Here is a 53,382-nt window from a genome sequence, read left to right as displayed (position 1 = left end):
AGGTCACCGGCACCCTGAACATCCCGGTTGGCCGTCTGCGCAAGCTGAACATGGGCTCGCAGTTCGTCGGCGCGTTCACCGTCGGCGACCAACTGCTGTGGGGCGCAGCCGAACCGCTGCGTCGCATGCTGCGGATCCTGCTTGAGCGTTGATTGACTGACGCAATGAAAGAACCCGCGCCTTGAAAGAGGTGCGGGTTTTTTTATCCCTGACGTTTCTCGGTTGTCTGGTCTGGCCCCATCGCTGGCAAGCCAGCTCCTACAGGTTTCGTGGTGTACCCAAAATTTGTGCGTGATACCACTCACTGTAGGAGCTGGCTTGCCAGCGATGGGGCCGGTACGAGCCCCGTCGAATTGCCTGTGTGGCACTCACCCGGTAAAGTGCCGCTCCCCCCGTTTCGCCAGAGGTAGAACCATGAGCCAGTCCATTGATATTGCCGTGATCGGCGCCACCGGTACTGTCGGCGAAACGCTGGTGCAGATCCTCGAAGAACGCGACTTCCCGGTCGGTAACCTGCACCTGCTGGCCAGCAGTGAATCCGCCGGCAGTTCGGTGCCGTTTCGCGGCAAAAACGTGCGTGTGCGCGAAGTCGATGAATTCGATTTCAGCAAAGTGCAGCTGGTGTTCTTTGCCGCAGGCCCGGCAGCTACCTTGAGTTTCGCTTCCCGCGCCACGGCTGCCGGTTGCTCGATTGTCGATCTTTCCGGCGCCTTGCCGGCCGACCAGGCGCCGCAAGTGGTGCCGGAAGCCAATGCTCATGTGCTGGCCGGTTTGAAAAAACCGTTCCAGGTCAGCAGCCCGAGCCCATCGGCCACCACCTTGGCGGTGGTGCTTGCGCCGTTGCTGGGCTTGCTCGACTTGCAGCGCATCAACCTGACCGCGAGCCTGGCGGTGTCCGCCCAGGGCCGTGAAGCCGTGAGTGAGTTGGCGCGGCAGACCGCCGAACTGCTCAACGTGCGTCCGCTGGAACCCAAATTCTTTGATCGGCAGATGGCTTTCAACTTGCTCGCGCAGGTCGGCAAGCCAGACGAACAGGGCCATACGCTGCTGGAAAAGCGCCTGGTCCGCGAACTGCGTCAGGTGGTGGCGCTGCCTTCACTGAAAATATCTGTCACTTGCATTCAAGCCCCGGTGTTTTTTGGCGATAGCTTTAACGTGACCCTGCAGTCCGGGAGCGACATCGACCTGGCGAACGTCAACGCTGCGCTGGAAGACGCACCCGGCATCGAACTGGTCGAGGCCGGTGATTACCCGACACCGGTCGGTGACGCGGTAGGGCAGGATGTGGTCTACGTTGGTCGGGTTCGCCACGGTATCGACGACCTGTCGGAACTTAATTTGTGGCTGACGTCAGATAACGTACGCAAAGGGGCCGCGCTCAATGCTGTGCAGCTGGCCGAATTGTTGATAAAACACCTGCTGTAAAAGATACTTGGCAACAATTTTCGAATGATTCCGGGTGAGCGCTATGCTTGCCGGGATGCTGAAGGTCAGCCACCCTGCGGGGCTTTCCGGGGCATGCACGAAACAATCGCGCGCGACGACCTTTCGCCGCCGCACGCAATGCCTTACGGCAGCGACTATCAACACCTTCTCGCTGGCCGAGGAATGTTCAAACTAAGGATGAGCTATGGTTCAAGTTCGCAAACTGGTGTTAGCAATAGCGGCCGCCTCGGCGCTGTCCTCCGGTATGGCGCATGCCCTCGGTCTCGGGGAGCTGACCCTGAAATCGACGCTGAACCAGCCGTTGGTGGCCGAGATCGAGTTGCTGGACGTCAAGGAGCTCACCGCTGCCGAAGTGGTGCCGAGCCTGGCTTCACCTGAAGATTTTGCCAAGGCCGGTGTCGACCGCCAGGCGTTCCTTAACGACCTGACGTTTACTCCGGTGCTGAACGCCAGCGGCAAAAGCATCCTGCGTGTGACTTCCAGCAAGCCACTCTCCGAACCGATGGTGAAATTCCTGGTTCAGGTCATGTGGCCCAACGGTCGCCTGCTGCGCGATTACAGCGTGCTGCTCGATCCGTCCAAATTCTCGCCGCAAACCGCTGAAGCGGCTGCGCAACCGGCACCGACGGGCACCACGCCGGTCACGGCTGCGAGCAAACCGTCCCAATACACCACCACGTCGCGCGATACCCTGTGGGAAATCGCTGCGAAGGCGCGTAATGGCGGTTCGATCCAACAAACCATGCTGGCCATCCAGGCGTTGAACCCGGATGCCTTTATCGACGGCAACATCAACCGCCTCAAAACCGGCCAGGTGTTGCGTCTGCCGGACCAGGCGCAAAGCACCAGCTTGGCGCAACCCAAGGCTATTGCCGAAGTAGCTGCGCAGAACACCGCCTGGCGCCAGGGTCGTCGCTATGTCGCGAAGCCGGCAACCGGGCAGCAGCAACTCGATGCCACCAACCGTGGCCGTGGTGAGGCGGTATCGACCCAGGCCGGCCGCGACAACCTGAGCCTGGTTTCTGCTGAAACCGGCAAGGCTGCCGGCAAAGGTCCGGCTGGCGATGCCAAGGCCCTGGGCAACAAATTGGCGGTCACCCAGGAAAGCCTCGACACGACCCGTCGTGACAACGCCGAACTGAAAAGCCGCGTGGCCGATCTGCAAAGCCAGATGGACAAGCTGCAACGCCTGATCGAACTGAAAAACAATCAACTGGCCAAGTTGCAAGCCGAAGGCGCCGCGGGTGCACCGGCTGTAGCAGCTGCACCTGCCATTACGGCGGAGCTGGCGGCAGACCCGGCGGCAACGCCTGCCGAAGCAGCGCCAGCACCAGCCCCTGCGGCGGCTGCCCCCGAGGCTGCACCGGCTCCGAGCGAGCAACCGGTTGAGCCGGCACCTGCGGCGTCCGACGAGCAGACATTCAACGAGCTGCTGACCAATCCATGGTTGCTGGGCCTGGCTGGCGGCGGGGCAGTGGTTGTGTTGCTCTTGCTGCTGTTGCTGGCCCGTCGCCGCAAAGCTCAGCAGGAGGCCGAGAAGCATCTGCGCATGGCTCGCGCCCTGTCCGAAGAGCAGGAGTTCTCCGCTGACCTCGACCTGCCGGAAAGCAGCTTCGAAGGTCTGGAGGTTCCACCGCCAAGCGTGAAGCTGGCGAATGCTCCGGCACCCGCGCCAACCCCGGCTCCGGTGATTGCTCCGGTGGTGGTAACGCCGCCGATTGCTGCGCCACTGGTGGCGCCAGCCGCCGAGCGCTCCGACGATGTGTTGGGTCAGGCCCAGTCGCATATCGCCGCGGGTCGTCTCAATCAGGCTGCCGCGTTGCTGGAAGACGGCGTCAAGCAAGAGCCGCAGCGCAGTGATCTGCGCCTCAAGCTGATGGAGGTCTACGGTCTGCAGGGCGACCGCGATGCGTTCGTGGTTCAGGAGCGTCAACTGGTGGCCAACGGCGACAACTTCGCCCAGGTCGCCAACCTGAAAAGCCGTTTCCCGGCCATGGCGCTGGTTGCCGCAGGCGGTATCGCCGCAGCCGCCGCCGCTGCCGAGCTGGACGCCCAGTACGTCAAGGACTTGTTGCTGGACGAGCCGCAAGCACCTGAACCAACGCCGGTTGACGATGACTTCGACAGCGCTTTCGATCTCAGCCTCGACGATCTGGAAAACGTCACGCCGGTCGCTGAAGCACCTGCTCAGGCGCCGGTTGACGACGGTCTCGACAGTGCGTTCGACCTGAGTCTCGATGACCTCGATAACATTACCCCGGCAGCCACTGCACCAACGCCTGTGGCGGAGCCGATCGCGACCCTCGACGAGCTGGAAGACTTCCCGCTGGACGACGACCTGAGCTTCGAGTCGGTACTGCAGCAGCAGACGGAAATCAAAGAGAACCTTGATGACCTGTCGGATTTCGACCTGGACATGGATCTCGGGGGCGAGCCATCCCCAGCCCTTCTGGCGGAAGATGATTTCCTGCTGGATCTGGACGACGACGTGAAGGATCTGCCGTCGACCGAAGCGCCGACAGTGGCAGAAGCACCGCTGGACGACCTGGAACTGCCGGCCGATTTCGACCTGTCGCTGGCCGATGAGATGGACGCTCCGACCGCTCCGGATGCATTCGCCGCCGAACTGGACGACGTCAACGCCGAACTGGATCGCCTGTCCCAAAGCCTCAGCGAGCCAACCTTCACCGTGGACGATGCTTTGGCTACCGTGGAGGACGAGCCGGACTTCGATTTCCTGTCCGGTACCGATGAAGTTGCGACCAAGCTCGATCTGGCCCAGGCCTATATCGACATGGGTGACAACGATGGCGCCCGGGATATCCTCAATGAGGTGGTGACCGAGGGTGATGACGGTCAGAAGAGCGAAGCCAAGGAGATGCTGTCGCGGCTGGCATGAATCAAGCGTTGTGAATGAAACGGCAGCCCGATGAGGCTGCCGTTTTTGTTTGTGGCTGCAGTCGAGGTTGAGTGAAGGAGTGGGACATTGCTGGCAACCGGCTCCCATTATGATTTATGTCGCCAGGTGAGCCTGTGGGAGCTGGCTTGCCAGCGATGGGGTCGTAACAGTCATTGGATATCTCACTGGCATCCCCGCCCGAGCACCTTATAATGCCTGCCTTTGCGTACTTCAGCAGGCTGTCCCTCCTTGGCAAATATAGATAACCCGGCTGCTGAAATGGCCGCCGACGGCTTTTTCCGGATCGCACTGGGCGTTGAATACAAAGGCTCGCGTTATCGCGGCTGGCAGCGCCAGGCCTCCGGTGTACTCACCGTGCAGGAAACCCTCGAAAACGCCTTGTCCAAAGTCGCCGACTCACCGGTTTCACTGCTGTGCGCCGGGCGAACCGATGCCGGTGTGCATGCCTGCGGGCAGGTGGTGCACTTTGATACCCAGGTCGAGCGTTCGATGAAGGCCTGGGTGATGGGCGCCAACATCAACTTGCCGCACGACGTCAGCGTCAGCTGGGCCAAGGTCATGCCGGCGCACTTTCATGCGCGGTTCAAAGCCATCGCCCGTCGCTATCGCTACGTGATCTACAACGATCAGATCCGTCCGGCGCACCTCAACGAAGAGATCACCTGGAATCATCGTCCGCTGGACGTCGAGCGCATGGCGGAGGCGGCTCAGTACCTGGTGGGTACTCACGATTTCAGCGCCTTCCGCGCCGGTCAGTGCCAGGCCAAGTCGCCGATCAAGGAACTGCATCACCTGCGGGTGACGCGCCACGGCAAGATGATCGTGCTGGATATCCGCGCCAGCGCCTTCCTGCACCACATGGTGCGCAACATTGCCGGTGTGCTGATGACGATCGGGGCCGGCGAACGTCCGTTGGAATGGATGAAGGAGGTACTGGAGAGCCGCATTCGTCGTACGGGTGGGGTGACGGCGCATCCGTTTGGCCTGTATCTGGTGCAAGTCGAGTACCGTGATGAGTTCGAATTGCCCGAGCGTTACATTGGGCCGCATTTCCTTACCGGGTTCGCCGAACTTGACGGCTGACGCCCTCGAACGCTTTTGTTACCATCCGGGACTTTCCGGATTTGCCGTGGGGTTTTAACGACATGTCAGCCGTTCGCAGCAAGATTTGCGGGATTACCCGCATAGAAGATGCGTTGGCGGCGGTCGATGCCGGGGCCGACGCCATAGGGTTTGTGTTTTACGCGAAAAGTCCGCGGGCTGTGACATTTCAGCAGGCGCGCTTGATCATCAAAGCGCTGCCGCCGTTTGTTACGACAGTCGGGTTGTTCGTCAACGCCAGTCGTGCCGAACTGACTGAAATCCTCGATGCGGTGCCGTTGGACCTGTTGCAGTTTCATGGTGATGAGACTGCTGCGGAATGCGAAGCCTGGCAGCGTCCATACATCAAAGCGTTGCGGGTCAAGGCCGGCGACGACATAGCGGCGGCATGCGACGCCTATCCAGGTGCAAGCGGCATTTTGCTCGATGCCTATGTCGAAGGCATTCCCGGGGGAACCGGCGAAGCCTTCGACTGGTCACTGATACCGCAAGGCTTGAGCAAGCCGATTGTTTTGGCGGGTGGACTGACCCCGGAAAACGTCGCCGAGGCCGTGGCACGGGTCCGGCCCTATGCCGTGGATGTCAGCGGCGGGGTAGAGGCGAGCAAAGGCATCAAGGATCACGCAAAGATTCACGCGTTCATCCAGGCATTACGTTGATGTGACGGCTGGCAGTCTGCCGCCGTCCACTGGACTGCGCTGTACAAAACGGCTGAGGGTCATGGGGTGGTACGCAGGTCACGTTTCGCTGATCCGGCCATTCACTGAATCATCGCCGCACAACATGAATTTAGCTCAAGGGCATACGCGGGGCTGCGAACCAGAGCGTTCGGGCCGCCGGTACTGGAGAAAGAAAGCATGAGCAACTGGTTAGTAGACAAACTGATCCCTTCGATCATGCGTTCCGAGGTCAAGAAGAGCTCGGTGCCTGAAGGTCTTTGGCACAAGTGCCCGTCTTGCGAGGCTGTGCTGTATCGTCCGGAGCTGGAAAAAACCCTGGACGTTTGCCCCAAGTGCAACCACCACATGCGTATCGGCGCTCGCGCCCGTATCGACATCTTCCTCGATGTAGAAGGCCGTACCGAACTGGGTGCAGACCTGGAGCCGGTTGACCGTCTGAAATTCCGCGACGGCAAGAAGTACAAGGATCGCCTGACCGCTGCGCAAAAGCAGACCGGCGAAAAAGACGCACTGATCTCCATGAGCGGTACGCTGCTGGGCATGCCGGTTGTTGTATCGGCGTTTGAATTCTCCTTCATGGGTGGTTCGATGGGCGCCATCGTTGGTGAGCGCTTCGTGCGCGCCGCCAACTACGCGCTGGAAAAACGCTGCCCGATGATCTGCTTCTCCGCCTCCGGTGGTGCGCGGATGCAGGAAGCGCTGATTTCCCTGATGCAGATGGCCAAGACCTCCGCGGTGCTGGCGCGTCTGCGTGAAGAAGGCATTCCGTTTATCTCCGTACTGACCGACCCGGTCTACGGTGGTGTTTCCGCCAGTCTGGCGATGCTCGGCGACGTGATTGTCGGTGAGCCGAAAGCCCTGATCGGCTTTGCCGGTCCGCGTGTTATCGAACAGACCGTGCGCGAAAAACTGCCGGAAGGCTTCCAGCGCAGCGAGTTCCTGCTGGAGCACGGTGCGATCGACATGATCATTCACCGTCAGGAGCTGCGTCCGCGTCTGGGCAACCTGCTGGCGCAAATGATGGGCCTGCCGACGCCGAAATTTGTCGCCGCGCCAATCGAGCCGATCGTGGTTCCACCGGTACCTGCCAACCTATGACCGAACGTACCCTTGGCGAGTGGCTCGCCTACCTTGAGCAGTTGCACCCTTCGGCCATCGACATGGGCCTTGAGCGCTCGCAACAGGTAGCGTCCCGCATGGGGCTGGGCAAGCCGGCGCCTCGGGTGATCACGGTCACCGGCACCAACGGCAAGGGCTCCACCTGTGCGTTCGTGGCTTCATTGCTACGCGCCCAGGGCCTGAAAGTCGGTGTCTACAATTCACCGCACCTGCTGCGTTATAACGAGCGGGTGCAGGTCAATGGCGTCGAAGCCACTGACGCCGAGCTGTGCCAGGCCTTCGCGGCAGTGGAGGCGGGGCGCGGTGACACTTCCCTGACCTACTTCGAAATGGGCACCCTGGCGGCGTTCTGGCTGTTTCAACAGTCCGGGCTCGATGCGGTGGTGCTGGAAGTGGGTCTGGGCGGGCGCCTGGACACGGTCAACGTGGTCGACGCCGACATGGCGCTGGTCACCAGTATTGGCGTCGATCATGCGGATTACCTGGGTGATACCCGCGAATCCGTGGCCTTCGAGAAGGCCGGAATTTTTCGCCAGGGCGCGCCTGCGCTCTGTGGCGATCTCAATCCCCCGCAACCCCTGCTGGATAAAGCGCGCGAGCTGAACTGTCCGTTTTTCCTGCGTGGGCGCGATTTCGACCTTGGGATCACCGATCACAACTGGCAATGGCGCGGCGTTGACGCCCAGGGTCGTGTGATCGAGCTGCGCGACTTGCCACTGCTCGATCTGCCCATGGAAAACGCCGCTCTGGCCTTGCAGGCTTATCTGCTGCTTGGTTTGCCTTGGGTCGATGCGCAGATTAGCCAGGCGCTGCAGGCGACGCGGGTGGTCGGTCGTCTCGATCGCCGGCAATTCGACTGGCAGGGCAAGCGTCTTAATCTGTTGCTGGATGTGGGGCATAACCCCCATGCGGCGGAGTATCTGGCCCGGCGTCTGGCCAGTCGTCCACCGCTCGGCAAGCGTCTGGCGGTATTCGGATTGCTGGCCGACAAGGATCTGGATGGTGTTATTGGCGAATTGAATGCTAGTGTCGAGCACTGGGCTGTCGCTCCGCTGGATTCGCCACGGGCGCGGCCGGTGGCCGATCTGCAAGAGGCGTTGCACAAGCGTGGCGCTTCGGTAGCATCCTATGACAGCGTGGCCGCCGCCCTGGAAGGGCAGTGCGCGCTGGCAACGAGCGACGATGAAATACTGTTGTTCGGATCATTTTATTGTGTCGCCGAGGCCCTTGAATGGCTGGCTCGGCGCTCCACGGAGGAAGCGGCAAATGGCATTGCTGGATAAGGCCTACAAACAGCGCATGGTTGGCGCGCTCGTACTCGTCGCGCTGGCCGTGATTTTCCTGCCGATGCTGTTCTCGCGCCAGGATGAGCAGCGTCAGGTAACGGTCGAAGCCCCGGCTGCCCCTCAAGCGCCGGCGTTGCCACAGGTTCAGGTGGAGCCGGTGGTGGTGCCTGAGCCGCAAGCCTTGCCGCAAGAGCCTGTGCCGAGCGACGACGAAATTGCCCAGCAGGAAGCCCCGGCTGCCCCGGCTGCACCGGCTGCCCCGGCTGCACCGGCTGCCCCGGCTGCACCGGTCGCTCCGGCGCCAGCGGCAAAACCGGTCGCGCCGCCGCCTGCTCCGGCATTGGCGGCTAAACCGGCGACTGCGCCGTCCCAGCCGATCAGCGCCGCACCGGGCAAGCCTGACACCACTCAAAGCCGCGTTGACGCCAATGGCCTCTCGGTGAGCTGGTCGGTACAACTGGCCAGCCTGGCCAACCGTGAAAGTGCGGAAAAACTGCAGAAAACCCTGCGCAGCCAGGGTTACAACGCCTACATCCGCACCGCCGACGGCAAGAATCGTGTGTTTGTCGGGCCGCTGATTGAGCGTGCCGAGGCCGATCGTCTGCGTGACTTGCTCAACCGCCAGCAGAACCTCAAGGGGTTCGTGGTGCGCTTTCAGCCGGAACGCGGCTAAATCTATCGCAGCGATTTGAAATGCACTGACAATCGCAGCTTACCGATAAGCATGGGCTCTGCTAAAATGCGCCGCCTTATCCGTCTGTAGGCTGCACTGTGCCATTTACCTGGGTTGACTGGGCGATCGTTGCAATCGTCGCCATCTCTGCATTGATCAGTCTGAGCCGCGGCTTCGTCAAAGAAGCACTGTCGCTGGTGACCTGGATCATCGCAGGAGCTGTTGCCTGGATGTTTGGTGGCTCACTGTCCGAGTACCTCGCCGGATATATCCAGACTCCATCGGCTCGCGTGATCGCGGGCTGCACCATCATGTTTGTCGCCACGTTGATCGTAGGCGCAATGATCAATTATCTGATCGGCGAGTTGGTACGCGTCACCGGGTTGTCCGGGACCGATCGATTCCTCGGCATGGCCTTCGGCGCTGCGCGTGGCGTGTTGCTGGTGGTCGTGGCGGTCGGGCTGTTGAGCCTGGGGCCGGTACAGCAGGACGAGTGGTGGCAGCAGTCGCAACTCGTGCCAAAATTTCTATTGGTCGCCGACTGGTCCAAAAACCTGATCCTCGGGTGGAGCAGTCAGTGGCTTGCCAGCGGAATCAGCGTACCCGCTGATATTCCGTTCAAGGAGCACCTCTTGCCGACGGCCAAAACGCCTCAGTGAGTTGTGTTCAGTTCAGATCCATTAAGTAGGGGTTGCGTCGCATGTGTGGCATCGTCGGTATCGTCGGTAAGTCGAACGTCAATCAGGCGCTGTATGACGCGCTAACCGTCCTCCAGCACCGCGGCCAGGACGCTGCCGGTATCGTGACCAGCCATGATGGCCGGTTATTCCTGCGCAAGGACAATGGCCTGGTACGTGACGTGTTCCATCAGCGTCACATGCAGCGTCTGGTCGGCCACATGGGCATCGGCCATGTGCGCTATCCAACCGCGGGCAGTTCGACTTCGGCCGAAGCTCAACCGTTTTACGTCAACTCGCCTTACGGCATCACCCTGGCGCACAACGGTAACCTGACCAACGTTGAACAGCTGGCCAAGGAGATTTACGAATCTGACCTGCGCCACGTCAACACCAGCTCCGACTCGGAAGTGCTGCTCAACGTGTTCGCTCACGAATTGGCCCAGCGCGGCAAGTTGCAGCCAACCGAAGAAGACGTGTTCGCCGCCGTGACCGACGTGCACAACCGTTGCGTGGGTGGTTACGCGGTCGTGGCGATGGTGACCGGTTACGGCATCGTCGGTTTCCGCGACCCGCATGGCATTCGCCCGATCGTGTTCGGCCAGCGTCACACCGACGAAGGCGTCGAATACATGATCGCCTCCGAAAGCGTGTCCCTGGACGTGCTCGGCTTCACCCTGATTCGCGACCTGGCACCGGGCGAAGCGGTCTACATCACTGAAGACGGCAAGCTGCACACCCGTCAGTGCGCGACCAACCCGTCCCTGACTCCGTGCATTTTCGAACACGTCTACCTGGCGCGTCCGGACTCGATCATCGACGGTGTTTCGGTGTACAAGGCCCGTCTGCGCATGGGTGAGAAGCTCGCCGAGAAGATTCTGCGCGAGCGTCCCGAGCACGACATCGACGTGGTTATCCCGATCCCGGACACCAGCCGCACCGCGGCACTGGAGCTTGCGAACCACCTCGGCGTGAAATTTCGCGAAGGCTTCGTGAAGAACCGCTACATCGGCCGCACCTTCATCATGCCGGGCCAGGCCGCGCGGAAAAAATCCGTACGCCAGAAGCTCAACGCCATCGAACTGGAATTCCGCGGCAAGAACGTGATGCTGGTGGACGACTCCATCGTTCGCGGCACCACCTGCAAGCAGATCATCCAGATGGCGCGTGAAGCGGGCGCCAAGAACGTCTACTTCTGCTCCGCTGCGCCGGCCGTGCGTTTCCCGAACGTCTACGGCATCGACATGCCGAGCGCCCACGAACTGATCGCCCACAACCGTTCGACCCAGGACGTGGCCGACCTGATCGGCGCTGACTGGTTGATCTATCAGGACTTGCCTGACTTGATCGAAGCGGTCGGTGGCGGCAAGATCAAGATCGACAAGTTCGATTGCGCGGTGTTCGACGGCCAGTACGTGACCGGCGATGTCGACGAGGCGTACCTGAACAAGATCGAGCAGGCACGTAACGATGCCTCCAAAGTCAAGACGCAGGCAGTCAGCGCGATCATCGATCTGTACAACAACTGAGTTTCTACCGGCCCCTAGGGGCCGGTTTTGTATCTATCAAAAGACTTTTTATCCAAGAGCAAGGCAAGGAGTGACAGCATGAGTCAGGATTGGGATGCCGGTCGGCTGGACAGCGACCTCGAAGGCGTAGCGTTCGATACCCTGGCCGTACGTGCCGGTCAACACCGTACGCCGGAAGGCGAACACGGTGATCCGATGTTCTTCACTTCCAGCTATGTGTTCCGCACCGCTGCCGATGCTGCTGCGCGTTTCGCCGGGGAAGTGCCGGGCAACGTTTACTCGCGCTATACCAACCCGACCGTGCGTGCTTTCGAAGAGCGCATCGCCGCACTGGAGAGCGCCGAGCAAGCCGTGGCCACTGCCACCGGCATGGCGGCGATCATGGCGGTGGTGATGAGCCTGTGCAGCGCCGGCGATCATGTGCTGGTGTCGCGCAGCGTATTCGGTTCGACCATCAGCCTGTTCGAGAAGTACTTCAAGCGTTTTGGCATCGAAGTCGACTACGTACCCCTGGCGGACCTGTCCGGCTGGGATGCGGCGATCAAGGCCAACACCAAATTGCTGTTCGTCGAATCACCGTCCAACCCGCTGGCCGAGCTGGTCGATATCGCCGAGCTGGCGAAAATCGCTCACGCCAAAGGCGCGATGCTGGTGGTCGACAACTGCTTCTGCACCCCGGCGCTGCAACAGCCGCTGAAAATGGGCGCGGACATCGTCGTGCACTCGGCGACCAAGTTCATCGATGGCCAGGGTCGTTGCATGGGCGGTGTTGTGGCCGGTCGCAGCGATCAGATGAAAGAAGTGGTGGGTTTCCTGCGCACTGCCGGGCCGACCCTCAGCCCGTTCAACGCCTGGATCTTCCTCAAGGGCCTGGAAACCCTGAACCTGCGGATGAAGGCGCATTGCGCCAACGCCCAGCAACTGGCCGAGTGGCTGGAGCAGCAGGAGGGCATCGAGAAGGTTCATTACGCCGGTCTCAAGAGCCATCCGCAGCACGAACTGGCCCAGCGTCAGCAGAAAGGTTTCGGGGCGGTGGTGAGTTTCGAGGTCAAGGGCGGCAAAGAGGGCGCCTGGCGCTTTATCGATGCGACGCGCCTGATTTCGATCACCGCCAACCTGGGTGACAGCAAGACCACCATTACCCACCCGAGCACCACCTCCCACGGCCGTCTGGCGCCGCAAGAGCGTGAAGCAGCGGGTATTCGTGACAGCCTGATCCGCATCGCAGTCGGCCTGGAAGATGTAGCAGACCTGCAAGCCGACCTGGCGCGCGGGTTGGCTGCCTTGTGATCGAGTTGTCCACGCCAACCGGCTCCAATGGTCGTGTAGCGCTGGTCACCGGCGCTGCACGGGGCATTGGCCTGGGGATTGCGGCCTGGCTGATCAGCGAAGGCTGGCAGGTCGTGCTGACGGATCTGGATCGTGAACGCGGGTCGAAAGTGGCGAAGGTGCTCGGCGACAACGCCTGGTTCATTGCGATGGACGTTTCCAACGAAGGGCAGGTGGCGCTGGGTGTTGCTGAAGTGCTGGGGCAGTTCGGGCGACTGGACGCGCTGGTGTGCAACGCGGCGGTCGCCGATCCGCACAACATCACCCTGGAAAGCCTCGATCTGGCTTACTGGAATCGGGTGCTGGCGGTCAATCTCAGTGGGCCGATGTTGCTGGCCAAGCACTGCGCGCCGTATCTGCGTGCTCACAACGGGTCGATCGTCAATCTGGCCTCGACCCGCGCCGGACAATCCGAGCCCGATACCGAGGCTTACGCGGCGAGCAAGGGCGGTTTGCTGGCCCTGACTCACGCGCTCGCCATCAGCCTTGGCCCGGAGATTCGGGTCAATGCCGTCAGCCCTGGCTGGATCGACGCGCGCGACCCTTCCGTGCGTCGTGCCGAACCGTTGACCGACGCCGATCATGCGCAACATCCGGCGGGCAGGGTAGGGACGGTCGAGGACGTCGCCGCGATGGTGGCCTGGCTGTTGTCGAGGAACGCCGGGTTTGTCACGGGGCAGGAGTTCGTGGTTGATGGTGGCATGACCAAGAAGATGATCTACAGCGAGTAGATGGGTTTTTACTCCGGCGTTGAAGTTGGATGTGTCGCCGTCTTCGCGGGCAGGCTCGCTCCCGCAGGAGAGCAGCGACCCACTGTGGGAGCGAACCCAGCTCGCGAAAGCGATCTTGGGGTTGCCTGTCTCATGCGGAATGACTCGATTTTGTCTTTTTCAGAAAAACTTCAATCCTGCTATTGACTTAGGTTCGGTACCTGCGTAAATTTCGCGGCCTCGGAGATGCAAACGGGTGATTAGCTCAGCTGGGAGAGCGTCTGCCTTACAAGCAGAATGTCGGCGGTTCGATCCCGTCATCACCCACCACTCCCGAGATACTTGCGAAAGCAAGAGGTAGGCTGAAATGCCTCCACCGACGCGCAGCGGTAGTTCAGTCGGTTAGAATACCGGCCTGTCACGCCGGGGGTCGCGGGTTCGAGTCCCGTCCGCTGCGCCATTATTTACGAAGCAGATTTCGGTCTGGTTCGCGATTGAAAAGCACCGAAGCTTTCGATCAAACGAGTTACCTGGACGCAAGTCCAAAGCGATACGCAGCGGTAGTTCAGTCGGTTAGAATACCGGCCTGTCACGCCGGGGGTCGCGGGTTCGAGTCCCGTCCGCTGCGCCATATCTGCACCAAGGCCCACTGAACGCCTTGGCGCTACGAAGAAAAACCGCTGGTTTACTTCGAGTCGATAGCAAAGACCCTGGTCGAAAGACCGGGGTTTTTTGTGTCTGAAATTTGGCTTTTTCTCGCTTTCCCTCCTGGCTCCCCATCTTTCTGCGCCTTTGCTGCATAAAGGACTTGGTCCATCGTCGCGATATTAATTAGAATCACTCTCATTTACGATTCCTTGGCACAGGGCTTCTTGAGATGAGTGATGCAGCGATGCCGCAGGCGCAAACCTTTCACGACCTGTACCGCGATCACCGTGGCTGGCTTGAGGGCTGGTTGAGGCGGCGCATGGGCAGCGCGTGCGATGCGGCGGACCTCAGCCAGGATACGTTCTTGCGTTTGCTCGCCAGTTCTCAACGGATTGCCGACCTGCAAGAGCCCCGTGCCTATTTGCTGACCGTGGGCAAACGCTTGCTGAGCAATTTCTACCAGCGTCGCAGTCTCGAGCAGGCCTACCTCAACGCACTGGCATCGTTGCCCGAAGACTGCGTGCCGTCCCCGGAACAGCGCTGGTTGTTGCTGGAAACCCTGCAAGCGCTGGACGAATTGCTCGATGGCTTGCCGCGGGCAGTGCGACGGGCATTTCTCTGGAGCCAGCTCGAAGGCCTGACGTACCAGCAAATCGCCGAGCGCTTGAACGTGTCGGAGCGCACGATCAAGCGCTACATGGCGCAAGCCTACGAGCATTGCCTCATGGTGGAACTGTGAGCAGCGCCGCGCCCGATGCCCGTCAGGTGGTGCGAGCGGCCGCGCAATGGCTGGCGTTGCTGGAGTCCGGCGGCGCCACCGAGCAGGATCGCGCCAACCTGCAACGCTGGCGCGACACGTCGGTCAGTCACGAGCAGGCCTGGCAGAAGGCGCAAGCCCTGCGTCAGCGCTTTGCCGACCTGCCCTCAGCGTTGGCCCTGAGCAGTCTCGACCGCCCTGATCCCGGGCGGCGCGTGGTGCTCAAGCGTGCGTTGGGTGCGGTGGCGTTGGTGCCGGCGGCCTGGCTGATCAGTCGCCAATTACCGCTGGAGGTCTGGCGTGCCGACTTGCACACCGCCACGGGCGAGCGCAAGCAGGTGCAATTGGCCGATGGCAGCGCGTTGCAACTCAATACCGCCAGCGCCGTCGACGTGAATATGACGAGTCGCCACGTGAAGCTGGTGGAGGGCGAGATGTCGTTGAAAGTGTCGGGTGTCTCGCCGCTGACGATCCAGACCCGGTTCGGCCAAGTGATCGTCAGTCAAAGTGAAGTCTGTGTCCGTCAGGATGTTCGTGGCTGCCGGGTTTCGGTGTTCAACGGCGCCGCGCAGCTGCGACCGTTGCAGGGCGCCGAGCTGATGCTTCGCGCAGGCCAGCAGATCAACCTGCAAGCGTCCGGCGCCGGTGCGGTTCAGGCTTTTGACGTGCTGCAACCCGGCTGGCGCGAAGGCGTGCTGATGGCGAACAACCAGCCGCTGGGGGATTTCCTGCGTGAACTCGACACCTATCGCCCCGGCGTTTTGCGTTGGGAACCGGAACTCGAAACGCTGCGCGTGACCGGCAGTTTCCGGCTGGACGATAGCGATCGCATTCTCGCGCTGCTTAGCGCCAGCCTGCCGCTGGAGGTGCAAATGCGCACCCGTTACTGGGTGACGTTGCTGCCGCGCCAAAAAGTTGTTTGAAGCCTGTCCCCTTTTTTCAACTCGCTTGTCATTCAAGGCAACTGAACGCACAAGAGAGCTTCTTCAATGCCCGCAGTAAAGCCTTGCAGTCCGCGCCCGGCGTCGTCCGGCCTGCGCCCGTTGTTGCGCCTGAGCCTGATGCTGAGCCTCAGCGCCAGTCCGTTTTTAATCAACAGCAGTTGGGCCGAGGACGTTGGCCGTCGCAGTTACCAGGTGCCGGCCGGTAGTCTGAGTGATGCGCTGACGCGGTTTGCCGGTTTGGCCGGGGTCAACCTGTCGGTCGATCCGGCGCTGGTCAGCGGTCGCAGCAGTGCCGGCCTGGACGGTGATTACGGGGTGGAAGAGGGCTTTGCCCGCTTGTTGTTGAACTCCGGCCTGCAACTGCAACCGGTGGGCGAGCAGGCTTACATCCTGATTCCAGCGCCGGCCGGCAGCAGCCTGCAACTGGGGGCGACCTCCATTCTCGGTGCCGTGGATTCCGAACACGGTGATCCGTATGCCGGCGGCCAGGTTGCGCGCCGAGGCTCGCAAGGCCTGCTGGGCTCGCAGGATTTCATGGAAACGCCGTTCAGCATGACCACCTACACCAGCGAAACGGTGAAAAACCAGCAGGCCCGCACCTTGGGCGACCTGATCGCCAGCGATCCTTCAGTCCGCGCCACCAACCCGGCGGGTGGGCGTTACGAGCAATTCACCATTCGCGGGCTCAGCCTGTTCAACAGCGATGTTTCCTACAACGGTCTGTACGGCGTGTTGCCGACCTACACGATCGACATGGAGATGGCCGACCGCGTCGACATCATCAAAGGCCCGAGCCAGCTGATCAATGGCATCTCGCCGCGAGGCAGCGTGGGCGGCGGGATCAACGTGGTGCCCAAGCGTGCGACTGACCAGCCGATCACATCGTTCACCGGTAGCTACGCGTCCGACAACCAGGTCGGCGGCGCCGTGGATGTCGGGCGGCGCTTTGGCGAAGGTGACATGTTCGGGATTCGTTTCAACGGCGTGAAGCAGTCTGGCGATACCGATTGGGATCACCAGAGCGTCGACCGCGAGATGGCCGTGTTAGGCCTGGATTTTCGCGGTGAACGCCTGCGCCTCTCGACCGACATCGGCCACACCGAACGCGATACCGATGCACCGCAAGAGCGCGTGCAGGTGGGGGCCAACGCGAAGGTGCCGAATCCCGATGATGTCCGCGACAACTATGCGCAGCCCTGGAGCCAGGCACGGACCACCGACACCTTCGGCACGCTGAACGGCGAGTTTGATGTCAACGATTCAGTCATGCTGTACGGCGGCGTGGGCGCGCGCAAAAGCAATCATGACTTTCTCCGGCATGCGGTTGCGGTCACCAATGACGCGGGCGATTTCAGCGTGCAGCCGCGTGACTTCACCCGTGACGAGAATGTCCGCACAGCCACGGCGGGTGTGCGCAACTGGTTCCATACCGGCCCGGTGAGCCATCAGGTCAACCTGGCGGCCAGCTATTTCTACATGGACTTCGAAAATGGCGGTGCCCGTTATGCGGCCGCCCCCAGCAACCTCTACAACCCCGTGGAAACGCCGACGCCTGTACGGCCTACGCGGCAGGATCCCGAGGTTTACACCGAGAACCGCTTCAGCAGCGTGGCGTTGTCCGACACCCTCGGTTTCTTCGATGACCGTTTGTTGCTGACCCTCGGTGGTCGCTGGCAGCGGGTCCAGGTCGACGACTGGTCCGATGACGTCAAGGGTGACACCGCCTATGACGAGGAAAAGTTTTCGCCATCGGGCGGCATCCTGTTCAAGGCGACCGACAAACTGTCGCTGTACGCCAACTACATGGAAGGCTTGAGCCAGGGCAAGATCGCGCCGTCGACCTCGGTGAACGAAGACGAAATCTTCCCGCCGTTTATCAGCCGCCAGGTCGAAGTCGGCGCCAAATATGATGCCGGTGCCTTCGCCATGACCGCTGCCGTTTTCCGCATCAAGCAGCCGGCCTACGAGACCAACGCCACGACGCGAGTCTTTGGCCCGAACGGTAAACGCAAGAACGAGGGGGTCGAGTTGAGCGTGTTCGGCGAACCGCTCAAAGGGTTTCGACTGCTCGGCGGTGTGATGTACATCGACAGCGAGTTGACCGACACCACCAACGGCACCTTCGACGGCAACCGCGCGCCTGCCACGCCGAAATACAACGTCAACCTCGGCGCCGAGTGGGACGTGCCGAACGTGCAGGGCCTGACCCTGACCGGTCGCGGCATCTATTCCAGCTCGCAGTATCTGGATCAGTCCAACAACAAGGAAATCGATGCCTGGGAGCGTTTCGACGTGGGGGCGCGGTATGCGTTCCGGGTCGACGAAAAGACCATCACCGTGCGCGCCAATGTCGAGAACGTGGCGGACAAGCGCTACTGGAGTTCGGCCGGGGCTTCGGATGACAGTGAGCCGGGGTTGACGCTGGCGACGCCACGGACCTATTTGCTTTCGGCGACTGTGGATTTTTGAGCCGTGAGTGAATGTGGCGAGGGAGCTTGCTCCCGCTGGACTGCGCAGCAGTCCCCCCTGGGGCGCTTCGCACCCCGATGGGAGCAAGCTCCCTCGCCACAGGTTTAAAGCAAGTTCAGCCCTGCAAATACACCGCATGGGTATGGGTGTACTCATACAACCCATGCTTGCCATCCGCGCCGCCAATCCCCGATTTACGCACGCCGGCATGGAAGCCCTGCATCGCCTCGAAATTCTCGCGATTGACGTAGGTTTCACCAAAATCCAGCTCGCGCATGGCATGCAGGGTTTTGTTCAGGTCGCGGGTGTAGATCGACGAGGTCAGGCCGTATTCGCAGTCGTTGGCCAGGGCGATGGCTTCGTCCAGGTCATCGATGATCTGGATCGGCAGCACCGGACCAAAAATCTCTTCGCGCATGATGTCCATGTCGGCACGGCACCCGGCCAATACGGTGGGTTGGAAGTGGAAGCCGTCAGGTAGATCAGCGATCTGTCCACCACTGATCAGGTTCGCGCCCTGACTCAACGCCGTACGGACTTTGCGGTTGACGCTGTCCAGCCCCTGGCGATTGATCAGCGGGCCCATTTCCACATCGGGCTGCGCTATCGGATCGCCATAGCGGGTCGCGCTCATCGCTGCAGCGATGCGTTCGATGAATTGATCCGCCACCTTGCGCTCGACGTACACCCGCTCGGCGCAATTGCACACCTGGCCGCTGTTGATAATCCGCGAATCTCGAATGGCTTTTACCGCCAGATCCAGGTCGGCATCCGCCAGCACAATGGCCGGTGCCTTGCCACCCAACTCCAGATTGAGCTTGGTGATGTTCGGTGCGGCAGCCGCCATGATCCGCGAGCCGGTGGCGACGCTGCCGGTGAAGCTGATCATGTCCACCCCCTTGTGCGCGCTCAGTGCCGCACCCACTTGGCCGTCACCGCAAACCACGTTGAACACACCGGGCGGCAGATCGGTTTCAGCCACCAGTCGGGCGAATTCGAAGCAGTTGTTTGGCGTTTCTTCGCTGGGCTTGATAACGATGGTATTGCCAGTCAACAGGGCCGGGGCCATTTTGCGGGCGATCAGGAAGAACGGGAAATTCCACGGCAGAATTCCGGCCACCACGCCCAGTGGTTTGCGGAACAGGAAGATGTTTTCGTGTTGGCGGTCGCTGGTGATGATCTCGCCTTCGATACGCCGCGCCCACTCGGCCATGTAGTCGAGATAATCGGCGGTGAAGTTGACTTCGACTTCGGCCAGGCCGCTGATCTTGCCTTGCTCCAGGGTGATGGTCCGCGCCAGGTGCGAAACGTTTTCCCGCAGCTTGGCGGCGATGCGGCGCAGGTAGCCGGCGCGATCATTCGCCGGTTTGCGCGACCAGTCTTTTTGCGCCGCTCGGGCAGCGGCAAGGGCGCGTTCGACGTCTTCGGCGGTCGAGGCCGGGACTTTCGACAGCACGGCCCCGGTGGCCGGGTTGATCACATCGATGTGGGCAGCGCTGGCCACGAACTGGCCGTTGATGAAGTTTTCGTAAACAGGCACGGACGACATGGGACGACTCCTTGGCTGATCAGTAGGTACGCGACGGCGCTTGTTCGATGGCCGGTGTGCGGTAGCGGGCGAGGGTGGCCATGGCGCTCTGGCGCAGCAGGCTGATGTCGATAGCCACGGCGATGAACTGGCAGCCCCAGCTTTGATAACGGCGCGCGTCGTCTTCATTCGGCGCGAGGATGCCGCAGGCCTTGCCGGCCGCGAGTGTGGCGTTGATGGCGTGTTGAATCCGTTCCTGAACTTGCGGGTGACCCGGATTGCCGGAGTGGCCGAGACCGATAGAAAGATCCGCCGGACCGATAAATACCGCGTCGACACCTTCGACGGCGGCGATGGCCTCCACGTTGTCTACGCCGAGCCGCGATTCCACCTGCACGATCAGACACAACTGCTCATGGGCGGTATTGAGATAATCGGGCACGCCGTCCCAACGGGTGGCACGGGTCAGGCCACCGCCGACACCGCGAATGCCGTGGGGCGGATAGCGCATGGCACGAACCAGCGCGGCGGCTTGTTCGGCGGTTTCGACCATCGGGATCATCAGCGTCTGCGCGCCGATATCCAGCAGTTGTTTGATCAGGTTGGCGTCGCCGTTCACCGCGCGCACGACCGGCGCGGTGGAATAGGGCGCCACTGCCTGTAACTGCGCCAGCACGCCCGGCACGGTGTTCGGTGCGTGCTCACCGTCGATCAGCATCCAGTCGTAACCGGTGGTGGCGACGATCTCGGCGGCGTAGCCAGTAGCAAACCCGGCCCATATTCCGTATTGCGTCGCCGATTGTTTCAGTGCGGCTTTGAAAGCATTGTGCGGCATGTTCATCACGAACTCCTTTCTCAGCGGTTATACGGCCGATGCAGTTGGCATTCCGGGTTCAGCGTTACGCCGAAACCGGGTTGATCGAGTTCCGACAGGCGCATACGGCCGTTCACCGGCACCGGTTCGCCGAGCAGTTGCGGATGGAACATCGGCACCACTTCGTCAGCCTTGGGCGCCATCATCAGGAATTCGGCGAACGGGCTGTTATGCCGGGTAGCGACGAAGTGATAGCTGTACACGGACGAACCATGGGGAATGACCAAGGCGTTGTGGGCATCGGCCAGGGCCGAGATTTTCACCAGTTCGGTGAGGCCACCGCACCAGCCGACATCCGGCTGAATGATGTCGCAGCAACCCATCTCCAACAGCATGCGGAAGCCCCAGCGCGTGGCTTCGTGTTCGCCAGTGGTCACCAGCATGCCTTTGGGCACGTTGTTGCGCAGCGCTGCGTAGCCCCAGTAATCGTCCGGCGGCAGGGCTTCCTCGATCCACTTCAAGCCATGTTCGTGGGCGCCGACAGCCAGTCTGGTGGCGTAGTTGAGGTCCAGGCTCATCCAGCAATCGAGCATCAGCCAGAAGTCCGGGCCGACGCGCTCGCGCATGGTCGCCAGTTCTTCGAGGTTCTTGCGCAGGCCTTCTTCACCTTCGGCAGGGCCGTGGTGCAGCGGCATTTTGCCGCCGATGAAACCCATTTTCTGCGCCAGGTCCGGGCGGGCGCCGGTGGCGTAGAACTGCAGTTCGTCGCGCACCGCACCGCCGAGCAGTTGGTGCACCGGTTCCTGGCGGATCTTGCCGAGCAAGTCCCACAGCGCCAGGTCGACGCCGGAGAGGGTGTTGATCACGATGCCCTTGCGCCCGTAATACAGGGTCGATTGGTACATCTGGTCCCAGATCTTCTCGATGTCGGTGACGCGAGCGCCTTCGAGGAAGCGCGCCAGGTGTTTCTCGACGATGTACGCCGCAGGTTCACCGCCGGTGGTTACCGCAAAACCAATGGTGCCGTCGCTGGCTTCTATCTCTACCACCAGGGTGCCGAGCACGTTGATGCCGAAGGTGCGGCGGCTCTGGCGGTACTCGGGGTATTTGCTCATTGGCGTGGCGATGTGATCGTCGATCCAGTGGCCGTCCGCCTGATCGTGATAATCCGCGCCGCCGCCACGCAGGGTGAAAGCGCGCACGTGTTTGATGGTTGGAATGCCCATGGTGTGACTCCTTTTTTTAACGGCGGTCAGGTTTAAACGGTGGCCGGTTTGTTCGAGGCTTTATGCCCGGGCGCACGTACGCCCAGCACCAGCAACGCGGCGATGACGGTGGTAGCGGCAAGCACGTACAAGCCTGCTGCTGGGGAATGGAAGGCGCCTTCGGCCCAGTTCTTCAGCACCGGGGCGATGAAGCCGCCGAGGGCGCCGAACGAGTTGATCAGGGCGATACCGGCCGCAGCGGCGCTGCCGGCGAGGTAGCTGGAGGGGAAGGTCCAGAACACCGGTTGCACGGCGATGAAACCGGATGCGGCGAAGCACAGGGCAAGGATGCCCAGCAGCGGGTTGCTGAAGGTCACCGAGCAGGCGATCCCGGCGGCGGCCATGAGCAAAGTCAGGCACGCGGTGCGGCGGCGTTCACCGGTTCGGTCGCTGTAACCAGGAATCAGGTAGGCGGCGATCAAGGCGCAGATCCATGGGATCGCCGTGACCAGCCCGACCATCAACCCGACCTTGGTGCCGAGCAGCCCACCGACTTGGGTCGGCAGGTAAAACACCACGCCGTAGACGCTGGCCTGGATCAGCAGGTAGATCAGGCACAGATACAGCACCGAAGGCTGGCAAATGACATTGAGCAGGCTGCGGCCGTGGTTCTGTTTGTGGCTGTCTTCCTGATCGAGCAGGCTTTGCACTTGCTGGCGTTCCTCGACGGTCAGCCACTTGGCATCGGCCGGACGGTTGTCCAGATACCAGTAGGCCCAGATGCCCACCGCCGTCGCCATCAAGCCTTCGACGGCGAACAGCCATTGCCAGCCGTGGAACCCGGCAAAGCCGTCCAGTTCCAGCAGCAGGCCGGACAACGGACTGCCGAAGATGAAGGCCAGCGGTGCACCGAAGTAGAAGAAACCCATGGCCTTGCCGCGCACGGCGCTGGGGAACCAGTAGGTGAGGTAAAGGATGACGCCGGGGAAAAATCCGGCTTCCGCCACGCCAAGCAAGAAGCGCAGGACGTAGAAGGTGGTTTCGTTGTGGGCGAAGACCATGGCCGCGGAGACGAGGCCCCAGGTGACCATGATCCGGCACATCCACAGACGGGCGCCGACGCGGTGCAGGATCAGGTTGCTCGGCACTTCGAGCAGCGCGTAACCGACGAAAAACACCCCGGCGCCAAAGGCGAACGCGGCATCACTGATATTGGTATCGGCTTGGAAGGCTTGCTTGGCGAACCCGACGTTGGCGCGGTCGAGGAAGGCCATGATGTACATCAACAGGAGAAATGGCAGCAGCCGCCAGGAAATTTTGGCGAGCAGAGGCGCAGGTAGAGTCGTCATCGCAGTTTTCCTTTGGTAGGGCATTTGTTCTTATGGGGAAGACTGTACGGCCGCTGATCGATGCGTTACAAATCGAATCTAGCTCACAACTGATACCCTCAGGGTATCGATAAAAAAGGCCCGTCATGACCACGCCGACCCTCTCTCGCAGCCTGCTCAACCGCTTGCGCTACAAGCATCTGCACATGCTGGTGACGCTCAGCACCAGCCAGAACCTGCACCGCGCCTCGCAAAGCCTGAACATGTCGCAACCGGCGGCAACCCGCATGCTGCATGAAATTGAAGACATGTTTGCTTGCGACCTGTTCGAGCGTTTGCCTCGTGGCATGCAACCGACGGCCTTGGGCCAGGAGTTGATCCGTTTTGCCGAGTCGGCCCTCAGCGGCCTCGACCGTTGCGCCGAGGACCTGATGGCGCGGCAGCAGGGCGGTTATGGCTATCTGTCGATTGGTACCATCATGGGCGCAGCGCCGGATCTGGTCATGGATTCGATTGCCGAAATCAAGTCACTCAACCCCCAGCTGCGGATTCGCATCATGGGCGACACCAGCGACCAGGTGATCCAGTTGCTGGAGCAGGGCCGCATCGACCTCGCCATCGCCCGGCGCAATGCCGCCACCGACAGCGAGCATTACGTCTTTGAGCAACTGGGCAACGAACGGTTGCTGGTGGTGGTGCACGCCGGCCACCCGCTGGCCCGGCGCAAGAAGCTGGAAATGGCAGAACTGGTCAACGGTTGGCCGTGGATCCTGCAACCGGAAACCAGCCCGGCGCGTATCGGCCTGGATCAAGCCTTGCAGCGCCGGGCACTGCCGTTGCCGGCAGACATCATCGAATGCAGCTCGGTGTATTCGATGCAGCAACTGATCCAGTTGACGGACGCCATCATGGTGCTGTCGGAAACCGCGTTGCGCGACTACCTGAAAATGGGGCTGGTGGTGGCGCTGCCGGTGGAGCTGGATGTGCAACTGGCACCGTTCGGGCTGCTGTTGCGCAAGGGTGAGCACATCAGTCGGGAGTTGGGTTTGTTCATTGATCTGCTGCGTCGAAAAGCCGCGGTTTTTTGATTCCTTGGTCAGTTTTTTGTTTTCCGTGAGCGCATAAACCTTTAAAGTTAACCTTTCGGTCAGCTTTGCACTGTCAACACAGCCCTTTGCATCGTCAAAAAGGGCTTCTGCAAGACTCGAGATTCCCAGTACATAACCAGAAGGGCGGACCCATAACCGCCCAGAGGATGATCCATGTCCAACCGTGATATATCCCGGCGCTCGTTCCTTCAGGGCGGGCTGGTAGCGGGTGTGAGCGTGACGCTCACACCCTTGAGCAGCCAGGCGCTGGCAGCCTTGATGGAAAACAGCGTGACCGTGCCGTCCGAGCAATGGCTCGGCAACAACGGCAAGGCCCGCGCCCGTAACGATGCCTTGTCCAAGGTCTGCGGCAGCAAGGTGTTTGCCCGCGACATCCGCGCCAAGGACATGCCGGGCTGGCCGCAGCAGCAAGGCCACGCCATGCTGCTGAAAACCATCAAGGCCGACCGCATTTATGACGGCTACGACCTGTCGTGGCTCGGTGCCGAACTGCAACCGGACCGCATCGTCACCGCCGAAGATTTGGTCAAGGACGGTATCGTCTTCCCTGAAGAGCATGCGCCTGATCCGCTGCTGCCGGCCGGCAAGGTGCCGATGTTCATCGGCCACCCGGTGGCGATCCTGATCTGGAACGACTTCGAGCGTTTCCGCCAGGCCAAGGCCAAACTCAAGTTCAATGACAAAGCAATCCGCTACGGCGAGAAAGCGCCGTTCTACGAAGGTGATCCGTACGGCAGCTTCCGCTATGTACGCGTCGGCGGCGCGACCTCGGCTGACGAGGATGAATTCGCCAGCCTCAAGGATTCGATCCTGTTCCCGATGCTGAAAAACCGTCGCCCGGTGTGGAATTCCCAGCCGAACCTGCACGGCAACCTGACCGAGCGCGGGCTGTTCTACGCCGAGCGCATGAAGCAGCAAATCGACACGCCGCCGGACAACTGGCTGGTATTTGACGAGCGCTACAAGACACCGTCGATCGAACCGGCCGCGATGGAACCGGACAACGGCAACGGTTGGTACGACCCGGCCACCAAGACCCTGCATTTTGTCGTTGCGACACAGTGCCCGCTGGAAACCGCAACCGAGACCGCGAAGATGATCGCGCCGTCGCGTTTCGGCCTGGCCAACCTGAACATGCACCCAGGCTACACCGTCGGCTACGGCTCAAAGGACCACAACATTTTCGTCTACTACGCCGCCCTCGCGGCGTTGTATGGCGCCGGTGTGCCCGTGCGTCTGGCCAACGACCGCTACGAGCAATTCCAGAGCGGCATCAAGCGTCACCCGTTCGATATCCGCTACCAACTGGCCGTGGACAAGACCGATCACAGCTTCAAGATTTTCCGCGCCGAAATGAGCGTCGACGGCGGTGGACGGGTCAACTACAGCCCGTCCGTGGCAGCGGTTGGCGCCACGGCGGCGCAGTCGATCTACTACATGCCGCAGAACGATTTGCAGGTCACGGCCTATCACTCGCGCGCGGTGGAAGCCGGGTCGATGCGTGGCTACGGCACCCTGCAGAGCATGGCGTCCACCGAAATGATGGTCGACGAAATCGCCGATCGCCTCGGTGTCGATGCCATCGAACTGCGCCGCAAAAATGCCCTGCGCTCGGGAATGAAAAACACTCAGGGTGCGGTGCCTGCCGGTGCCTTGCGCCTGCACGAAATTCTCGACAAAGCCGCCGTCCACGAAGTCTGGAAAAACCGCGCCGCGATCAAGCAACAACGCGAAGCCGCCGACCCGGATAACTGGTACGGCGTCGGTTTCGCCATCTGCCAGAAAGACTTCGGCACCGGTTCCGAAGCGCCAATGGCGAGCATCGAATACACCGTTGACGGCCGCATCACCCTGCGCCACATCGGCATCGAAATCGGCACCGGCATGTCCACTTCCCAAGCGATGGTGGTGGCTGACTTCCTCGGCAACCCGGCGCACGAAGTGAAGACCGGCGAGACCGAATGGCAAGAGTTGCAGCTGATCAGCGGCGGCAACCCGTACATCATGAGCCAGGCCGAGCAGGACAACTTCCTGCGCAACCCGCGTTGGGTCGGCAAGGTTGCTTCGGCCTCGTCCGCGACCAACTCGGCGTACTACTTCAGCCACGCCACCCGCGAAGCGGCACGCGTGCTGTTCAACCACGGCTTGTGGCCGGCGGCGCTGGAGATCTGGCGACAAGGCCCTTTTGGCGGCCAGGCCAACCCTTACGTGGTGCGCCGCGAAGACGCCCATTGGGTGGACGGAAAGCTCACCGCCAACGGCATGGAGCCTTTGCCATTTGCAGTGCTGGCCAAGCGAGCCCACGAGCGCGGTCTGGTGACGGGCGCCACGGTTCACGGCTTCAACCGCTGGAGCTGGGCCGAGGCCGAGTACAGCATCGATGGCGTGCGTGAGCGTCTGCCGCTCGATGGCCTGGCAGTGAAGTACGGCGACGGTGCACCGAAGGCGAAGAAGGCGCAGATGAACAGCGCCGGTTTCCACCTGCTCGATCGACAGAACATCGCCTACCCGGCGACCCAGTTGAATAACGCGGCGGTGACTTACTACAGCCCGGTGGCGACGCTGGTGGAAGTGAAGGTCAACAAGGGTTCGAACGAAGTGTCGGTACTCAACCATCACTCGTGGGTCGAGTGCGGTCGGGTGCTGGTGCCGGAACTGGTCAAGGGGCAACTCGAAGGCGGTATCGCCATGGGCATCGGCCACGCGTTGATGGAAGAAATGCCGCTGTACGAAGGCGGGCCGGGGGAGGGTGACTGGAACTTCAACCGTTACCGCTTGCCGATGGCGCGCCACGTTGCGGTATGGAAACAGACTGCGGAGATCTTGCCGCCACTGTCGCCAAGCGATCCGTCCAAAGGCATCGCCGAAGTGGTGATGATCCCGGTGGTCGGTGCCATCGGTAACGCCGTGGCCCATGCCATCGGCAAACGTGTCCGCGACCTGCCTATCACTTCTGCACGCATCAAGGAGGCCCTCAATGGCTAACCGTCCGCTTCAACTGACCCTCAACGGTCAATCCGTCGGCCCGGTGGACATCCCTGATGACCTGCCGATGATCGACTACCTGCACGAATACAAGAACCTCACCGGTTCGCGCCTGGGCTGCGGCCAGGGCATCTGCCACGCCTGCGTGGTGATCGTCGACAACCCGGACGGCACCAGCGAAGAAGTGCGCACCTGCATCACCGGCGCGCACTATTTCGAAGGTAAAAAGGTGCGGACCATCGAAGGCCACGCGACCCGCGATGAGCAGGGCAAAGTCACTGAACTGAACCCGATCCAGCAGCGCTTCGTCGACGAGTTCGCGTTCCAGTGCAGCTACTGCGCACCCGGTTTCGTCAATGCCGCGACAGTGCTGGTGGAGAAGCTGCAGCGTCAGCCCATCGTCAAAAGCCAACTGGAAAAAGTCATCGAGGACAGCCTCGGCCATCACATCTGCCGCTGCACCGGCTATGTGCGCTACTACAGCGCCACGCGCAACGTGCTGACCGATCTCGGCCTGGTCAAGGAGGGTTAAGCATGAAGCATTTACTTTCCCGCCTGGCACTGGCGGTCGGTCTGGCTGCGCCTGTGTTGCTGGCCCACGCCGACGAGGCGCAGGTCAAGCAAGGCGAATACCTCGCCCGCGCCGCCGACTGCATGGCGTGCCACACCGCACCGGGTGGCGCGCCATATGCGGGCGGCCTGCCGATCGTCTCGCCGTTCGGCACGATCTATGGCACCAACATCACCCCGAGCAAAGAGCACGGCATCGGTTTGTACAACGATGACGAGTTCTTCGCTGCGTTGACTGAAGGCAAGCGTCGCGATGGCGCGAACCTGTATCCGGCGATGCCGTACACCTCGTATCACCTGATTCCGCGTGCGGATTCCGATGCGATTCATGCCTACCTGAAAACTGTCGCGCCGATCGAGCGCGCCGCGCCGGTCACCAGCCTGACTTTTCCGTTCAACGTGCGTCCGGGCCTGATCGGCTGGAACATGATGTACGGCAAGGACGTGAAGCTCGAATCCGCCGAAGGCAAAAGCGAAGCCTGGAAGCGCGGCCAGTACATGGTCGACGTGCTCGGCCACTGCGGCGAGTGCCACACACCACGCGGCTTGCCCGGTGCGATGCAGATGGACAAGCGCATGACCGGTGGCATCCTCAACGGCTATCTGGCGCCAAGCCTGCTGGCCACTGACCTGGCAGCCCGTGGCTGGAATCATCAGGACCTGAGCTCGTTCCTCAAGCACGGCATGAGCGCCCAGGGCACGATGTTCAACGAGATGTTCCCGGTGTTCCACAACAGCACTCAGGGACTCACCGATCCGGATCTGGCCGCCATGGCCACCTTCCTGCTCGGCGATCAACCGCCAGCGGCGAAAGTGCTGACCGACGTGCCGCTGGAAAAACTCAGTGCCAGCGCCCAGCGTGGTCGCCAGGATTATCTGAACGTCTGCGCTGGTTGCCACGCGGTCGATGGCGAAGGCAAACCGCACATCGCCGTGGCCATGCGTGGCAACACGACGCTGCGTCTGGAAGACCCGCGCAACCTGGTGCGGGTGATTGACGACGGTATCGGCGAGCAGAAGTTTTCCGGGTTCGAGCACATGCAACCGATGCCGGGGTTCGTCGAGAAACTCAGCGATGCGCAACTCACGGATCTGCTGAACTACCTGCGTCAGGGTTGGGGTGGTCAGCCGACGGATCTGGCCGTGAGCGACGTGCAGAAGCTGCGGGCCGAAGCGCCGCCGCTCGAGCACAAGGCCCACTGACATGCAGCATCTCGATCTGCAAGTGGTGCGGCGGGCGCTTGAGTGGTCTACGGCCGGGCAGCGCGTCTGGCTGTGCACGGTGCTCGCCACCTACGGCTCGGCGCCTCGTGCGCCGGGCTCCCTGTTGGCGGTGAACGCTGATGGCCAGTGGATCGGTTCGCTGTCCGGCGGCTGCGTCGAAGAAGATTTTCTAGAGCGCGTCGCCGAAGGCGCGTTTGAGGAATCCGTCAACGTTGTGCGCTACGGCGAAGGCGACGATCCGCGCTCGCGGGTGAGCCTGCCCTGTGGCGGCGTACTCGACGTGCTGGTGGAAAAGCTTGAGTCTGATTGCGACGTCCAGGCGCACTTGCGGGAGCTGGAGTCGGCGCTGTTGGGTCGACGTCGGTTGATCCGTGAAGTGGACCTGTCCAGCGGTGCGCGCAGTCTGTTCGATGATCGCGAGCAGGGTGTGCGGGTTGAGCGTGAGATAGACCGGGTCCGACTGCGCATCGGTGCGGCCCAGCGTTTGTTGCTGGCCGGATATTCCAGCGTGGCGCAGGCTTGTGCGGAGTTTGCCGTGGGCCTGGGGTTCGAAGTGATTCTTTGCGATCCGCGAGACGAAGTGCTGGTAGGCGTCGAGTTGGACAACGTGGAGATTCGTCGTCAGTTGCCCTCAGTGTTCATCGCTGAGGGTGGTTGCCACAGCGACACCGCAGTGGTGGCGCTGACCCACGATCCGCGCATCGACGATTTGGCAATGATGGAAGCGGTGCGCACCGAGGCGTTCTACATCGGCGTGATGGGCTCGCTGCAGACTTCGCAAAAACGCTTCGAGCGGTTGCGGCGTATTGGTGGCTTGGGCGATGCCGAACTGGCGCGGATTCATGCGCCGATCGGCTTGAACCTGGGCAGCAAGACGCCGCCGGAGATTGCGCTTGCGGTACTGGCTGACATCTTGCGCATTCGAAGCGGTATAGCGCGGGATCGACTTTAGCTGCAAACCCTGCGGGAGCGAGCTTGCTCGCGATGAGGCCGGAACATCCAACATAGCCGTTGGCTGCCAGACCGATATCGCGAGCAGGCTCGCTCCCGCAATGTATTGCGTGCGGCTTAGTACCCGAACTTGTCCCGCAACCCGTAATACCAGGCCCCCAATGCCGCAAACGGTGTGCGCAGCAATTGCCCACCTGGGAACGGGTAGTGGGGCAGGTCGGCAAACGCGTCGAATCGCTCCGCCTGACCACGCAACGCTTCGGCCAGGACCTTGCCTGCCAGATGCGTGTACGTCACGCCATGGCCGCTGCAACCCTGGGAGTAGTAGATGTTGTCGCCCAGACGCCCGACTTGCGGCAGACGCGACAGTGTCAGCAGGAAATTGCCGGTCCAGGCGTAATCGATCTTCACATCCTTAAGCTGCGGGAAAGCCTTGAGCATTTTCGGGCGGATAATCGCCTCGATGTTCGCCGGATCGCGCGCGCCATACACCACGCCACCGCCGAAAATCAGACGCTTGTCGCCGCTCAGGCGGTAGTAGTCGAGCAAATAGTTGCAGTCCTCGACGCAGTAGTCCTGAGGCAACAGGCTTTTCGCCAACGCGTCACCCAAGGGCTCGGTGGTGATGACCTGTGTGCCACAAGGCATCGACTTGGCTGCCAGTTCCGGCACCAGATTACCCAGATACGCGTTGCCCGCCACGATGATGAATTTTGCCCGGACCTTGCCCTGTGGCGTGTGCACCACCGGATTCGCGCCGCGCTCAATGCGCACAGCCGGCGATTGCTCATAAATGACACCACCCAGCGACTCCACAGCCGCTGCTTCGCCCAGCGCCAGGTTCAGCGGGTGTATGTGACCGCCGCTCATGTCGAGCATGCCGCCGACATACTGATCACAGGCCACCACATCACGAATGCGTCGCTGATCCATCAACTCCAGTTGTGTGTGACCGAAACGTTCCCACAGACGCTTCTGAGACTCCAGATGGCCCAACTGCTTGGCGGTGATGGCGGCGAAGACGCCGCCGTCCTTCAAATCGCACTGGATATTATATTTGGCAACCCGCTCACGAATAATCCGCCCGCCCTCAAACGCCATCTGCCCGAGCAACTGCGCCTGCCTGGGGCCGACACTGCGCTCGATCACGTCGATATCGCGGCTATAACTGTTAACGATCTGGCCGCCGTTGCGCCCGGACGCGCCGAAACCAACCTTGGCGGCTTCCAGCACCGTGACCTTGAAACCGTTCTCCAGCAAAAACAGGGCAGAGGACAGCCCGGTATAACCGGCGCCGATTACACAGACATCAGTCTCAACGTCATCCTGCAACGCCGGGCGCGGTGGAACCGCATTGGCCGATGCGGCGTAGTAGGACTCTGGGTAGGGGGTGTTCGCCATCCTGCAGCCTCTGTTTAATATATTTTACGAGTGCAGCGATCCTACCCGAGTTAAAAAACCACCGCCAGCCACCGGAAAATCTTCTTTGCCACAGCGAAATTAAATATTTTGCATATTCATAGGGTTAGCGCGAAAAAAGGTGTTGACACCCCTCCGGAATTCCGTAGAATGCCGCCTCACAGCAGGCACGTAGCTCAGTTGGTTAGAGCACCACCTTGACATGGTGGGGGTCGTTGGTTCGAGTCCAATCGCGCCTACCAAACAAAATCCGCTCTGCTGGGCGGTCTAGAGGGGTCACCGGAAACGGTGACCCCTTTTTGCTTTCTGCCTTTGGGCAAACTTTGGGAATATTCTGGGCAAACGACCACCGCGCTACACCTTCAGGTCGGCTTTCACCTTCATATAAACCACCGCATCATCACCGTGCCCTGCCTGATAGTGCTCGGTCATCTTCACGTCAGCGTGCCCCATCAAGCCTTGGATATATTCCTGCTCGAAACCCTGCTGCTCGTACAGCCAGGCTCCGAGAGCGCGGATCTCGTGAAAGGTGGGGCGCTCGCCGGCCGGGACGTCGTCGTAAGCGTGTGAATCGTCTCGCGCCTGGGCGAATGACTTGGTCAGGTAATCCGCTGTCACCGCATTCCAGTGTAGCTTGGCGTCCAGCTGGCTCCGCTTGCGCGCCTTCGGCGAGTAGTGGATCAGGTACGGGCAGACAACCGGCGACTTCATGCACTCCAGCACTACCTCCCGCAGCGCCTGGCCCATGACGATCTCCAGGTGAACGGGCTTCCCGTAGTTTTGCGTCTTCCCGGGCGATACCTTGATGGTGTTCTGCTCGAGGTCAACGGCCGATTTCGGCCACACCACGATATCCTCCCGCCGCTGAAGACTCAGCAACCCCAGCCGAATGGCGCGTTTCAGCCAGATCGGCGTCCCCACGTAATCCAGAATCGTGTTCAGCCCCTCAACGGTATGGCGCTGGCGCTTCTTCTCGGCCTCCTTTTTGACCAGGGTCAGCTCAGCGGAGTTGCGCTCGCACAGACCCTTGGCCACCGCGAACGCGAACACCTGGACCAGCAGCCCACGGTGCTTCGTGTAGGCGTTGTTCTCGAAACCATCCAGGTAGTCCGCGACAGTCAGCACATCCAGTTGCCCCATCATCAAATCACCCAGGTCCTCGCGGTACCGGGCCAACTTGAATTTGATTTCCTTCAGCGTGCTCGCCGCGTAGGTCTTGGTGATCAGCCATTCATCTTCGAAGCGCTCCAGGCAGCGAGTGAACTTTGGTGCAGCGTCACCGGTGATCATGGAGAGCAGTGAGCCGTCGTCAGCCAGCAGCGGAAGCAGCTTGGCGTTGGCGGCGTTCGCCAGCTTGATGGCCTCGGCCATTGGCTTATTGATGCTGGTCTTCTTGCCTGTGATCGGGTTTTTGTACTGCCAGTACTTCCCGTTCGGGTACAGATTCGCTGGAAGATCCCTGTTTTTCACTGTCCTGGCGCGCGGGGGAGCCATCAGCCCACCTCCAACATCTTGGCGAGCAACGGATCGTTCGATCCAATCACGGCTGCCTGCAGGTCCACGAAGTACATACCGCCCTTTACCTCTCCAATCACTTCGCCTTCCTCAATCCATTTTTTCAACTGTTGCACACTCGGCTTGCCGCCGGCGTAACGCAACTTCCTGTACTCACTCACCTCCATCAGGCGAGGGAGCCTTACCGTAATCTGGGCAATGACTTTTGCCATGATGATGCTCCATGCCGCGCGTGGCGGCAGAAGGTGGTGATGGGTTATGCGGATCGGCGCCCGCTTTCTTTCTGGCGCTCAATGTCGATCTGTTCATACAGGGCTTCGACCTTTTTGCTTTTTCTGTCGATGGCCTGAGACCGTTTAATGTGGTCTGACATGGCCTTGTCATAAGGCTCAATCAGCTTGATCAGCCGCAACTTCTCTTCTGGATCCTTCGATTCGTTAAACCTGACAGCAAGTCGGTCGCGCTCTTTGAAATCCACTCCATCGAGTTCGCGGTTTTCTTTTTGCATTTCCTCGAGCACCTCGGCCGACTGCCTCTCCCAGCGCAGATACAGAACATCGCTTCGTTTGGGACGCGAGAAGTGGTGGCTTCTGATCCAGGCCACCAGGTCCTCCTTGGTCATTTCGTCGAGAACATCTTTCACGGCTTGTCTGGTCATACGTGCATAGCTCCGCCCGCCGTTCACCGGCAGGCTGGTAGGTGGAAGAGGGGTTACTTCGGGGTTGAGTTTCGTTTTCGTGCGGCGGCAACCAGTGCTTTCGATGTGCTTGCCACGCCGCCGGCAACGTCCTCCGGCAGAATGGCGGTATTGCAGTGCGGGCAGAGCGGTGCCATCTTCGTGCTGCGCCAGGCTTCGTCCATCACCTTGGCGGCGCGGCTGCGGATCTGGAACTTCTCAGCTTCAGCCAGCTCCGCCGAGCGGCGATTAATTCGGGATGCCGCGGCGCTGAACTTTTCAACCAGGTTGGTGAACGCGTCGAATGGCTCGACCTCCGCCTCGCAATCGCTGCACCAGACGCGCCGCTCTTTTTCGTCATAGACGAGCTGCTTGTGCCGGCAGGAGGAAGCAGGGCGCCGGGTCATGCCGCGAGCCACCCGGATGTCCTCGATCTGCACGACCTTCACGCCGTACAGGTATTCTTGCGGTTCAATCGGTGCATCACTCATCGCCACGGCCCCTTGTAGATGAGCCAGAGCATGTAGAGCGGCGCTGCTAATGGGATGATCATGTGGCCACCGCTGCGACAGAGAGGATGATGGCGCCCCAGATGCAGGCGCTGAAAGCCATTACTTTCAGGATCATGCGGCGGCCCTCGCTTCTGTGATCTCGTCGATGAGAGATTGTGGGAGCCGTGCGGCAAACTCCCCCTCTGACCACGACAGCGGCTGAGACTGGCGGATCATCTCGTTCAGCAGATCGAATGCCGCAAGCAACTGGTCATCGTTGATCTCGCCGTCCTCCGGCAAGTCATCGCAGAAGTGGTCGGCCGGATCGATTTCACTTGGATAGTTCGGCTCACAGATGCAGAGCTGCAGGTCAGCCAAATCGATTTCGCTGTCAATCAGGTAGTCGCGCAGGTTGTCTTCATCGAAGAAGTACCGATCACCGTCGAAAATGACCAGAGGTTCGCCGGCCCATTCCTTGACTGGCATCGTCGCGAATTTCGCTTGGCGCCGGGCGTGATGGCACGCTTTGCAGTATCTGTTCACTTCGTAGATATCGTGGTCAGGATTCACGTCGCAGCGGCGGTGGGTGGCACCGCAGTAGCGGGCAAGGTTTTCGTCGGCGCCGAAAAATCGACCGTCAGCGGAAACCCAACCGGTTACCGTTTTGAGGCTCGCCGCTTCCGGAGCGTCGAACATGATGATTGGCTTTTGTTCAGGCATGACTTCGTCCTTGCCGCTATAGCGGCTGACTTTGAAGGGGGAGGGAGTTACAGCGGGAAGTTGGTGATTGCCGCGCGGTCGATACGCTCGATTTCGGCGAGGATCAGGGCGCCGGCCTTCACCAGATCACGGCGTGGAGTCGATGGTTTCCAGTGGACGTTGTCCCAGCGGAACAGCTGACGCCCGATTGAGCGCGCGCCGCCTGCGCTGGCAGCGTATCCGGCTGCAGCCAGAGCGAGCTCGCCGAAGCTGTAACAGTCATCACGCTCCGGGTTGTGTCCCTCTGCCATTATCTGGCGCTGGCGCTCAGCGATAACGTCAGCAGCCGCTCGCGAGGCTGCACCGGTCAACTCATCAATCCGCTGATCCGCCTCATTCAGGCGCTGTTGCAGGGCCTCGATCTTTTCACGAGCGGACGCCTCACGCGCCAGAAAGATTCCGTAGGCCTCCTGGGATACCCGAACCGAACGTCCGTCGATACCGAAATCCACGCCGGAAGATTCTTTCGACGCGGCGGTAATTGTGTCCGGAGCAGGGGCGGAGCCGAGCATGGCCGCCCAGCACAGTTTCGCGCGGAACGCCGCTTGCTGGCAGCCGCTCATATCTTGGTACTGCTCCCATACTTCCTCATCGGTGAAGCACTCGTTTGGTTCCGACTCAAAACCGTTGCTGACCATGGTTTCAGTCGGTTCGACCGGCACCAGTTTCCATTGAGTGCTCATCCTGCAATCTCCATCGATACCAGATCATGGGCATCTACAACCGTCATTCCGAGCGCGCCGGCGATGTGCACTTCGAGGCGGGCGCCCTTTGAATGCTCCCAGCCCGGGAGCGTGGCCACCGTGTCGCAGTCCATCAGGGCGGCAATGTCGCGGCGCATGCAGTCGTTCCAGGAACCGCCGTCAGGGTTCAGTTCCGCGGGGTTGGTGACGACGTGGCCGCCGGCGCGCAGGCTGGCGGTCATCGCGGCGAACGCTGGGAAGTTGAGGCCGGGCAGGCCGGTCATGGGGCCTGACAGATAAATTCTTAAGTTCATAGCACTACCTTTTGAAGGGGAAACGTATAAAATTCTCAGCCTATGCATCGGAGGGGTTATGAAAGATAAGGATCTAGCGAGTAAATACGTCAGCAATTTCAGGCGGCACTTCTCGCACTATTTGCTTCCAGGAGTTTCATTAAAATCCTCGGTGATTCTTGTTAAAGATGGCGGCGGTATCGTTAAGTTGTCATTTTCAAGAAAAGGTAGTGCAGATGATGTGTTGCCTACTGCGAAGACAATGTCGGAAGCGCTTACCTCTTTTGGGATTAAGTCATTCGGAGATGCCCAGGGAATCGTTTTTTCAGGAACCAATATGGTTCTTGAAGGTGACTCCATGTTCTTGATTAAGGGCGAGGACTCAAGTGCTTGGACAGATGCAGGCGCCAAGGATGATGTGAAGCGAATTCTCGACGCGGCTAGGAAGCAAAAGCCATGAAAGTAAGGGGATTGGAGGGGTCTCCGCAGGAAATTCACGACTTATTCAAAAATAACGGGATGGACTTGTCAAACTATATTTCCGCGCCGATGAAGGCTATATGGTTGGTAATCCCAATCGTAGTGTCTGTTATCGTTCTAACGGTGATAGTGTTTGGTCAGGTTTCTTACCCTTCGTTTGGGGCTAAGTGTTTACCTGTCGCATTGATACTGCAGTTGGTTTGTGTTGTTTGGTTGGTTGCTAGCGTTCAACTTAAATTTGAAAGTGTGACGACAACTGTGGTTCTTTCAATAAGCTGTTTGTTGTTGTTAGCGATAGTCGCTGGAATGATGTCGATCAGTGATGCTCTCAAGTTAATACAGACCTTCAAGGGCGGTTAATACGGGCTCTCGCCGGCTGGCGTGATTCGTTGAAGTGGGGTATTTGTGTTCGGCTAGGAATGCAGCCAGGGGAGTCGCAAAAAATGAAAAGAGTGGATCTGAGTGGCGTTGATCCAGATTTTGAGACTGACAGCGAAAAAATTCATCGTCTGGCACGAATAGGGTTAAGTTCGATACCTGTTGTGGGTAGCCCACTGGTGGAAGTATTTAACTCCGTCCTTGAGTCACCATTAAGTAAGCGGCGAAATGAAATTATTATTCAGATCGGCGAAGTCTTAAATGAGCTAATTGAAAGTGGCGTGGTGACTGAAGAGGCATTGCGTGAAAATGAGGTGTTTATAAGCACTGTTGCTCAAAGCTGTAGTATTGCATTGCGGAATCATGAGTCCGAAAAAATAGAAGCATTGAAAAATGCTATCAAAAACGCTGCGACCCCCGACAATTCGGCGGGGGACTATAGCCCAATGTTTCTAGGGTTTGTGGACTCATGCACTACTGCTCATATTCAGCTTTTGCATGTATTTCACAATCCTGAAAAATGGTTCATCGATAGAGGAATGGAGTTTCCTATTACGGGAAGTAAAGGGCGAATGCACAGCATAGCAGCCGCTGCTTTTCCTGCGTTTGAGAAAGAATATGATTTTTACGAAAACGTGTGGGGTGATTTGTGTCGTCGCGGCTTTGCATTTAATAACGGTTTCGAAGACACCCTAGAGAGAGAAGCTATTTTGACCAGGCTTACAACTCCTCTTGGTTTCCGTCTTATACGCTTTTTAACTTGATTGCTGTACGAATTCTTCAAGTTGTCGCGACCACTTTTCGGTGACAACAATTTCAGGTCGCGACATGTTGGCGAATCGTCCGGACTCATAGGCCGTTGCGCCGGCAAGGTTGATCAACAAGGTAGACACCGTCTCCTGCCACTCCTCGAAGTCGTGTCGCTCGCCCAGCACTTCAAGTGCATCAGCGAGCGCTTTCGGCACAATCAGCGTGCGTTTCTCGGCGCCGATCCGGTCCAACAGGGCTTTCTCCTTGGCGCGCTTGTCCTTCTGCAATTGTGCATTGCTTTTGGCCATTTCCTGCCTCTTCAATTCCGTGGGCCGGTAGATCCAGCCATGTCTGTCGTCGGCGCTGGCGCACCTGTTTGATCATCCGTTTCATGCCGCAACCTTCACCTGATGCCAGGCTCCGGCGGTGTTGAACAGCTTCGCAGCCTGAGCTTCTTCGAGCGTTACCTCGGCTGGAACCGCAATCCAGCCTGACGCAACCAAATGGTTGGGGTTGCAGCTGTCTCGCAGCTCCAGGTAGTAATGCTCGATCGCATCCGTCAGGCGCTCTACCTTGTAGATGCCCTCCGGCGATATCTCCACCGACATGATGTACTCGCCACCGCGCTCGTCGCGACACATGGCGGCGATGTAGATCGTCCAGTGGTAGGAGAAGTCGAATAGTGCATTGGCTATCGCAAGGCTGCGGATCTGCCGGCAGTTCTTCCAGTTAGCCATGATCTGGCTGCCGCTGGGGTCGATGTTCACTACCGCGACGTGGTTGGTGCGCAGCAGTGCCCGGCAGCTGCGTTCAGCCCGGGCGAAACCGTTGTTGGGTTTGCGTTTCGACTTCATAGTGTGACCGCCATTTTGCGTAGCGCCTTGCGTTCGGCCGCCGATATCGGCTTCGGCCGCCGCTTGAGGACCGTTTCAGGGTCTATTTTTTTCGAGCGTGGCGGTGGAAGTGGATAGCGCGGCGGGCTTTTCAGTTGATCAATCCGCCCGCCGGCGACCAGGTACTGAGCGATTTGCTCAGCGATCGACTCGGCGTCCGGTCGGTGCTGCTCGACGAAGTTGAGGTGGTTGCTGATCATGCTGGCCTCACTTGATCCTGATCGAACTGTCGCCGCGCTCCAAATGCGCGTAGGCAGGTTCTTCGAGCAGTTCGTGTTCTGCGTCTTCGCCGGCGGCCATCCGCTTGCGCACGGCTTCGTTGTGCTCGCGAATTTCCTTGAACTTGGCGGCGATCGCGTTCTTGTCCGGGGCAATGCTGGTTTTCACGGATGTCAGTTCGTCGGGCACCGCTTCCTCGTTGTCGACGATGACTTTCTCCTTGCCCTGGGCCAAGGTGATGGTGAACAGTGGGCGCTTGATCGACTTGAGGTTGGCGGCTTCCATGTTCCGGCGCAGGTAATCGCTGATCTGCGCAACGCTGTTGGACTTGATACGCTTGAGCTCGGTCAGTCGCTCAATCTCCGTGTCGATGGCCGTCACGTCGCTTTCAATGTTGCGGCGCAGCATGACGATGCTGTCGGCTTTCACCTCGAACTCGCCCTGGATCTCGTTCATTGCGTGCTGCAGGGCCTCTTTCAGACCCTCATCATCGGTGTCTGCCATTCCCTGAAGTTCGGCGAGCTTGCCAGTCAGTGCGTAGAGCTGGGTCATGCTGCATTCTCCTTGCCGGGCTCAAGAGCCGCTTTGCGCTCTTCGAAGGCGCGGGTGATTCGGGCGATAAACGTCGGCTCGTTGCGGCGGGTCGCCTCTCGGATGTATTTGACGTTCAGCATTTTCAGTTCATGACTGGTCACGGCTTTGCCCATCGTTTCTACGGCCGAGTTGAGCCAGTCCAGTCGTTCCTGCTTCTGACGCAAGATCTCAGCGTCCTTGTCCACTGCCAGTTCAATCGCCTGTTCTTCCTTGAGCTGCTCGACATAGGTGTGATCGTCGAACATGCCGAGAAAAACGTCGGCACTGAAGCCGAGCATCGACAGGGATTTCTTGATGGCGTCGGTCAGCGACTTTTTAGGCGCCTCGCCGTCGGTAGTGGTGCCATACTTCGATTTGTAGAGGTAGCGCGTGCAGCCGTACTGTTCGATCTCGCCGCGCTTCCCGTCCAGCTCGAACCAGAAACGAATCTTGATGGTGTGGTTTAGCTCGCGGCCCAGCACCAGGCGCTTGTCACCTTCACCACTGACCATTTCAGAGCCTTCATCGAAGCGCTCTTCAATGATCGACCAGCCGAATCCGATACCGACCGGGCCGAAAACTTCAGTCGCCTTCATGATCATTGCGGTGCCGTTTAGGCTAGTGATCTTTTGACCACCTACTTCGGCCGCTTTCGTGTATCGGGTGTCAGTCGTACTAACCTTTTCCCAAATATGCATGTTCATGGACATGAGTCTCTCCTGCGCCCCTGTATCCAGGGCACTGTGCGTTGTATGTCAGATGTGGGATATTTCAGAAGACAAGATCAGGAGGATCAAACCGTGCCGAAAACGAAAATCATCGAAGCTCCAAAACCCAGTTGTGGGTTTTACGGAGCCACGACGAAAAACACCGGACTGAATCAGCGAGAAACGCTAGAGGAGATAATGATCAATCTCGCAACATCCCTCGGCATTAAGGTGATTCACAAGGCGCTCACAGCTCGCGATAGTTATATATACGAAGCACAGCACCCTGGGTTTGGCAGCTTTCAAAGTGCGTCAAATACGATCCTTGAGCTGTCTAGGGCCCTGGCGAAAAAATCTAGTTTGTGACGCGATCAGCCAGAGCGCTGAGCAACATCAGGAAGGTGTAGATAGCGAGGACAGGCAGCGAGCCGCGCCAGATCAGAACACGGCGCGCCCATTGTCGGGAGGTCACCTGAACACCCGGTAGGTAGTCGAGTGCGGTGCCTGGCAAACGCCAGACGAATCGCGAACGACGCCGTAAGCGCCTGCGCCGGCAACCAGAATCACAACGAGAGTCCAGTAAACGAGGTTCATAGCCACGGCCTCAGCTGCTGTAACACCAGTTCATGCAGCGCCTTGCCGTCACGGCTCATGCGCTGCCCTCGGAGCTGCCACTTTTTCGTGCTTGGCCAGCAATCGATCATTCGACTGTCCGGAAGCGTCAACACGACGTGATAGCCGTTGTTGTGTCGCTTGTGGGCGAGGCCAGTACGAGCCAGCCAGACGTCAAAGCGCTGCATGGCCTCAGCCTTCATGCGCTTTTTATGTCCTTCAGGGTTCGGCTCGCTGCCTTCGCCGCCGCAGTTTCTGCAAGCCCGTGGATATCCGACATCCTCGCCTATGAGCTGGCTACAGCTCATGCAGTGGCTACCATCGGCCACGCTGTCTTCGTGAAAGCTCACGACCGAGCCCTCACAGCGATTCTTCCGCCCTTCATGGTCACCGACAGGCGCTGCCGGAGGCTGGCGACTAACTCCTCAGGCTTGCGGCCGATCACCTCATTGAAGGGGAGGCCGAAGGCGAGCAATGCGATCTTGCGCTCGATGTCGTCGATCTGCTCGTCGATCAGAGTTTTCACCGGTGGCGTGCTCATGCGAACTCCTTGCGCTGCCTGCAATGCTTCAGCAGGCGCTGGCAGTAGTGGCTGAATTCTTCGAGGGTGATCAACTGGTCCGTCATCAGGTTGGTGATGATTTGCTGAACCAGAATGCTGTTACCGGGCGGGCTGTCCGGATGCGAGAGGCCATCCAGCGCTTCATCGATAAGGATGTGAGGGCTCATAGATCACCATCCAAATCGTCTTCGGCCTTTTCACGCTGGGCGGCGGCCGCGTCGGCGGCGTGCGGGCGGAGTAGGTCGGCGGCGATTTCCTCAAGCCGTTCGACCAGTCGCTCACTCCCCAACAGGTATTTCGCGTGGGTGCGGCAATCACTGCCGCTTCCGACAACCGTACTCAGCACCAGCTTGGCGAACGAGTCGCGGTCATCGAGGCCGTCGATCTGCCGCTGGTTCAAATACAGCTGCAGGTGCTCGGCGTACTGCGCCGAGGTCACCTTCTGCGCTGGGCCAAGCCGCCGTTTCCACGTCACGTCAGTTCCGCACACCAGTTGTTCGGCGGCGCCTTCCAGCCATTCCTGTTGCTGGTCCGACTCGCTCACCGGCGGAGGTAGCTGCGCGTCGTACACGGCCTGATTGAGTTTCAGTGCTGCGTTCATGGTCGCCTCCAGAGTGGCGGTGGTAATCCAACAAAACTCGGCTGCACTCTTCCTTTCCGCTGGTTGCCGTTGGGCGCGGAGGGGAGTGCATGCGGGTGGTGTCGGGAGGATGTGCCGGTTACTTGTCCGGCGCTGATGTCACCAGCAGATCCTGTGGGCTATGCCCGCTGCGGGGCGCTGACAAGGCGCGCTCTCCGGAACCGATATTCTCTCGTCGGTCAAAGCGCCCAGCACTTTAGTGGCTGGGGAGACTGTTGCTCGGCAACGGTGGGTTATTCCTTCATGGCGGTAGCTCCTATCGTTCGCTCACTGGGCAGGCAGTGGCCACCTGTGATTTCCCGTCTAGCCCTGTCGCCAAGGCCAGCCAGTGAAATCTGTTTCCCATTCCATGCGCGGCGCCGCGGTTTCCCCACCTGGCCGGCGTCACACATTTCGTGTTCGGTGTTCTTCGCCGGCTGGCTTGCATGGTTTGGCGTACTCCCATAAGGGGAGTCCGGCAGGTTCCAGAGCCTGCATGGAGATCGAAGTTTGTGTTTCGCGCTGTGCCCGTTTCCGGGGATCGATCCGCGAAGATTCCAGACTGTTAAAGAGCGGCGGGTCTGTTGAGGCCCTGGCGCCTTCTTGTTGTTTGGCGTTGAACAGAAGATAAGCTAATGCCTAATATGTGTAAATAGCTAATGCCTTATTTTTTAATATTTTGCCTTATCAGGAAGCTTTTTTTGGGATAGGAATTTTTAGAGCGCTGAGATAAGCTTTGCTTTAGCTGTATGGATAACCAGTATTTGGAGCTTTGGAATGGCGAAGGCGAAAAAACAAGAGAGGCATATAGAACGGGCTGAAATGAGCGGGATAGAGCGGCTTGGATTGCGCGTGTCTTCGATGATCAATCACCCAGTTGCGCAGGTTCAGCGCTGGGTGACAATCCATCGACTGGATACGGATGGCGAGCGGGAGTGGGAGGAGGTGATGGGGTTACTGTCAGAAACAGACGGCATAGACATGACGTTCAACGACGATGAGTCTGTGACGTTGAAGTGGGAGGCGAGTGCGGTGGAGGATCGACCGGTGGAGGTGTTCGAGCCTGAGGAAGAGCCTGCGCCTTTCTGACAGGCAATAAAAAGCCCGGCGATAGGCCGGGCAATCGAATTTCTGAACTTGCTACTTTAAGGCCTGCTGCGCCTTGATTTGCTCAAGCAGCAACCTTGTCTCGGCCGACTGCTGCTTCATGTCTTGAAGAGCGGCGGAGGTGTCACGTCCTGAATCGAAGTTAGCAACGCCATACGCCATTACAGCGATGACGATACCTACGATAGCAATCACTGAAAGGATCGAGTTAAGAATTATCGTGCCCTTCAACCCTCTGACGCCCGCAAGATCCTTGTCGAGCAGCTGCAGGCTGTGATTCATTTGCATCAGACCATCGCTGACCTTTCCTTCAAATTCCTTAAGGCGCGCATCAACCTTCAGCTGCTGATTATCGAGTCTGGCGTTGAGTTCTTCACGAGTAATGTCGTTCATGATTTTAGTATGGGCATCTTCAACCGTTCTGTCATCAGTCCTACCCTCATGAACGCCCTGAAACCAAAACGGTTTGTCATTCGCCATGTTTCGGATACTCATATTTCATAAAGTACTGAATTCGAGCCCACGCAAACGATCGCAAATTTCCGCAATTCTTGCAGCTTATGACAAAGACAGGGTTGAGCACGCCCCGAGAAAGCGGTTCTTCCCAGCCGGCAACCTTCATGTCGGGAATCGTAAACCAATCATCCACACCACACGCTTCGCATGGGCGATTATTGATTGTTTTTAAAAAAGCTGCCGCAACCTCATCAGTCAATGACTGGATTTCTTGCTGTAGCTCTTCGGGCGTCTGTAGTGAATCGTCCAAACTGCAACACCTTTGATAAGGGGCAAAATCGATAGGAGCTATACCAGGCTGGCGTTCCACACCAACAATACCCGCGCCTGGATAAAGGTATCGTCTGCCCTGATGGTTTGGGGCGGATGCCGGGGGTTGTCAGAGAGCATGTTGATCTGCTCATCACCTAGCCACTGTAGCCGCTTGATGTAGAGGTGGCCTTCCCAAGAGAACATGTAGATCCCGTCGCCTACGAACTCGCGAATGCTGACGTCGACCAGCAGCGGGTCACGGTGCTTGATGGTGGGCGCCATTGATTGGCCCCAGCCTGTAACCATTTTCAGGTGAAAGTGTTCTTTGAACTCAACACCCATCTCGCGCAAATGCTGCGGGCTGACACGCACGTCCTGAAACATCTCGGGATAGTCGTGTGGGATCTGCCCGCCGCCCATCGCCGCACGGACATCGTAGTGAGCAATCCAAACTTCGTCGCCTACGGCTCCCGGGCGGTAGTAATCGCGCTCCAGCACGCCACCTCCATCCTCGGCTTCAGCCACTTCAAGTAATCGCTCGCGAGCTACCTCTGAAAGTCCTTTTCCTTGCTTGGAAAGCATGGCCCGCACGATATCCGCAGCTGATTTTTCACCGTGGGTTTGGGTCAGCCGAATCTTTTTTGGGATGTCAGAGTCGCGATCTGGCGTCGGGTCAATATCTGCTTCAGGGCCTGGTGCGTGCTCTGAACCAGGCCTTCCGAAAGCGAAGTGATGGCTCAGCCCCCAATGCTCAGGCCCAACCACGTCTTCGAAATAGGCGATGACAGCCATTAGCTTTGACTTGTCGATCCGGCCGTTTTTCACCCAGCCCTGAACCGACGGAGGCTTCACCTGGAAGTCGTCTGCGAGTTGCTTTTTCGATACGCCCTTGGCGATCCGCGCTGCCTCAATGGCTGCGCCTAATTCTGGTCCGGTAAGCATTGCCTAATTAAGCCTATCGGCAGATTGGTTAGGCAATAGCTTGTCCAAAATAAGGTAATGCCTTATATTCATTTGCAGTTTCCAGGAGAAAATCATGAAATCAGCAGAAGCAGCCAAAGAAGCATCCCGCTTGCTGGGCAGCCAGGCGGAGATGGCGCGCCTCCTGCGGGTAACAGCCCCCACTGTCAATCAATGGTGTTCCGGAGAGCGTGCGGTACCAGCAAAGCGAGCTTTGCAAATCGAGGCACTGACCGAAGGCCAAATCAAAAGATCAGACCTGTGCCCATCTTTTCCCTGGGCGCAGATCAGCCCTGTGATCGGCCAAACGCTTTCCGCCGCCTAACAGACCACTTTTCGCTTCGAGGCGAGCGAAACAGTTGCGCGCTCAAAACCCCGCAGCTCATCACCGTCAAGTCGATCACGCAAAGGGCCGGCAACCCGCTCAAACGTAGGCCAAAGCCGAAGTTGAGACGACAAGGGAAGGGTGGAAGTCAGGGCGACGACCAAGCAGCAAAGGGCGGCTATCTCGCCTTGTAATTCGGAATGAGTGGTCATTGATAAGTCCCTGATCAGTTGATGACCAGATCATCGCTTTGTTGGCGTAACGCCACCACGGAAACAAATTTGAGGTTTTACGAATGGAAGATTTTCTGCGGGCCTGCCAAAGCGCTGTTCTGGGTAACGAGGCCAAAGCACTGGCGGCAAAGATGGGCGTTGCGCACGTTGGCCTGCTCCAGCGTGCCAACCCCGACAATGATGCTCACCACCTGACCGTGGAGCACTTATTCGGGATCTTGCTGCACACCGGCGACATGCGGCCTCTGACAGCGCTCGCAAACGAATTCGGCTTCGACCTAGTCGCCAAGTCTGCTCCTCAGCCTCAGGCACTCACCAAATCGCTCATCAATGTAGGCAAGGAAGTGGCCGATTTGACTATCGCCGTGCATGAAGCGCTCGGCGACGACCATGTCAGCACCTTCGAAAAAACCTTGATTCGCCAAGAGATCAACCATGTCCGGCAAAGCCTGGACGTGATGGATGCATCGGTGAAGGCCGCCTGAATCCCAGGCACAAAAAAGCCGGGATTGCGCCCCGGCTAATTCGATACCACTCAATGAGGCGGATTATGCAGAGCCAACCCAATTCAAGCAATACCTCGACCAATGTCGCGACACGTTTTGTTAATTCTGAAAACGTGTCGCGTACCACGATGTCTTCCCGCGAGATCGCCAACGTCACCGGTAAGCGGCACGCCAACGTGAAGCGCGACATCACCGCGATGCTGAAAGAACTGAAATTAGATGTACTCAGTTTTGAGCACATCTATTTGGATGGCCAGAACCGCGAGCAGGTCGAATACATGCTCGATCGCGAGCACACCGACTGCCTGCTCACCGGCTACAGCGCGCCGATGCGCATGAAGGTGATTCGCCGGTGGCGCGAGCTTGAACAGCAGGAGGGCGCCCGCGAGCAGGTTCTGCTCAATGGCACAAAGGTCGTCGGCGAGATCGCCATCATGGAGTGCTTCACGCGCCTGCTGAAGCCCGCCCCGTCCTGCCAGATGGCAATGCTGACGAAGATCGCCCAGAACAACGGCCTGGACCCAAAATTTCTACCAAACTACGCCGTCGACGCGGCGCTTGATGCGGCCAGCGGCTCATCGATGTCCACCAAGTCGGCCACGGCCTTGCTGAAAGACAACGGCATCCGTATTGCGCCGACGGCGTTCAACCGTGCATTGGCTGCGAAAGGCTTCCTCAAGCAGCTCCAACGCAAAAACTCCAAGCAGGAGACGGTCGACTTCTGGTCGGTGACTGAGCAGGGCCTTCGTTTTGGCAAGAATTTGACCAATCCTCAATCCCCCCGCGAGACGCAGCCTCACTGGTATGTCGATCGCTTCCTCGAACTGGCCAAACTGGTCGGGAAGGCCTGATATGCAATTCACCGTCACGATCAACCAGGTGAAGGCGCTGGAGTGGGGGCTGAACTCCCAGCAGGCCCTGCTGTTCGCCTTCGTCTATGGCTGCCCGAGCTGGACCAAGCCAATCAAGACGGACGACGGGATCTTCTTCGCGCTGAGCAAGGCCAAGATCATCGAGGAGCTGCCGCTGCTCACTGACAAGCCGGACACCGCATATCGCATGCTGAAGGCCCTGGAAGAGGCCGGTTTGATTGAGCTTTCCAGCACCTCGAACATCACACTGTTTCGCTTGACCGAAAAGGCGATCGAGTGGAACCAGAAGCTTGATGGGTCGGAAAAATATCCGACCCCACCAGAGAACAAGGGTCGGAAAAAAATCCGATCTACCTCGGAAAAAAATCCGATCAAGGTCGGAGAAAAATCCGAGCCAGGGTCGGAAAAATCTCCGACAAATCAGGATACCAATCATCAGGGTACCAATCAGGATACCAGTCAGGACTTGCAGGACGGCCCGGACAAGCCGGCCCGTAACTTGGTGCTGGTGGTTGATCGTACCGAAGGTCCTCGGGTTGAGATTCCCGCCGACATGCCAGGCCCAAAAGACCAGTCCTGCAAAACATTCAAGGTCTGGGCGAACTACGCCATGGCTTACCGCAAGCGCTACAGCACCTGGCCGGTTTGGAACGCCAAGGTCGGCGGGCAGCTCGGCCAACTGGTCGACCGCCTCGGCGCCGATGTCGCTCACCACGTCGCAGCCCACTTCCTGAAAACCAGCGATGCCGCCGTCCTGCGCAAGTGCCACAGCCTCAACGAACTGCTGGCCAACGCCGAGAGCTATCACACCCAGTGGGTGACCGGTCAGCGCATCAACGGCGCCACTGCGCGCCAGTTGGAGCGCACCGAAGCGAACGCATCGGCTGCCGAACAGGCAGCCCAGATGGTTCTGGCCAAGCGCCAGACGGGGGCACGCAATGAGTACCTTTGAGATGAATGACCAGCAGGTTGCCGGCCTGGCGGCAGCGATCTGCGCCACCGCTGAGGCCATGGGCCAGGAGATGAACCCAGGTACTGCGGCAATGATGGCTGAAGACCTGTGCGCTTACTCCGTGCCCGTCGTGAAAGCTGCGCTGAAGGCCTGTCGCTTCGAGGTAAAGGGCAAGCTGGCCATGGCGGACATCCTGCAGCGCGTCCAGTCCGCCGACGGCCGTCCAGGCAAGGATGAGGCATGGTCGATTGCTCTTTGCGGGCACGACGAAAGCGAAACTGTGGTTCTCACCGTTGAGATCCAGCAAGCCATGACTGCGGCCGATTCGATCCTTCGATTGGGTGACAAGGTCGGGGCGCGCATGGCGTTCATGAGCACTTACGAACGCCTGGTAGCCCAGGCTCGCGCCGAAGCGACCCCGGTGTCTTGGAGTGTTTCGCTGGGCCATGACCCAGTACGGCGGGTGACGGCAATTGAATCGGCAGTTCGCATGCAACTGATCAGCCAGCAAAAAGGCACCCAGTACCTGTCTGACCTTCGCATTGCCCCAATCACCGAAGATGGCCAGGCCATTGCTGGCTTGCTAACAGGGTCAGCTGTGCAGCCATCCGCAAAGCTTCGGGCTCGTTGGCAGCAGGTCAGGGATGACCTGCTGGTACTCCGCCGCCGCAAACAAATTCAATACCAATGGGATGCGCGGGCAGAGCGCCGGCGACTCGCCTCACGCAAGGCTGAGCAACTAAAAGCGCTAGAGCAACTGATGCGAAAGGAGCACCCGTGATGACCGACAAAATCAGTGTCAACTGTCAAGCCAAGCTTTCCGAGGCCATCACCAAACTCAGCACCATGTTCCGCGACAAGAAGTTCGTCGTGGTATCCCTGCGAACGGGTAAGGACCGCACGCTCGACCAAAACAGGCTCTGGTTCGCGATGTACAAGCGCATCGCAGAGATGACCCAGATCGGCGACGAGGCTGACGCTCGGCGGTACTGCAAGTTGCACATCGGCGTGCAGATCCTGCTGAACGAGGATTCCGGATTTCAGGCTGAGTGGTACCGGGTGATGCGCCACCTCCCGTACGAAACGAAGCTGGCGATGATGGGCGGCTGCAAACTCTTCGGCCCGGACGGCTTCCCGGTGACCAGCCTGTTCAACCGCGCCCAAGGCATTGCCTACACCGATCGCATCGTCGCGCGCTTTGCTCCGCAGGGCGTGTACTTCGATGACCTGCTGAGCCAGGAGGCCGCGTGAGAACAGCGATCAAGGATGTAAAGCAGAAGACCTGTAAGGCCTGCGGCGAGAAGTTCGCCCCGATGTTCAACACCACGCAGATGGTGTGCAGTCCGAAATGTGCGCTGGCTCATGCACCAGCCAACAGCGAAAAAGCCCGCAAGGCCATCGACCAGCGCGAGCGCCGCGAGATCAAGGTCCGAAAGGAAAAGCTCAAGAGTAGGGCAGAGCACTTGCGCGAGGCCCAGGCCGCTGTGAATGAGTACGTGCGCCTGCGTGACGCACATCTGCCGTGCATCAGCTGCGACTCGATGCCGAACGACAACGATCTCATGACCGGCAGCCGATGGGACGCTGGGCACTACCGTTCTGTGGGCGCCTGCCCGGAGCTGCGTTTCGAGCCGCTGAACATTCATCGTCAGTGCGTGAAGTGCAACCGCAACCTGTCCGGCAACGCGGTGGAGTACCGCATCCGGTTGGTGCTGCGCATCGGCGCCGAAACAGTGGCATGGCTCGAAGGGCCTCATGAGGCACGCAAGTACACCGTCGAAGATATCAAGGCCATCAAGGCCGAATACCGGGCAAAAACAAGAGAGCTGAAGGGGAGAGCAGCATGAAGATCAACTCAGCACGACAGGCGTGGCACGACTGCAAATACAACCCGGCCCCCGGCCAGTCTTCGGACGTTGTCCAGTTGGGCGTGGTGGTGCAGAACACGGAGCGCGGTCCAACGGCAAACCACGCGGTACACGGCGCTATGGCTGGACACATCCAGTCGGTAATCGCTCGGCTGCACCCGCAGATCCGCGTCTTCGGTGACTTCATGTACGCCGCCGAGCAGAGCGACGACATCCGCGAGGCCGCAGAAGAAGTGGTGTTCCTCATTGTGCAGGGAAAGTCGCCCCGGATGACGGCTGCCAAACGGGAGAAGCTGGAGTTTGTGGTGAAGGGCGTCATGAGCCGGTACCGATACATGCACCAGGGCGGCCAATCGGCAAATGAAGACCCACTCGCCAACGCCGAGAAGTTCCGGGCGTGGTTGTGGCAGGTGTACGGGGTCCGGCTGGAGTCGTGCAACTGGGAGCGGGATTGGGGTGGTGTGCTGCAACTGATTTTCGAGTGCTGCGAGGACCTGGATCGCCGCGCACTGAGTCCAGTTGCGGCGGTAATTTACGAAATGCGCGAGGCCGCTTGAGGGCCTATTGCGTTCCCGTGCGGCTCATGGCATGATTTCGCCACTGTTAGAGTTTTGCCCTCGGCAACTTACTCATTGATCCAAGAAAACCCGGCCACCGTGCCGGGTTTTTTCATTTAAGGTCGGTACTCTTCTCCCAATCCCGCACATGCAGGACAAATGAGTCGCCCCTCACGACCCGATCCTGAGCATCGTGTGCACGGATGGAGATCATCAGGGCCGATTGTGTGGAGTGCATTCCTGCAGCGCTTGCCGCCGCCAATGTCCGCTAAGCACTCGTCGTTTGGAAATCTGGCATTGGGCTGTCTGCAGGATCTACATACGGAATTGGGCGTTGGCTGCATAGCTATCTACCTCGAATTTAGTTCGTCTTGGATTGTAGCGCGCGCACACCGCAAGTTTGACAGTGTTACCCAAATGCAGGCGAAAGACCGGAAAGACCCTCCTGCTCATTCAATACAGAGGATCTACCGATGTCGCATATCACTCGCTGCAAAATGACTCTCCGCTCCAAAGGGCTTGTTCAGGGCTCGACGGAATCGCTGACCCGCCTGCACTTCGGTGCCGTGTGGTCGGCCAACCCTAAGGAGGAAGACGCGATCTATGGCAAGTACACGCCATACGGTGAATACACCGTGAACGTGGCTGCCGACCGCGCCGAACATTTCGAAGAAGGGAAGGACTACTACTTCGATATTTCGCCAGCTTTCTGATTTCACTGTAGCCAGGACAGCCCTCGGGAAGGCCTAGACGTCGATAGCCGGATAGTGCGACGTACGGAATCAACACCGCCAGCCCCGCACTCGGACCTCACATGCTTGCAGAGTGGCGCGAGACGGATCAGCGAGATCGATGCAATGGGGCGTCGACGCTGGGATGGTCTTTGGCCGACAGCGCGGAAAGACGCCCGCACTTATTGAAAGCCTGGCCATGCGTTGGCCTATTTGTATCGGCCAGAAAGCAAAAAAGCCCCGACATGTTCGGGGCTTTTTCATTGGCGCGGAAAAAGAGAGGGCGACTCCAGAAGGTGCTGTAACACCCAAAGGAGACGCCAGTTCGCAGATATAGCCTGCAAGCCAGCCAAGGCCCTCACTGCTCGCGCGAGCGGGACGGAGCCTAGCAGAAAATCAAAAGGCTTTGCAGATGTTGAAAGAATGCAGATGCGGTAATTGCAAACGACTTCTCGCCCGGGTGGGTGAGTTTACCGAGCTCCAGATTAAGTGTTCCCGATGTGGGACGCTGAATCATGAGAAGGCCGCGAGCCTCGAGCAATCGCCTTTGAGCGACATGAGAGCGGAATCCTCCGCGAATAATCAATCGACTCATAGGTGACAATTATGGCCGGACGCACACGTACTCCATTTCAAGGTAGCGGCACCTCGTTGCTCCCTGCATATCAAACCATGACGGCTGGGCAGTTCCTTCTTTCTCCAAACGGCCGATTTAAGCTTGTGCTGCAAGCGGACGGTAATTTGGTGCTGCTGGACAATGGCGCGGTGGCATGGGTAGCTAATGAAGCAACTCCTTACAGTTCGACTGTTCCATTGAGAAGCAGCGTGCCGACACAGTTCTACGTTCAATACAGCGCGTTCCTGGATGATCCGGCCCGCGCTCGCACCTGGCTGACTACCAATTCTAGTTTCACCAGTGAGGATCAGTGGAATCGAACTAACCTGATTTTGCAGGACGATGGGAACATTGTTCTCGTTGATTCCAAGGTTCTTTGGAACGCTACTCCATCCATCCCCGTGGATGTGGGTAGTGTTGCGTACATTTTTGGTGGTCCTACCACGCTAGAGATGGGCGTTCCTTACCCAGCTGGCGACGGTTACTTGGTTTTTCAAGGGGACGGCAATCTCGTGAATTATGGTCCAAACGGAAGCGTTCGCTGGGCCAGTTATTCCCAGAATAAAGGGGCTGTTAACGCTGTTTTCCAAGCGGACGGAAATCTTGTTCTGTATACAGCGAACTTCGCACCGATCTGGAACTCCGGCACTGGTGGCAATCCAGGTGCATCTTTGCGCCTCCAGCCAAATGGCAGTTTGGCAATCGTTCAAGAATCTCCTGTCTGGGCTCGTTTTGGGTATACGCCAACGATTCGTCATCGGAAAGTTTACTACCCGGATACCGCTAATCCAGAGCATAACGGTACAGATCCATATCCAACTTATGGCCATATCGGTTGGGAGTTCTGATCGCTCTCCACACCAGCTAGCGGCGTAATGCCGAATTCGCCCCGCGCAGATGAGGCAGGAGTAGCAAAAGGGTCGTGCCTGTTAGGGCGGCCCTCTGACAAGCGAGAACTCTCGCACCCATCTCAAATCCTCGATATTCATCGGGGCTTTTTCGATTTCGGCTCCCCACACCCATCGCTCCGAGCTGGGAGTGCTGCTGGAGCTGATTTAAATCAAGTCATGCCAACGGAGTCGAGCGCATGGAGTACTTGCAGCGCCTGCTCGACAACCTCGACAGGTTTGGATTGTTGATCGCTGGCTTCACTGGCGCTGTCATTGCCAGCTGGTGGCACAAGGACGACCTAAGGGACTGGCGCGCCTGGGCGATCTTCCTGATTACCGGTGTCGCCTGCTCGTGGTACCTGACGAGCATGGTCAGCACATACCTTGGCGTGACCGAACCGAAGATCGTCGCCGGCATCGGCTTCCTGCTGGGCACCTTCGGTGGTTCGCTCCTGGCAGCCATCAACCGCGCCATCAAAGCCGCTGACCTCTGGGCGCTCATCCGCCAGCGGTTTGGGGGAGGCAACCCACCATGAATCTTGAACTGATCAACTCCATCGCCTGTGGCTTGATTGCCTTGTGGGCGACCTGGTGTGTCCTGAGCGGCCGGGTGCGAGACGGGATCCTCGGCAAGCTCATCTATTCAGCGATCGCCATCAGCGGTTTCGTCGTGATGACCCGCAACCAGAACATCTTCTTCGGCCCGACGACGGCCGGGCTGACCCTACATGTGTCCTTGGCTCTTGCCGGCCTGCGCCACATCTTCATGGTCATATGGTGGCAGCGGGTGAAAGCTTGGCTCTGCCGCACGTTGAACTGTGAGCACTGCTTACGCTGCGACAAGGTGCCCGGTGGCATAGAGCGCCGGAGCAAGTAAGTCGCGATACGTTTCGCGAATGAGCAAATTGTGTCGCGACACAGGAATAGGGCATGACAGCAGATATTCACGAAATCGCGGACCGGCGACCCCACCTGACAGTGGTGGCAAGTGACGCCGTCCACGTGCTGCCGTGGGACTTGGTGTGCTCAGTGATTACTGGAGACAAACCATCCGCCATCCTGACCGAGCCAGTAGTGCGCCGGATCATTGAAGAGTGGCTCGAGCAGGTTAGCTCTTCGCGTTATAGCAAGCTCTCAGGGATGCTTGGTATTCCTCCCCCAAACCTCTGAGTACGCTGAGACGTGTATCCGAAGCGTTCCACTGCTGCGCTGAGTCCAGCGAATTACTTAGGTCATCGACCTTCAGCCTGATTGGCTCGCACCTGTCGTGCTCCAAGTACTGAACTCTTTGTTGAGCGGCATTTAGCTGTGTTTGAAGGGTGTTGTTTGCGGCTCTCCATTCGCTGATATAACCGGCCAACTGTTC

Annotated in this window: 62 protein-coding genes and 4 tRNA genes (1 of these 66 running past the window's edge); 42 read left to right on the top strand and 24 right to left on the bottom strand. The window is 59.3% G+C overall.

The genetic code is table 11. The annotated features are described in order from the left end of the window. The 18 genes from asd to KHO07_RS18180 form a co-directional block, all read left to right on the top strand. Positions 1 to 152: the final stretch of an aspartate-semialdehyde dehydrogenase gene (gene asd, locus KHO07_RS18265; protein ID WP_057715575.1), read on the top strand. 961 nt of this gene lie to the left of the window's left edge; the window shows 152 of its 1,113 coding nt (coding positions 962-1,113); its start codon lies beyond the left edge, outside the window; its stop codon occupies positions 150 to 152. Positions 153 to 414: 262 nt separating this feature from the next. Then, entirely contained in the window at positions 415 to 1,425 is a 1,011-nt protein-coding gene (locus KHO07_RS18260; RefSeq protein WP_212625130.1) for an aspartate-semialdehyde dehydrogenase, read from the top strand. A gap of 205 nt (positions 1,426 to 1,630) precedes the next feature. Next, on the top strand, positions 1,631 to 4,345 hold the full coding sequence (locus KHO07_RS18255; protein WP_150733381.1) for a FimV/HubP family polar landmark protein: 2,715 nt from the start codon (positions 1,631 to 1,633) through the stop codon (positions 4,343 to 4,345). A 279-nt stretch (positions 4,346 to 4,624) separates the two neighbouring features. Next, positions 4,625 to 5,449, top strand: a complete 825-nt coding sequence (gene truA, locus KHO07_RS18250) for a tRNA pseudouridine(38-40) synthase TruA (RefSeq protein ID WP_212627659.1) — start codon at positions 4,625 to 4,627, stop codon at positions 5,447 to 5,449. 62 nt (positions 5,450 to 5,511) lie between these two features. Further along, positions 5,512 to 6,126, top strand: a complete 615-nt coding sequence (locus KHO07_RS18245) for a phosphoribosylanthranilate isomerase (protein ID WP_150733382.1) — start codon at positions 5,512 to 5,514, stop codon at positions 6,124 to 6,126. A 198-nt stretch (positions 6,127 to 6,324) separates the two neighbouring features. Next, positions 6,325 to 7,245 carry an acetyl-CoA carboxylase, carboxyltransferase subunit beta gene (gene accD / locus KHO07_RS18240; RefSeq protein ID WP_075945892.1) on the top strand — a complete coding sequence of 307 codons (921 nt, stop codon included), beginning with the start codon at positions 6,325 to 6,327 and terminating at the stop codon, positions 7,243 to 7,245. Further along, positions 7,242 to 8,549 carry a bifunctional tetrahydrofolate synthase/dihydrofolate synthase gene (folC, locus tag KHO07_RS18235; RefSeq protein ID WP_212625129.1) on the top strand — a complete coding sequence of 436 codons (1,308 nt, stop codon included), beginning with the start codon at positions 7,242 to 7,244 and terminating at the stop codon, positions 8,547 to 8,549. The genes accD and folC overlap by 4 nt, the downstream gene beginning before the upstream one ends. After that, positions 8,533 to 9,225 (top strand): SPOR domain-containing protein, encoded by a 693-nt coding sequence (locus KHO07_RS18230; RefSeq protein WP_212625128.1) that lies wholly within the window; start codon positions 8,533 to 8,535, stop codon positions 9,223 to 9,225. Before folC ends, KHO07_RS18230 begins: the two co-directional genes overlap by 17 nt. A 98-nt stretch (positions 9,226 to 9,323) precedes the next feature. After that, positions 9,324 to 9,884, top strand: coding sequence for a CvpA family protein (locus tag KHO07_RS18225; protein ID WP_075945889.1), 561 nt, complete (start codon positions 9,324 to 9,326; stop codon positions 9,882 to 9,884). Positions 9,885 to 9,925: 41 nt separating this feature from the next. Next, complete coding sequence (gene purF / locus KHO07_RS18220) at positions 9,926 to 11,431, top strand: amidophosphoribosyltransferase (RefSeq protein WP_034150926.1); 1,506 nt, start codon at positions 9,926 to 9,928, stop codon at positions 11,429 to 11,431. A 78-nt stretch (positions 11,432 to 11,509) separates the two neighbouring features. After that, complete coding sequence (locus KHO07_RS18215; RefSeq protein ID WP_150733385.1) at positions 11,510 to 12,721, top strand: O-succinylhomoserine sulfhydrylase; 1,212 nt, start codon at positions 11,510 to 11,512, stop codon at positions 12,719 to 12,721. Continuing rightward, entirely contained in the window at positions 12,718 to 13,491 is a 774-nt protein-coding gene (locus tag KHO07_RS18210) for an SDR family oxidoreductase (protein WP_150733386.1), read from the top strand. The genes KHO07_RS18215 and KHO07_RS18210 overlap by 4 nt, the downstream gene beginning before the upstream one ends. Positions 13,492 to 13,724: 233 nt before the next feature. After that, positions 13,725 to 13,800: transfer RNA gene (locus tag KHO07_RS18205), tRNA-Val, on the top strand. Positions 13,801 to 13,853: 53 nt separating this feature from the next. Beyond that, positions 13,854 to 13,930: transfer RNA gene (locus KHO07_RS18200), tRNA-Asp, on the top strand. Between the two features lie 94 nt (positions 13,931 to 14,024). Then, a tRNA-Asp gene (locus tag KHO07_RS18195) sits at positions 14,025 to 14,101 on the top strand. Between the two features lie 246 nt (positions 14,102 to 14,347). Beyond that, positions 14,348 to 14,857: a sigma-70 family RNA polymerase sigma factor gene (locus tag KHO07_RS18190; RefSeq protein WP_150733387.1), complete on the top strand. Its 510-nt coding sequence runs from the start codon at positions 14,348 to 14,350 to the stop codon at positions 14,855 to 14,857. Then, complete coding sequence (locus tag KHO07_RS18185) at positions 14,854 to 15,798, top strand: FecR domain-containing protein (RefSeq protein WP_212625127.1); 945 nt, start codon at positions 14,854 to 14,856, stop codon at positions 15,796 to 15,798. Before KHO07_RS18190 ends, KHO07_RS18185 begins: the two co-directional genes overlap by 4 nt. Positions 15,799 to 15,864: 66 nt before the next feature. Beyond that, on the top strand, positions 15,865 to 18,288 hold the full coding sequence (locus KHO07_RS18180; protein WP_212625126.1) for a TonB-dependent receptor: 2,424 nt from the start codon (positions 15,865 to 15,867) through the stop codon (positions 18,286 to 18,288). Between the two features lie 115 nt (positions 18,289 to 18,403). On the opposite strand, the gene aldA is transcribed toward KHO07_RS18180, so the two are convergent. Genes aldA through KHO07_RS18160 form a run of 4 tightly spaced genes read right to left on the bottom strand, consistent with a single transcriptional unit; the run spans position 18,404 to position 23,184 of the window. Further along, on the bottom strand, positions 18,404 to 19,837 hold the full coding sequence (gene aldA, locus KHO07_RS18175) for an aldehyde dehydrogenase (RefSeq protein WP_212625125.1): 1,434 nt from the start codon (positions 19,835 to 19,837) through the stop codon (positions 18,404 to 18,406). 19 nt (positions 19,838 to 19,856) lie between these two features. Further along, positions 19,857 to 20,657, bottom strand: coding sequence for an HpcH/HpaI aldolase/citrate lyase family protein (locus KHO07_RS18170; RefSeq protein ID WP_212625124.1), 801 nt, complete (start codon positions 20,655 to 20,657; stop codon positions 19,857 to 19,859). A 14-nt stretch (positions 20,658 to 20,671) separates the two neighbouring features. Continuing rightward, entirely contained in the window at positions 20,672 to 21,856 is a 1,185-nt protein-coding gene (gene rhmD / locus KHO07_RS18165) for an L-rhamnonate dehydratase (RefSeq protein WP_212625123.1), read from the bottom strand. Positions 21,857 to 21,888: 32 nt separating this feature from the next. Then, positions 21,889 to 23,184: an MFS transporter gene (locus KHO07_RS18160; protein ID WP_150733393.1), complete on the bottom strand. Its 1,296-nt coding sequence runs from the start codon at positions 23,182 to 23,184 to the stop codon at positions 21,889 to 21,891. A gap of 125 nt (positions 23,185 to 23,309) precedes the next feature. On the opposite strand from KHO07_RS18160, the gene KHO07_RS18155 reads away from it, so the two are divergent. The 5 genes from KHO07_RS18155 (at position 23,310) to KHO07_RS18135 (ending at position 30,003) form a co-directional block, all read left to right on the top strand. Further along, positions 23,310 to 24,251: a LysR family transcriptional regulator gene (locus KHO07_RS18155; protein WP_212625122.1), complete on the top strand. Its 942-nt coding sequence runs from the start codon at positions 23,310 to 23,312 to the stop codon at positions 24,249 to 24,251. Positions 24,252 to 24,425: 174 nt separating this feature from the next. Next, positions 24,426 to 27,257 (top strand): xanthine dehydrogenase family protein molybdopterin-binding subunit, encoded by a 2,832-nt coding sequence (locus KHO07_RS18150; protein ID WP_212625121.1) that lies wholly within the window; start codon positions 24,426 to 24,428, stop codon positions 27,255 to 27,257. After that, the gene (locus KHO07_RS18145; protein ID WP_007982256.1) at positions 27,250 to 27,789 is read left to right on the top strand and encodes a (2Fe-2S)-binding protein; all 540 of its coding nucleotides are present in this window, start codon (positions 27,250 to 27,252) and stop codon (positions 27,787 to 27,789) included. The genes KHO07_RS18150 and KHO07_RS18145 overlap by 8 nt, the downstream gene beginning before the upstream one ends. A 2-nt stretch (positions 27,790 to 27,791) precedes the next feature. Beyond that, a complete protein-coding gene (locus KHO07_RS18140; RefSeq protein WP_212625120.1) occupies positions 27,792 to 29,030 on the top strand; it encodes a cytochrome c in 1,239 nt (412 codons plus the stop codon). Between the two features lies 1 nt (position 29,031). Then, positions 29,032 to 30,003 carry an XdhC family protein gene (locus KHO07_RS18135; protein WP_212625119.1) on the top strand — a complete coding sequence of 324 codons (972 nt, stop codon included), beginning with the start codon at positions 29,032 to 29,034 and terminating at the stop codon, positions 30,001 to 30,003. 116 nt (positions 30,004 to 30,119) lie between these two features. Here KHO07_RS18135 and KHO07_RS18130 read toward each other — a convergent pair whose 3' ends face one another. Continuing rightward, positions 30,120 to 31,403 (bottom strand): FAD-binding oxidoreductase, encoded by a 1,284-nt coding sequence (locus tag KHO07_RS18130; RefSeq protein WP_212625118.1) that lies wholly within the window; start codon positions 31,401 to 31,403, stop codon positions 30,120 to 30,122. Between the two features lie 183 nt (positions 31,404 to 31,586). Between KHO07_RS18130 and KHO07_RS18125 the strand changes: the two genes are divergently transcribed. Further along, positions 31,587 to 31,663, top strand: a tRNA-Val gene (locus KHO07_RS18125). A gap of 112 nt (positions 31,664 to 31,775) precedes the next feature. Here the strand turns inward: KHO07_RS18125 and KHO07_RS18120 are convergent. The 7 genes from KHO07_RS18120 to KHO07_RS18090 all read right to left on the bottom strand — a co-directional run bounded on the left by KHO07_RS18120 (position 31,776) and on the right by KHO07_RS18090 (position 35,859). Continuing rightward, on the bottom strand, positions 31,776 to 32,915 hold the full coding sequence (locus KHO07_RS18120) for a tyrosine-type recombinase/integrase (RefSeq protein WP_212625117.1): 1,140 nt from the start codon (positions 32,913 to 32,915) through the stop codon (positions 31,776 to 31,778). Next, positions 32,915 to 33,148 (bottom strand): hypothetical protein, encoded by a 234-nt coding sequence (locus tag KHO07_RS18115; protein WP_212625116.1) that lies wholly within the window; start codon positions 33,146 to 33,148, stop codon positions 32,915 to 32,917. Before KHO07_RS18115 ends, KHO07_RS18120 begins: the two co-directional genes overlap by 1 nt. Before the next feature lie 44 nt (positions 33,149 to 33,192). Then, positions 33,193 to 33,594, bottom strand: a complete 402-nt coding sequence (locus KHO07_RS18110) for a hypothetical protein (protein WP_212625115.1) — start codon at positions 33,592 to 33,594, stop codon at positions 33,193 to 33,195. A 53-nt stretch (positions 33,595 to 33,647) separates the two neighbouring features. Further along, positions 33,648 to 34,103: a hypothetical protein gene (locus KHO07_RS18105; RefSeq protein WP_212625114.1), complete on the bottom strand. Its 456-nt coding sequence runs from the start codon at positions 34,101 to 34,103 to the stop codon at positions 33,648 to 33,650. Between the two features lie 132 nt (positions 34,104 to 34,235). Then, entirely contained in the window at positions 34,236 to 34,823 is a 588-nt protein-coding gene (locus KHO07_RS18100) for a hypothetical protein (RefSeq protein WP_212625113.1), read from the bottom strand. A gap of 47 nt (positions 34,824 to 34,870) precedes the next feature. Beyond that, a complete protein-coding gene (locus KHO07_RS18095; RefSeq protein WP_212625112.1) occupies positions 34,871 to 35,545 on the bottom strand; it encodes a hypothetical protein in 675 nt (224 codons plus the stop codon). Beyond that, the gene (locus KHO07_RS18090; RefSeq protein WP_212625111.1) at positions 35,542 to 35,859 is read right to left on the bottom strand and encodes a DUF4406 domain-containing protein; all 318 of its coding nucleotides are present in this window, start codon (positions 35,857 to 35,859) and stop codon (positions 35,542 to 35,544) included. The genes KHO07_RS18095 and KHO07_RS18090 overlap by 4 nt, the downstream gene beginning before the upstream one ends. Before the next feature lie 58 nt (positions 35,860 to 35,917). On the opposite strand from KHO07_RS18090, the gene KHO07_RS18085 reads away from it, so the two are divergent. Continuing rightward, a complete protein-coding gene (locus tag KHO07_RS18085; protein WP_212625110.1) occupies positions 35,918 to 36,298 on the top strand; it encodes a hypothetical protein in 381 nt (126 codons plus the stop codon). Positions 36,299 to 36,761: 463 nt separating this feature from the next. Continuing rightward, positions 36,762 to 37,460 carry a hypothetical protein gene (locus KHO07_RS18080; RefSeq protein ID WP_212625109.1) on the top strand — a complete coding sequence of 233 codons (699 nt, stop codon included), beginning with the start codon at positions 36,762 to 36,764 and terminating at the stop codon, positions 37,458 to 37,460. Here the strand turns inward: KHO07_RS18080 and KHO07_RS18075 are convergent. The 5 genes from KHO07_RS18075 to KHO07_RS18055 all read right to left on the bottom strand — a co-directional run bounded on the left by KHO07_RS18075 (position 37,452) and on the right by KHO07_RS18055 (position 39,841). Then, a complete protein-coding gene (locus KHO07_RS18075; protein ID WP_212625108.1) occupies positions 37,452 to 37,754 on the bottom strand; it encodes a hypothetical protein in 303 nt (100 codons plus the stop codon). The two genes, KHO07_RS18080 and KHO07_RS18075, sit on opposite strands and share 9 nt — an antisense overlap. An 81-nt stretch (positions 37,755 to 37,835) precedes the next feature. Continuing rightward, positions 37,836 to 38,300 carry a hypothetical protein gene (locus tag KHO07_RS18070; RefSeq protein ID WP_212625107.1) on the bottom strand — a complete coding sequence of 155 codons (465 nt, stop codon included), beginning with the start codon at positions 38,298 to 38,300 and terminating at the stop codon, positions 37,836 to 37,838. After that, the gene (locus tag KHO07_RS18065) at positions 38,297 to 38,539 is read right to left on the bottom strand and encodes a hypothetical protein (protein WP_212625106.1); all 243 of its coding nucleotides are present in this window, start codon (positions 38,537 to 38,539) and stop codon (positions 38,297 to 38,299) included. The genes KHO07_RS18070 and KHO07_RS18065 overlap by 4 nt, the downstream gene beginning before the upstream one ends. Before the next feature lie 7 nt (positions 38,540 to 38,546). After that, positions 38,547 to 39,110, bottom strand: a complete 564-nt coding sequence (locus tag KHO07_RS18060) for a siphovirus Gp157 family protein (protein ID WP_212625105.1) — start codon at positions 39,108 to 39,110, stop codon at positions 38,547 to 38,549. Continuing rightward, positions 39,107 to 39,841 (bottom strand): hypothetical protein, encoded by a 735-nt coding sequence (locus KHO07_RS18055; protein ID WP_212625104.1) that lies wholly within the window; start codon positions 39,839 to 39,841, stop codon positions 39,107 to 39,109. The genes KHO07_RS18060 and KHO07_RS18055 overlap by 4 nt, the downstream gene beginning before the upstream one ends. 90 nt (positions 39,842 to 39,931) lie before the next feature. Here KHO07_RS18055 and KHO07_RS18050 point away from each other — a divergent pair, with 90 nt between their 5' ends. Next, positions 39,932 to 40,204 (top strand): hypothetical protein, encoded by a 273-nt coding sequence (locus KHO07_RS18050; RefSeq protein ID WP_212625103.1) that lies wholly within the window; start codon positions 39,932 to 39,934, stop codon positions 40,202 to 40,204. Positions 40,205 to 40,428: 224 nt separating this feature from the next. Here the strand turns inward: KHO07_RS18050 and KHO07_RS29235 are convergent, their stop codons facing one another. From KHO07_RS29235 to KHO07_RS18030, 4 genes are read right to left on the bottom strand one after another with little or no spacing between them, the layout of a single operon-like run. Then, the gene (locus tag KHO07_RS29235) at positions 40,429 to 40,800 is read right to left on the bottom strand and encodes a hypothetical protein (RefSeq protein WP_244858231.1); all 372 of its coding nucleotides are present in this window, start codon (positions 40,798 to 40,800) and stop codon (positions 40,429 to 40,431) included. Next, positions 40,797 to 40,991, bottom strand: a complete 195-nt coding sequence (locus KHO07_RS18040; RefSeq protein ID WP_212625102.1) for a hypothetical protein — start codon at positions 40,989 to 40,991, stop codon at positions 40,797 to 40,799. The genes KHO07_RS29235 and KHO07_RS18040 overlap by 4 nt, the downstream gene beginning before the upstream one ends. Then, on the bottom strand, positions 40,988 to 41,179 hold the full coding sequence (locus tag KHO07_RS18035; RefSeq protein ID WP_212625101.1) for a hypothetical protein: 192 nt from the start codon (positions 41,177 to 41,179) through the stop codon (positions 40,988 to 40,990). Before KHO07_RS18035 ends, KHO07_RS18040 begins: the two co-directional genes overlap by 4 nt. After that, a complete protein-coding gene (locus tag KHO07_RS18030; RefSeq protein WP_212625100.1) occupies positions 41,176 to 41,613 on the bottom strand; it encodes a hypothetical protein in 438 nt (145 codons plus the stop codon). The genes KHO07_RS18035 and KHO07_RS18030 overlap by 4 nt, the downstream gene beginning before the upstream one ends. Positions 41,614 to 42,408: 795 nt before the next feature. Between KHO07_RS18030 and KHO07_RS18025 the strand changes: the two genes are divergently transcribed. Continuing rightward, a complete protein-coding gene (locus KHO07_RS18025; RefSeq protein WP_212625099.1) occupies positions 42,409 to 42,720 on the top strand; it encodes a DUF1654 domain-containing protein in 312 nt (103 codons plus the stop codon). Positions 42,721 to 42,771: 51 nt separating this feature from the next. Here the strand turns inward: KHO07_RS18025 and KHO07_RS18020 are convergent, their stop codons facing one another. Genes KHO07_RS18020 through KHO07_RS18010 form a run of 3 tightly spaced genes read right to left on the bottom strand, consistent with a single transcriptional unit; the run spans position 42,772 to position 44,448 of the window. After that, the gene (locus tag KHO07_RS18020) at positions 42,772 to 43,218 is read right to left on the bottom strand and encodes a hypothetical protein (protein WP_212625098.1); all 447 of its coding nucleotides are present in this window, start codon (positions 43,216 to 43,218) and stop codon (positions 42,772 to 42,774) included. After that, positions 43,208 to 43,504, bottom strand: a complete 297-nt coding sequence (locus tag KHO07_RS18015; RefSeq protein WP_212625097.1) for a hypothetical protein — start codon at positions 43,502 to 43,504, stop codon at positions 43,208 to 43,210. The genes KHO07_RS18020 and KHO07_RS18015 overlap by 11 nt, the downstream gene beginning before the upstream one ends. Positions 43,505 to 43,542: 38 nt before the next feature. Further along, positions 43,543 to 44,448 carry a S24 family peptidase gene (locus KHO07_RS18010; protein WP_212625096.1) on the bottom strand — a complete coding sequence of 302 codons (906 nt, stop codon included), beginning with the start codon at positions 44,446 to 44,448 and terminating at the stop codon, positions 43,543 to 43,545. Positions 44,449 to 44,542: 94 nt separating this feature from the next. Here KHO07_RS18010 and KHO07_RS18005 point away from each other — a divergent pair, with 94 nt between their 5' ends. The 14 genes from KHO07_RS18005 to KHO07_RS17940 all read left to right on the top strand — a co-directional run bounded on the left by KHO07_RS18005 (position 44,543) and on the right by KHO07_RS17940 (position 53,186). After that, on the top strand, positions 44,543 to 44,791 hold the full coding sequence (locus KHO07_RS18005) for a Cro/CI family transcriptional regulator (RefSeq protein WP_212625095.1): 249 nt from the start codon (positions 44,543 to 44,545) through the stop codon (positions 44,789 to 44,791). 295 nt (positions 44,792 to 45,086) lie between these two features. Further along, positions 45,087 to 45,509: a phage regulatory CII family protein gene (locus KHO07_RS18000; protein WP_212625094.1), complete on the top strand. Its 423-nt coding sequence runs from the start codon at positions 45,087 to 45,089 to the stop codon at positions 45,507 to 45,509. A gap of 149 nt (positions 45,510 to 45,658) precedes the next feature. Beyond that, positions 45,659 to 46,381: a Rha family transcriptional regulator gene (locus KHO07_RS17995; protein WP_212627656.1), complete on the top strand. Its 723-nt coding sequence runs from the start codon at positions 45,659 to 45,661 to the stop codon at positions 46,379 to 46,381. A gap of 1 nt (position 46,382) precedes the next feature. Next, a complete protein-coding gene (locus tag KHO07_RS17990; RefSeq protein WP_212627657.1) occupies positions 46,383 to 47,354 on the top strand; it encodes a phage replication protein in 972 nt (323 codons plus the stop codon). Further along, the gene (locus tag KHO07_RS17985; RefSeq protein WP_212625093.1) at positions 47,341 to 48,135 is read left to right on the top strand and encodes a hypothetical protein; all 795 of its coding nucleotides are present in this window, start codon (positions 47,341 to 47,343) and stop codon (positions 48,133 to 48,135) included. Before KHO07_RS17990 ends, KHO07_RS17985 begins: the two co-directional genes overlap by 14 nt. Further along, positions 48,135 to 48,605, top strand: coding sequence for a hypothetical protein (locus KHO07_RS17980; RefSeq protein WP_212625092.1), 471 nt, complete (start codon positions 48,135 to 48,137; stop codon positions 48,603 to 48,605). The genes KHO07_RS17985 and KHO07_RS17980 overlap by 1 nt, the downstream gene beginning before the upstream one ends. A 62-nt stretch (positions 48,606 to 48,667) precedes the next feature. Beyond that, positions 48,668 to 49,201 (top strand): recombination protein NinG, encoded by a 534-nt coding sequence (locus KHO07_RS17975; protein WP_244858310.1) that lies wholly within the window; start codon positions 48,668 to 48,670, stop codon positions 49,199 to 49,201. After that, entirely contained in the window at positions 49,198 to 49,779 is a 582-nt protein-coding gene (locus KHO07_RS17970; RefSeq protein WP_212625090.1) for a hypothetical protein, read from the top strand. The genes KHO07_RS17975 and KHO07_RS17970 overlap by 4 nt, the downstream gene beginning before the upstream one ends. A 473-nt stretch (positions 49,780 to 50,252) precedes the next feature. Continuing rightward, positions 50,253 to 50,492, top strand: a complete 240-nt coding sequence (locus KHO07_RS17965) for a hypothetical protein (RefSeq protein WP_212625089.1) — start codon at positions 50,253 to 50,255, stop codon at positions 50,490 to 50,492. A 430-nt stretch (positions 50,493 to 50,922) separates the two neighbouring features. Continuing rightward, positions 50,923 to 51,111, top strand: coding sequence for a Com family DNA-binding transcriptional regulator (locus KHO07_RS17960; RefSeq protein WP_212625088.1), 189 nt, complete (start codon positions 50,923 to 50,925; stop codon positions 51,109 to 51,111). Between the two features lie 5 nt (positions 51,112 to 51,116). Next, complete coding sequence (locus KHO07_RS17955) at positions 51,117 to 51,974, top strand: putidacin L1 family lectin-like bacteriocin (RefSeq protein WP_212625087.1); 858 nt, start codon at positions 51,117 to 51,119, stop codon at positions 51,972 to 51,974. 239 nt (positions 51,975 to 52,213) lie between these two features. Then, on the top strand, positions 52,214 to 52,552 hold the full coding sequence (locus KHO07_RS17950) for an MFS transporter (RefSeq protein WP_212625086.1): 339 nt from the start codon (positions 52,214 to 52,216) through the stop codon (positions 52,550 to 52,552). Next, positions 52,549 to 52,893: a hypothetical protein gene (locus KHO07_RS17945; RefSeq protein WP_212625085.1), complete on the top strand. Its 345-nt coding sequence runs from the start codon at positions 52,549 to 52,551 to the stop codon at positions 52,891 to 52,893. The genes KHO07_RS17950 and KHO07_RS17945 overlap by 4 nt, the downstream gene beginning before the upstream one ends. A gap of 53 nt (positions 52,894 to 52,946) precedes the next feature. After that, positions 52,947 to 53,186: a hypothetical protein gene (locus KHO07_RS17940; RefSeq protein WP_212625084.1), complete on the top strand. Its 240-nt coding sequence runs from the start codon at positions 52,947 to 52,949 to the stop codon at positions 53,184 to 53,186. Positions 53,187 to 53,382: the final 196 nt, after the last annotated feature.

It is taken from the genome of Pseudomonas sp. PP3 (assembly GCF_905336995.1).
Lineage (GTDB): Bacteria > Pseudomonadota > Gammaproteobacteria > Pseudomonadales > Pseudomonadaceae > Aquipseudomonas > Aquipseudomonas reinekei.
Note: the sequence above shows the minus strand (reverse complement) of the source record. Positions and strands in the feature narration are given on the sequence as shown.

What these genes read in the sequence shown, in the direction of transcription:
- KHO07_RS18035 (WP_212625101.1), bottom strand. Translation starts at nt 41,179, where the DNA reads ATGAGCCCTCACATCCTTATCGATGAAGCGCTGGATGGCCTCTCGCAT.
- KHO07_RS18145 (WP_007982256.1), top strand. Translation starts at nt 27,250, where the DNA reads ATGGCTAACCGTCCGCTTCAACTGACCCTCAACGGTCAATCCGTCGGC.
- KHO07_RS18060 (WP_212625105.1), bottom strand. Translation starts at nt 39,110, where the DNA reads ATGACCCAGCTCTACGCACTGACTGGCAAGCTCGCCGAACTTCAGGGA.
- purF (WP_034150926.1), top strand. Translation starts at nt 9,926, where the DNA reads ATGTGTGGCATCGTCGGTATCGTCGGTAAGTCGAACGTCAATCAGGCG.
- KHO07_RS17955 (WP_212625087.1), top strand. Translation starts at nt 51,117, where the DNA reads ATGGCCGGACGCACACGTACTCCATTTCAAGGTAGCGGCACCTCGTTG.
- KHO07_RS18085 (WP_212625110.1), top strand. Translation starts at nt 35,918, where the DNA reads ATGAAAGATAAGGATCTAGCGAGTAAATACGTCAGCAATTTCAGGCGG.
- KHO07_RS17970 (WP_212625090.1), top strand. Translation starts at nt 49,198, where the DNA reads ATGAAGATCAACTCAGCACGACAGGCGTGGCACGACTGCAAATACAAC.
- KHO07_RS17975 (WP_244858310.1), top strand. Translation starts at nt 48,668, where the DNA reads ATGTTCAACACCACGCAGATGGTGTGCAGTCCGAAATGTGCGCTGGCT.
- KHO07_RS18020 (WP_212625098.1), bottom strand. Translation starts at nt 43,218, where the DNA reads ATGGCGAATGACAAACCGTTTTGGTTTCAGGGCGTTCATGAGGGTAGG.
- KHO07_RS18140 (WP_212625120.1), top strand. Translation starts at nt 27,792, where the DNA reads ATGAAGCATTTACTTTCCCGCCTGGCACTGGCGGTCGGTCTGGCTGCG.
- KHO07_RS18110 (WP_212625115.1), bottom strand. Translation starts at nt 33,594, where the DNA reads ATGACCAGACAAGCCGTGAAAGATGTTCTCGACGAAATGACCAAGGAG.
- KHO07_RS17950 (WP_212625086.1), top strand. Translation starts at nt 52,214, where the DNA reads ATGGAGTACTTGCAGCGCCTGCTCGACAACCTCGACAGGTTTGGATTG.
- truA (WP_212627659.1), top strand. Translation starts at nt 4,625, where the DNA reads ATGGCCGCCGACGGCTTTTTCCGGATCGCACTGGGCGTTGAATACAAA.
- KHO07_RS17960 (WP_212625088.1), top strand. Translation starts at nt 50,923, where the DNA reads ATGTTGAAAGAATGCAGATGCGGTAATTGCAAACGACTTCTCGCCCGG.
- KHO07_RS17990 (WP_212627657.1), top strand. Translation starts at nt 46,383, where the DNA reads ATGCAATTCACCGTCACGATCAACCAGGTGAAGGCGCTGGAGTGGGGG.
- KHO07_RS18115 (WP_212625116.1), bottom strand. Translation starts at nt 33,148, where the DNA reads ATGGCAAAAGTCATTGCCCAGATTACGGTAAGGCTCCCTCGCCTGATG.
- KHO07_RS18155 (WP_212625122.1), top strand. Translation starts at nt 23,310, where the DNA reads ATGACCACGCCGACCCTCTCTCGCAGCCTGCTCAACCGCTTGCGCTAC.
- KHO07_RS18055 (WP_212625104.1), bottom strand. Translation starts at nt 39,841, where the DNA reads ATGTCCATGAACATGCATATTTGGGAAAAGGTTAGTACGACTGACACC.
- KHO07_RS18040 (WP_212625102.1), bottom strand. Translation starts at nt 40,991, where the DNA reads ATGAGCACGCCACCGGTGAAAACTCTGATCGACGAGCAGATCGACGAC.
- KHO07_RS18260 (WP_212625130.1), top strand. Translation starts at nt 415, where the DNA reads ATGAGCCAGTCCATTGATATTGCCGTGATCGGCGCCACCGGTACTGTC.
- KHO07_RS17945 (WP_212625085.1), top strand. Translation starts at nt 52,549, where the DNA reads ATGAATCTTGAACTGATCAACTCCATCGCCTGTGGCTTGATTGCCTTG.
- KHO07_RS18100 (WP_212625113.1), bottom strand. Translation starts at nt 34,823, where the DNA reads ATGCCTGAACAAAAGCCAATCATCATGTTCGACGCTCCGGAAGCGGCG.
- KHO07_RS17985 (WP_212625093.1), top strand. Translation starts at nt 47,341, where the DNA reads ATGAGTACCTTTGAGATGAATGACCAGCAGGTTGCCGGCCTGGCGGCA.
- KHO07_RS17980 (WP_212625092.1), top strand. Translation starts at nt 48,135, where the DNA reads ATGACCGACAAAATCAGTGTCAACTGTCAAGCCAAGCTTTCCGAGGCC.
- KHO07_RS17965 (WP_212625089.1), top strand. Translation starts at nt 50,253, where the DNA reads ATGTCGCATATCACTCGCTGCAAAATGACTCTCCGCTCCAAAGGGCTT.
- KHO07_RS18065 (WP_212625106.1), bottom strand. Translation starts at nt 38,539, where the DNA reads ATGATCAGCAACCACCTCAACTTCGTCGAGCAGCACCGACCGGACGCC.
- folC (WP_212625129.1), top strand. Translation starts at nt 7,242, where the DNA reads ATGACCGAACGTACCCTTGGCGAGTGGCTCGCCTACCTTGAGCAGTTG.
- KHO07_RS18180 (WP_212625126.1), top strand. Translation starts at nt 15,865, where the DNA reads ATGCCCGCAGTAAAGCCTTGCAGTCCGCGCCCGGCGTCGTCCGGCCTG.
- KHO07_RS18255 (WP_150733381.1), top strand. Translation starts at nt 1,631, where the DNA reads ATGGTTCAAGTTCGCAAACTGGTGTTAGCAATAGCGGCCGCCTCGGCG.
- KHO07_RS18030 (WP_212625100.1), bottom strand. Translation starts at nt 41,613, where the DNA reads ATGAACGCAGCACTGAAACTCAATCAGGCCGTGTACGACGCGCAGCTA.
- KHO07_RS18010 (WP_212625096.1), bottom strand. Translation starts at nt 44,448, where the DNA reads ATGCTTACCGGACCAGAATTAGGCGCAGCCATTGAGGCAGCGCGGATC.
- KHO07_RS17940 (WP_212625084.1), top strand. Translation starts at nt 52,947, where the DNA reads ATGACAGCAGATATTCACGAAATCGCGGACCGGCGACCCCACCTGACA.
- KHO07_RS18080 (WP_212625109.1), top strand. Translation starts at nt 36,762, where the DNA reads ATGAAAAGAGTGGATCTGAGTGGCGTTGATCCAGATTTTGAGACTGAC.
- aldA (WP_212625125.1), bottom strand. Translation starts at nt 19,837, where the DNA reads ATGTCGTCCGTGCCTGTTTACGAAAACTTCATCAACGGCCAGTTCGTG.
- KHO07_RS18000 (WP_212625094.1), top strand. Translation starts at nt 45,087, where the DNA reads ATGGAAGATTTTCTGCGGGCCTGCCAAAGCGCTGTTCTGGGTAACGAG.
- KHO07_RS18190 (WP_150733387.1), top strand. Translation starts at nt 14,348, where the DNA reads ATGAGTGATGCAGCGATGCCGCAGGCGCAAACCTTTCACGACCTGTAC.
- KHO07_RS18230 (WP_212625128.1), top strand. Translation starts at nt 8,533, where the DNA reads ATGGCATTGCTGGATAAGGCCTACAAACAGCGCATGGTTGGCGCGCTC.
- KHO07_RS18245 (WP_150733382.1), top strand. Translation starts at nt 5,512, where the DNA reads ATGTCAGCCGTTCGCAGCAAGATTTGCGGGATTACCCGCATAGAAGAT.
- KHO07_RS18215 (WP_150733385.1), top strand. Translation starts at nt 11,510, where the DNA reads ATGAGTCAGGATTGGGATGCCGGTCGGCTGGACAGCGACCTCGAAGGC.
- KHO07_RS17995 (WP_212627656.1), top strand. Translation starts at nt 45,659, where the DNA reads ATGTCTTCCCGCGAGATCGCCAACGTCACCGGTAAGCGGCACGCCAAC.
- KHO07_RS18075 (WP_212625108.1), bottom strand. Translation starts at nt 37,754, where the DNA reads ATGGCCAAAAGCAATGCACAATTGCAGAAGGACAAGCGCGCCAAGGAG.
- accD (WP_075945892.1), top strand. Translation starts at nt 6,325, where the DNA reads ATGAGCAACTGGTTAGTAGACAAACTGATCCCTTCGATCATGCGTTCC.
- rhmD (WP_212625123.1), bottom strand. Translation starts at nt 21,856, where the DNA reads ATGGGCATTCCAACCATCAAACACGTGCGCGCTTTCACCCTGCGTGGC.
- KHO07_RS18120 (WP_212625117.1), bottom strand. Translation starts at nt 32,915, where the DNA reads ATGGCTCCCCCGCGCGCCAGGACAGTGAAAAACAGGGATCTTCCAGCG.
- KHO07_RS18130 (WP_212625118.1), bottom strand. Translation starts at nt 31,403, where the DNA reads ATGGCGAACACCCCCTACCCAGAGTCCTACTACGCCGCATCGGCCAAT.
- KHO07_RS18135 (WP_212625119.1), top strand. Translation starts at nt 29,032, where the DNA reads ATGCAGCATCTCGATCTGCAAGTGGTGCGGCGGGCGCTTGAGTGGTCT.
- KHO07_RS18090 (WP_212625111.1), bottom strand. Translation starts at nt 35,859, where the DNA reads ATGAACTTAAGAATTTATCTGTCAGGCCCCATGACCGGCCTGCCCGGC.
- KHO07_RS18150 (WP_212625121.1), top strand. Translation starts at nt 24,426, where the DNA reads ATGTCCAACCGTGATATATCCCGGCGCTCGTTCCTTCAGGGCGGGCTG.
- KHO07_RS18025 (WP_212625099.1), top strand. Translation starts at nt 42,409, where the DNA reads ATGGCGAAGGCGAAAAAACAAGAGAGGCATATAGAACGGGCTGAAATG.
- KHO07_RS18095 (WP_212625112.1), bottom strand. Translation starts at nt 35,545, where the DNA reads ATGAGCACTCAATGGAAACTGGTGCCGGTCGAACCGACTGAAACCATG.
- KHO07_RS18170 (WP_212625124.1), bottom strand. Translation starts at nt 20,657, where the DNA reads ATGAACATGCCGCACAATGCTTTCAAAGCCGCACTGAAACAATCGGCG.
- KHO07_RS18005 (WP_212625095.1), top strand. Translation starts at nt 44,543, where the DNA reads ATGAAATCAGCAGAAGCAGCCAAAGAAGCATCCCGCTTGCTGGGCAGC.
- KHO07_RS18160 (WP_150733393.1), bottom strand. Translation starts at nt 23,184, where the DNA reads ATGACGACTCTACCTGCGCCTCTGCTCGCCAAAATTTCCTGGCGGCTG.
- KHO07_RS18105 (WP_212625114.1), bottom strand. Translation starts at nt 34,103, where the DNA reads ATGAGTGATGCACCGATTGAACCGCAAGAATACCTGTACGGCGTGAAG.
- KHO07_RS18070 (WP_212625107.1), bottom strand. Translation starts at nt 38,300, where the DNA reads ATGAAGTCGAAACGCAAACCCAACAACGGTTTCGCCCGGGCTGAACGC.